This is a genomic window from Prescottella equi (assembly GCF_020171745.1).
Lineage (GTDB): Bacteria > Actinomycetota > Actinomycetes > Mycobacteriales > Mycobacteriaceae > Prescottella > Prescottella equi_A.
The window spans coordinates 1-57,671 of the sequence record NZ_JAIVAH010000032.1; the positions used below are offsets into that span (position 1 = coordinate 1).

General features: G+C 69.4%; 40 protein-coding genes and 1 riboswitch (1 of these 41 running past the window's edge). Of the genes, 14 read left to right on the top strand and 26 right to left on the bottom strand.

Translation table 11 applies throughout. The features are described 5' to 3' along the window. Positions 1 to 31: 31 nt before the first annotated feature. The gene (locus tag LCL87_RS24260; protein ID WP_225024011.1) at positions 32 to 667 is read left to right on the top strand and encodes a nitroreductase family protein; all 636 of its coding nucleotides are present in this window, start codon (positions 32 to 34) and stop codon (positions 665 to 667) included. Here the strand turns inward: LCL87_RS24260 and LCL87_RS24265 are convergent. Then, complete coding sequence (locus LCL87_RS24265) at positions 664 to 2,232, bottom strand: carboxylesterase/lipase family protein (RefSeq protein ID WP_225024012.1); 1,569 nt, start codon at positions 2,230 to 2,232, stop codon at positions 664 to 666. The genes LCL87_RS24260 and LCL87_RS24265 overlap by 4 nt on opposite strands. A 90-nt stretch (positions 2,233 to 2,322) precedes the next feature. Further along, a riboswitch (TPP riboswitch) is annotated at positions 2,323 to 2,419 on the top strand. On the opposite strand from LCL87_RS24265, the gene LCL87_RS24270 reads away from it, so the two are divergent. The 5 genes from LCL87_RS24270 (at position 2,413) to LCL87_RS24290 (ending at position 6,633) form a co-directional block, all read left to right on the top strand. After that, positions 2,413 to 3,144, top strand: a complete 732-nt coding sequence (locus LCL87_RS24270; protein ID WP_225024013.1) for a TenA family protein — start codon at positions 2,413 to 2,415, stop codon at positions 3,142 to 3,144. (Overlaps the previous riboswitch by 7 nt.) Continuing rightward, positions 3,141 to 4,169, top strand: coding sequence for an ABC transporter substrate-binding protein (locus LCL87_RS24275; protein ID WP_225024014.1), 1,029 nt, complete (start codon positions 3,141 to 3,143; stop codon positions 4,167 to 4,169). The genes LCL87_RS24270 and LCL87_RS24275 overlap by 4 nt, the downstream gene beginning before the upstream one ends. Continuing rightward, positions 4,147 to 4,962, top strand: coding sequence for an ABC transporter permease (locus tag LCL87_RS24280; RefSeq protein ID WP_225024015.1), 816 nt, complete (start codon positions 4,147 to 4,149; stop codon positions 4,960 to 4,962). The genes LCL87_RS24275 and LCL87_RS24280 overlap by 23 nt, the downstream gene beginning before the upstream one ends. Next, positions 4,955 to 5,716 carry an ABC transporter ATP-binding protein gene (locus tag LCL87_RS24285; RefSeq protein ID WP_225024016.1) on the top strand — a complete coding sequence of 254 codons (762 nt, stop codon included), beginning with the start codon at positions 4,955 to 4,957 and terminating at the stop codon, positions 5,714 to 5,716. Before LCL87_RS24280 ends, LCL87_RS24285 begins: the two co-directional genes overlap by 8 nt. Positions 5,717 to 5,931: 215 nt before the next feature. Then, positions 5,932 to 6,633 (top strand): chymotrypsin family serine protease, encoded by a 702-nt coding sequence (locus LCL87_RS24290; RefSeq protein WP_225024017.1) that lies wholly within the window; start codon positions 5,932 to 5,934, stop codon positions 6,631 to 6,633. A gap of 78 nt (positions 6,634 to 6,711) precedes the next feature. Here the strand turns inward: LCL87_RS24290 and LCL87_RS24295 are convergent, their stop codons facing one another. The 3 genes from LCL87_RS24295 to LCL87_RS24305 form a co-directional block, all read right to left on the bottom strand. Then, entirely contained in the window at positions 6,712 to 8,250 is a 1,539-nt protein-coding gene (locus LCL87_RS24295) for an FAD-binding protein (protein WP_225024018.1), read from the bottom strand. Positions 8,251 to 8,344: 94 nt separating this feature from the next. After that, entirely contained in the window at positions 8,345 to 8,863 is a 519-nt protein-coding gene (locus LCL87_RS24300) for a VOC family protein (protein WP_225024019.1), read from the bottom strand. Positions 8,864 to 8,988: 125 nt separating this feature from the next. Further along, the gene (locus LCL87_RS24305; protein WP_225024020.1) at positions 8,989 to 9,861 is read right to left on the bottom strand and encodes a uracil-DNA glycosylase; all 873 of its coding nucleotides are present in this window, start codon (positions 9,859 to 9,861) and stop codon (positions 8,989 to 8,991) included. 102 nt (positions 9,862 to 9,963) lie between these two features. Here LCL87_RS24305 and LCL87_RS24310 point away from each other — a divergent pair, with 102 nt between their 5' ends. From LCL87_RS24310 to LCL87_RS24325, 4 genes are all read left to right on the top strand, one after another. Then, positions 9,964 to 10,710, top strand: coding sequence for an SIR2 family NAD-dependent protein deacylase (locus LCL87_RS24310; protein ID WP_225024021.1), 747 nt, complete (start codon positions 9,964 to 9,966; stop codon positions 10,708 to 10,710). A gap of 63 nt (positions 10,711 to 10,773) precedes the next feature. Continuing rightward, a complete protein-coding gene (locus LCL87_RS24315; protein ID WP_225024022.1) occupies positions 10,774 to 11,655 on the top strand; it encodes a glycosyltransferase family 2 protein in 882 nt (293 codons plus the stop codon). 25 nt (positions 11,656 to 11,680) lie between these two features. After that, positions 11,681 to 12,547: a glycosyltransferase gene (locus LCL87_RS24320; RefSeq protein WP_225024023.1), complete on the top strand. Its 867-nt coding sequence runs from the start codon at positions 11,681 to 11,683 to the stop codon at positions 12,545 to 12,547. Between the two features lie 71 nt (positions 12,548 to 12,618). Next, positions 12,619 to 13,506, top strand: coding sequence for a glycosyltransferase (locus tag LCL87_RS24325; RefSeq protein WP_225024024.1), 888 nt, complete (start codon positions 12,619 to 12,621; stop codon positions 13,504 to 13,506). 6 nt (positions 13,507 to 13,512) lie between these two features. On the opposite strand, the gene LCL87_RS24330 is transcribed toward LCL87_RS24325, so the two are convergent. The 4 genes from LCL87_RS24330 to LCL87_RS24345 all read right to left on the bottom strand — a co-directional run bounded on the left by LCL87_RS24330 (position 13,513) and on the right by LCL87_RS24345 (position 35,557). Continuing rightward, on the bottom strand, positions 13,513 to 14,400 hold the full coding sequence (locus LCL87_RS24330) for a glycosyltransferase (RefSeq protein WP_225024025.1): 888 nt from the start codon (positions 14,398 to 14,400) through the stop codon (positions 13,513 to 13,515). Positions 14,401 to 14,408: 8 nt separating this feature from the next. Continuing rightward, the gene (locus tag LCL87_RS24335) at positions 14,409 to 33,080 is read right to left on the bottom strand and encodes a non-ribosomal peptide synthase/polyketide synthase (protein ID WP_225024026.1); all 18,672 of its coding nucleotides are present in this window, start codon (positions 33,078 to 33,080) and stop codon (positions 14,409 to 14,411) included. A 226-nt stretch (positions 33,081 to 33,306) separates the two neighbouring features. Continuing rightward, positions 33,307 to 35,100, bottom strand: coding sequence for an AMP-dependent synthetase/ligase (locus tag LCL87_RS24340; RefSeq protein ID WP_225024061.1), 1,794 nt, complete (start codon positions 35,098 to 35,100; stop codon positions 33,307 to 33,309). After that, a complete protein-coding gene (locus LCL87_RS24345; RefSeq protein WP_225024062.1) occupies positions 35,093 to 35,557 on the bottom strand; it encodes a MarR family winged helix-turn-helix transcriptional regulator in 465 nt (154 codons plus the stop codon). The genes LCL87_RS24340 and LCL87_RS24345 overlap by 8 nt, the downstream gene beginning before the upstream one ends. A 149-nt stretch (positions 35,558 to 35,706) precedes the next feature. Here LCL87_RS24345 and LCL87_RS24350 point away from each other — a divergent pair, with 149 nt between their 5' ends. Then, positions 35,707 to 35,979: a chorismate mutase family protein gene (locus LCL87_RS24350; protein ID WP_225024027.1), complete on the top strand. Its 273-nt coding sequence runs from the start codon at positions 35,707 to 35,709 to the stop codon at positions 35,977 to 35,979. A gap of 100 nt (positions 35,980 to 36,079) precedes the next feature. On the opposite strand, the gene LCL87_RS24355 is transcribed toward LCL87_RS24350, so the two are convergent. The 5 genes from LCL87_RS24355 to atzF all read right to left on the bottom strand — a co-directional run bounded on the left by LCL87_RS24355 (position 36,080) and on the right by atzF (position 41,346). Further along, positions 36,080 to 36,784, bottom strand: coding sequence for a GntR family transcriptional regulator (locus tag LCL87_RS24355; protein ID WP_225024028.1), 705 nt, complete (start codon positions 36,782 to 36,784; stop codon positions 36,080 to 36,082). 19 nt (positions 36,785 to 36,803) lie between these two features. Continuing rightward, positions 36,804 to 37,619, bottom strand: a complete 816-nt coding sequence (locus LCL87_RS24360) for an ABC transporter ATP-binding protein (RefSeq protein WP_225024029.1) — start codon at positions 37,617 to 37,619, stop codon at positions 36,804 to 36,806. A gap of 37 nt (positions 37,620 to 37,656) precedes the next feature. Beyond that, a complete protein-coding gene (locus LCL87_RS24365; RefSeq protein ID WP_225024030.1) occupies positions 37,657 to 38,475 on the bottom strand; it encodes an ABC transporter permease in 819 nt (272 codons plus the stop codon). Further along, positions 38,468 to 39,457 carry an ABC transporter substrate-binding protein gene (locus LCL87_RS24370; RefSeq protein ID WP_225024031.1) on the bottom strand — a complete coding sequence of 330 codons (990 nt, stop codon included), beginning with the start codon at positions 39,455 to 39,457 and terminating at the stop codon, positions 38,468 to 38,470. The genes LCL87_RS24365 and LCL87_RS24370 overlap by 8 nt, the downstream gene beginning before the upstream one ends. Positions 39,458 to 39,624: 167 nt before the next feature. Then, positions 39,625 to 41,346, bottom strand: a complete 1,722-nt coding sequence (gene atzF / locus LCL87_RS24375; protein WP_225024032.1) for an allophanate hydrolase — start codon at positions 41,344 to 41,346, stop codon at positions 39,625 to 39,627. 220 nt (positions 41,347 to 41,566) lie between these two features. Here atzF and LCL87_RS24380 point away from each other — a divergent pair, with 220 nt between their 5' ends. Then, positions 41,567 to 42,205, top strand: a complete 639-nt coding sequence (locus LCL87_RS24380) for a DUF4232 domain-containing protein (protein WP_225024033.1) — start codon at positions 41,567 to 41,569, stop codon at positions 42,203 to 42,205. A gap of 10 nt (positions 42,206 to 42,215) precedes the next feature. Here LCL87_RS24380 and LCL87_RS24385 read toward each other — a convergent pair whose 3' ends face one another. Continuing rightward, positions 42,216 to 43,283, bottom strand: a complete 1,068-nt coding sequence (locus LCL87_RS24385) for an alpha/beta hydrolase (protein WP_225024034.1) — start codon at positions 43,281 to 43,283, stop codon at positions 42,216 to 42,218. Positions 43,284 to 43,518: 235 nt separating this feature from the next. On the opposite strand from LCL87_RS24385, the gene LCL87_RS24390 reads away from it, so the two are divergent. After that, complete coding sequence (locus LCL87_RS24390) at positions 43,519 to 44,658, top strand: T3SS (YopN, CesT) and YbjN peptide-binding chaperone 1 (protein WP_225024035.1); 1,140 nt, start codon at positions 43,519 to 43,521, stop codon at positions 44,656 to 44,658. A 12-nt stretch (positions 44,659 to 44,670) separates the two neighbouring features. Here LCL87_RS24390 and LCL87_RS24395 read toward each other — a convergent pair whose 3' ends face one another. Further along, complete coding sequence (locus tag LCL87_RS24395; RefSeq protein ID WP_225024036.1) at positions 44,671 to 45,153, bottom strand: PASTA domain-containing protein; 483 nt, start codon at positions 45,151 to 45,153, stop codon at positions 44,671 to 44,673. Positions 45,154 to 45,547: 394 nt separating this feature from the next. On the opposite strand from LCL87_RS24395, the gene LCL87_RS24400 reads away from it, so the two are divergent. Further along, the gene (locus LCL87_RS24400; protein ID WP_225024037.1) at positions 45,548 to 45,877 is read left to right on the top strand and encodes an excalibur calcium-binding domain-containing protein; all 330 of its coding nucleotides are present in this window, start codon (positions 45,548 to 45,550) and stop codon (positions 45,875 to 45,877) included. A gap of 89 nt (positions 45,878 to 45,966) precedes the next feature. Here the strand turns inward: LCL87_RS24400 and LCL87_RS24405 are convergent, their stop codons facing one another. From LCL87_RS24405 to LCL87_RS24455, 11 genes are all read right to left on the bottom strand, one after another. After that, positions 45,967 to 47,100 carry a zinc-dependent alcohol dehydrogenase gene (locus tag LCL87_RS24405; RefSeq protein WP_225024038.1) on the bottom strand — a complete coding sequence of 378 codons (1,134 nt, stop codon included), beginning with the start codon at positions 47,098 to 47,100 and terminating at the stop codon, positions 45,967 to 45,969. Positions 47,101 to 47,102: 2 nt separating this feature from the next. Further along, positions 47,103 to 47,366, bottom strand: coding sequence for a hypothetical protein (locus LCL87_RS24410; protein ID WP_225024039.1), 264 nt, complete (start codon positions 47,364 to 47,366; stop codon positions 47,103 to 47,105). Then, positions 47,363 to 48,526 carry an amidohydrolase family protein gene (locus LCL87_RS24415; protein WP_225024040.1) on the bottom strand — a complete coding sequence of 388 codons (1,164 nt, stop codon included), beginning with the start codon at positions 48,524 to 48,526 and terminating at the stop codon, positions 47,363 to 47,365. The genes LCL87_RS24410 and LCL87_RS24415 overlap by 4 nt, the downstream gene beginning before the upstream one ends. A gap of 89 nt (positions 48,527 to 48,615) precedes the next feature. Next, positions 48,616 to 49,509: an SDR family NAD(P)-dependent oxidoreductase gene (locus tag LCL87_RS24420; RefSeq protein WP_225024041.1), complete on the bottom strand. Its 894-nt coding sequence runs from the start codon at positions 49,507 to 49,509 to the stop codon at positions 48,616 to 48,618. Then, the gene (locus LCL87_RS24425) at positions 49,506 to 49,958 is read right to left on the bottom strand and encodes an OB-fold domain-containing protein (protein ID WP_225024042.1); all 453 of its coding nucleotides are present in this window, start codon (positions 49,956 to 49,958) and stop codon (positions 49,506 to 49,508) included. The genes LCL87_RS24420 and LCL87_RS24425 overlap by 4 nt, the downstream gene beginning before the upstream one ends. Then, on the bottom strand, positions 49,955 to 51,121 hold the full coding sequence (locus LCL87_RS24430) for a thiolase family protein (protein ID WP_225024043.1): 1,167 nt from the start codon (positions 51,119 to 51,121) through the stop codon (positions 49,955 to 49,957). The genes LCL87_RS24425 and LCL87_RS24430 overlap by 4 nt, the downstream gene beginning before the upstream one ends. Before the next feature lie 20 nt (positions 51,122 to 51,141). Beyond that, positions 51,142 to 53,541: a CoA transferase gene (locus tag LCL87_RS24435; RefSeq protein WP_225024044.1), complete on the bottom strand. Its 2,400-nt coding sequence runs from the start codon at positions 53,539 to 53,541 to the stop codon at positions 51,142 to 51,144. 24 nt (positions 53,542 to 53,565) lie between these two features. Continuing rightward, positions 53,566 to 55,068 (bottom strand): class I adenylate-forming enzyme family protein, encoded by a 1,503-nt coding sequence (locus LCL87_RS24440; RefSeq protein ID WP_225024045.1) that lies wholly within the window; start codon positions 55,066 to 55,068, stop codon positions 53,566 to 53,568. A gap of 8 nt (positions 55,069 to 55,076) precedes the next feature. Further along, positions 55,077 to 55,373, bottom strand: coding sequence for a hypothetical protein (locus LCL87_RS24445; RefSeq protein ID WP_225024046.1), 297 nt, complete (start codon positions 55,371 to 55,373; stop codon positions 55,077 to 55,079). 176 nt (positions 55,374 to 55,549) lie between these two features. Next, the gene (locus LCL87_RS24450) at positions 55,550 to 56,959 is read right to left on the bottom strand and encodes an amidohydrolase family protein (RefSeq protein ID WP_225024047.1); all 1,410 of its coding nucleotides are present in this window, start codon (positions 56,957 to 56,959) and stop codon (positions 55,550 to 55,552) included. Then, positions 56,956 to 57,671 carry the 3' portion of a CoA transferase gene (locus tag LCL87_RS24455; RefSeq protein ID WP_225024063.1) on the bottom strand. The gene runs 514 nt beyond the window's last position, so 716 of the gene's 1,230 nt are visible here — the last part of the coding sequence; its start codon lies off the right edge, out of view; its stop codon occupies positions 56,956 to 56,958. The genes LCL87_RS24450 and LCL87_RS24455 overlap by 4 nt, the downstream gene beginning before the upstream one ends.

Below are 57,671 nucleotides of genomic sequence, written 5' to 3' on the forward strand. Positions count from 1 at the left end.
TCGTTGCAGACGGACGAAAGGATCGTGTCTCGTGGACCTCGAAACCGCTCTCACGACGACCCGGACGGTCCGCAAGCGCCTCGACTTCTCCCGGCCCGTGCCGCGCGAACTGATCGACGAGTGCCTGCGGCTGGCACTGCAGGCGCCCAACGGCTCCAATCGCCAACTGTGGCACTGGGTGATCGTCGACGATCCCACCGTCCGAGCACAGGTCGCCGACCTCTACCGCGAGGGTCTCGCCGAGGCGATGACGCGGACGAACATGCGCAATCCCGATCCCGCGCAGTCCGGCCGGATCCGGCCGTCCGTCGAGTACCTCGGCGAACACCTGCACGAGGTCCCGGCTCTCGCCATCCCGGTACTGAAGGACGATGCCCGCGGGATGGAGGTCTTCATGCAGGCCAGCCGCTGGGGCTCCGTCATCCCCGCGGTGTGGAGTTTCATGCTCGCGCTGCGGGCCCGCGGGCTCGGCTCGGCGTGGACGACCGTGCACCTGTTGCGCGAGCGTGAGATTGCCGACCTGCTCGGCATCCCGGACGGCTACACCCAGGTGGGCCTGTTCCCCGTCGCATACACGCTCGGCACCGACTTCAAGCCCGCGTCGCGTCGCCCCGTCGACGAGGTGCGTAGCTGGAACCGCTTCGTCGAGGTGCCGTCGGCCGGCTAACTGAACCCCATCACCTCGTCGCCCCAGGCCACGCGCATCGCGTGATCGGGATCCGGGACGAGGCTGTCGTGCCCGTCGATCAGCAGGGTCGACCGGGTCTCCTCGCTGTACGGCGCCCAGTGCTTGGAGCCGTCGAGCGCGGCCGGGACACCGTGCCGGGTGAACGCGAGCCAGCGGCGCTGCACACGACCGGACACCTCGACCGCGCTCTTGCGACCGCCCAACCAGAAGGTGGGGTCCGGATTGAGTGTTCCGAAATTGCCGAACACGTACGGCAATTCGGTCGCGTGCGCGGCGCCGACCCGCGCCGCCTTGAGCAGCGGGGTGGCGTGATCGAACCGGTACACCCACGTCGGCGAGTGCCGGCTGTGCGCGTCGGCCACCCACAGCGCGGGCATCCGGAAGGCCGCGTCACGCGAAATTGCGAGCACGCCACGCGGTTTGGCACTGTCCGGGTAGGCGGCGACGATCTCGGCGAGCCGCAGCGGCGAGAGCCCCGGATTGTCCTCGGCGAGACCGGCGAACATCTGCTGCACCGCCTCCGCGCTGACCGGCAGCAGCGGTGAGCGCATGAACTTGAAGATCGACGCCTCGTCCTTGTTCGACCCGATGATGAGCGGGATCCGATGCGAATACCCCTTCTGGAACGCCGCGACCGGGTAGTGCGGAACCAGATCGCGATCGACCACCGGCGCCATCGCGAGCGTGCCCGGCACCTTCGTCGGCACCTCGTTCACGAGCAGGTCGCCGGCCTTCACCAACTGTTCGACCGGCAGCGCGGCGAGGTCGCCGATCCGGTCCGCGGGCAGGTCCAGGATCTCGAGGAACCGGGCCGCGACCGACGCGGCACGCTCGGCGCCGTACACCGATGTCGACGGCGGGCTCTGCGCGATCGCGCGGTGGAACAGCCCCTCCGCGCGTGGCACCGTCATCAGCGTCGTGATGGATCCGCCGCCCGACGATTCACCGAACACCGTCACCTCGCCGGGGTCACCGCCGAACGCCGCGATGTTGTCGCGCACCCACTCGAGCGCCGCGATCTGGTCCCGCAGGCCGAGATTCGACTCGAACGTCCGGTCCGCGGTCGAGAACGACGACAGATCGAGGAACCCGAGCGTCCCGAGCCGGTAGTTGAACGTGACCAGGACGACGTCGCCCCGCTCGGCGAGCAACCGGCCGTCGTAGATCGACTGCGCGGACGAGCCCAGGCAGTACGCGCCGCCGTGGATCCACACCATCACCGGGCGGGGCGTGCCGTCCGGGCGCGGCGCCCACACGTTGATCGTCAGGCAGTCCTCGTCGATACGCATCGACGGGTCGAGGGGCACCGAGGTGTCGTGGCCCTGGGGTGCCATCGCCCCGAACGCGGCCGCGTCGAGCACGTCGGGCCAGCCTTCCGGCGACACCGGGCTGCGGAACCGTAGATCTCCGATCGGCGGGGCCGCGTAGGGAATCCCCTTCCAGGCGAAAACCGAACCGTCGGCATACCCGCGGACCGGGCCGGACCGGGTCTCGACCACCAGGCTTCCCGGCGCCTGCGCCGAGGCGATCTCCACTGCTTCCATCGCGCGGCCCTCCTCACCGTCGGCAGGCCATCGAGCGGGCCTGTCGACCGACTGCCAAGGTACCAATCCTCCGGTGCTAAGGTCGGCTCGTTCACTGACACGGGGTGCTCCGCACGGGCGGGGCTGAGATCACACCCGGGAACCTGCATCAGGTAATGCTGACGAAGGGATGTCACGGCGATGACCACGCCTGTCCACGACACATCTGTCCATTCCGCCGCCTCCGACGGCGCGCGTTTCACCGATCTGCTCTGGGACCGCACCACGGTCCTGCGCGCCGCGATCGACGACATGGAGTTCCTGCGCCGACTCGGCGACGGCACGCTGCCGCTCGACGTGTTCCGCACGTACATCGAGCAGGATTCGCTCTACCTCGCCGAATACGCCAAGGCCCTGGCGCTGCTGGCGGCGAAGGCACCGGATCCGCAGACCGCCGCCTTCTGGGCGACGTCGGCCGCGACGGCCGCCGTCGTCGAGACCGAACTGCACGAGGGCCTCCTGAGCAGCGGCGCACTGCCCGAGCAGACGGGTGCGCCCGAGCACTCGCCGGCCTGCCTGGGGTACGTGTCCTATCTGACCGCAACCGCGTCCACCGAGTCGTACCCGGTGGCGGCCGCGGCGGTCCTGCCGTGCTTCTGGATCTACGCCGAGGTGGGACGCCGCCTGGCCGCCGACGCCCACGAGGTGCTCGCCGCCGACCCGTCCCACCCCTACGCGCAGTGGGTCACCACGTACGACGACCCGGCGTTCCACGAGTCCGTGGCAACCGCCCGCCGTCTGGTCGACGCGGCCGCCGATGCCGCGACCGCGGAGCAGCGCGAGGCCATGGTCCGCGCGTTCGTCGTCGCGACCCGGTACGAGTTCATGTTCTGGGACACCGCCCTGAACCCGCAGCCCTGGCCCGCGTCGTGACGTCGGTGTCGCGGCTGCGCCGCGTCCTGGCCACGTCGGCGATCGTTGCGTCCGCGATGAGCATCCTCACCGGGTGCGGGAGTTCCGACAGTTCCGGGGACACCATCCGGTTCGCGCTCGACTGGACGCCGAACACCAACCACACCGGGCTGTACGTCGCGCTGCAGGAGGGCTTCTTCGCGGACGCGGGCCTGAACGTCGAAGTGCTGCCGTACAACAACACGTCACCGGACACTCTCGTCGACGCCGGCAACGCCGAGTTCGGCACCAGTTTCCAGGATGCGGCCACGTTCTCCCGCGCCGCGGGCGCGCAGACCGTCTCCGTCCTCGCACCGCTGCAGCACTGGGCGACGGGCATCGGGGTCAAGGCCGATCGCGCCGACCTCGCGAGCCCCAAGGACCTCGACGGCAAGACCTACGCCGGCTTCGGCGACCCCGGCGAGAAGGAGACTCTCCGCCAGGTGATCCGGAACGACGGCGGCACAGGCAATTTCGAGACGGTCGTGCTGGGCACCTCCGCTTACGAGGCGGTGTACGGCGGGCAGGCCGACTTCACGGTGTCCTACTTCGCGTGGGAGGGCATCGAGGCGGCTCGGCGCGGCACCCCGATGCGCTACTTCCACTACACCGACTTCGGGTTCCCGGACGCCTACGCGATCGTCGTGAACGGCAACGAGAAGTGGCTCGCCGAGCACCCCGAGCAGGCGCGCAAGTTCGTGCAGGCGCTGCAGCGCGGCTACCAGGTGGCCGCCGACGATCCGGACCGCGGCGCCAAGGCGCTGATCGATGCCAACCCGGGCGTGTTCAGCGACGAGGAGTTGGTCGTCGAGAGCCAGCGGATGCTGGCGGCGGACTACATGAAGGACGCCTCGGGACGCGTCGGGACGCAGACGCGGGAGCAGTGGGCGGGCTACTCCGGGTTCCTGTACGAGCACGGGCTGCTGGCCGGCCCCGACGGCAAACCGCTGACCGCCGAACCGGATTGGTCGACCTACTTCACCGATGAGTACCTCGCGACTCCGTAGACGCGACGCGACGACCACCGCCGGCCCGGTACGCCGACTGCTGCCGGCGGTGGTCGTCGCGATCGCGCTCGTCGCCGCCTGGCAGGTCTACGTGGCGGCCAGCGGGATCCGCCCGCAGGTGCTGCCGTCGCCGGGACGCGTGCTCGAGCAGGGCTGGGCGCACCGCGACGACATCGCCGTGCACGCCTGGGCGACGCTGCAGGTGACGCTGATCGGGTTCGCGGTGTCGCTGGTCGTGGCGTGGATACTCGCGATCCTCGTCGACTTCTCCCCCTGGCTGCGAAGAGCTTTCGTGCCGCTGTTCGTGGTGTCGCAGACCCTGCCGATCATCGCGATCGCACCGCTGATGATCATCTGGTTCGGTTTCGGCCTACTGCCCAAGGTGCTGGTGATCGCCCTCGCGACGTTCTTCCCGATGGCGATCGGACTGATCGAGGGGTTCGCGTCGGCCGACCGCGAGGCCGGCGCGCTGCTGCGCAGCATGGGCGCCTCGCGGTGGCAGCAGTTCCGGTACGTGCGGCTGCCGTCGGCCCTCCCCCGCTTCTTCACGGCGCTGCGCATCGGCGTGACCTACGCGGTCGTCGGCGCCGTGTTCGCCGAGTACGTCGGCGCGAGCAAGGGACTCGGCATCTACATGAGCGTGCAGAAGAACTCGTTCCGCACCGACCTGGTGCTCGCAGCCGTCGTGGTGACCGCGGCGATCAGCGTCGCGCTGTACCTGTGCACGTTCGCGATCGAACGGGTCGTCGCGCCCTGGATCCAGCAGCCCGGCCGGGAGGACCGTCGTGGGTGAGTCTCCGGTCGTCGAACTGTCCGCCGTCACCAAGTCGTTCGGCAACAGACAGGTGCTCGACGGCATCGATCTCGCGGTGCGTCCGGGCGAGTTCGTGTCGGTGATCGGTCCGAGCGGGTGCGGCAAGAGCACCGTGTTCGGGATCGTCGCCGGTCTCGACTCCCCGGACTCCGGATCGGTGTCGGCACCCACGTGCGCGCACATGCCCCAGAAGGACCTGTTGTTCCCGTGGCGGTCGGTGCTCGACAACACCACGCTCGGGCTCGAGGTCCAGCGGATCCCGAAGCAGCAGGCCCGCGCCCGAGCGGCGGAACTGTTCCCGCGATTCGGACTCGCGGGCTTCGAGGACGCGCGGCCGCATCAGCTGTCGGGCGGCATGCGGCAGCGCGCCGCGTTGCTGCGCACCGTGGTCCAGGACCGCTCCGTCCTGCTGCTGGACGAGCCGTTCGGGGCACTGGACTCGCTCACCCGCACCGAGATGCAGACCTGGCTGCAGGACGTGTGGCAGCAGTATCGCTGGACCGTCCTGATGATCACCCACGACGTCCGGGAGGCGGTGTTCCTGTCCGACCGGGTGATCGTGCTGTCCGCCCGCCCCGCGGCGGTGCGCCGTGAGGTGGTCGTGGATCTGCCGCGTCCGCGGGAACTGCCGATCGTGACGTCGCCGGAGTTCGCCGCGATCGAGCGCGAACTCATCGAGGTCCTGCACGAGGAGTCCCGGCGGGCACTCGCGGAGCAGGAGTCCGCCGACTGATCGGGTACCGAACGGTCCCCACCTTCGCCTGACAAAATCTCTTGCTATCAAGGGAACTGGTCGGTTCATGCGCAATCGAGATGTCTGACGCAAAACCCTCGACGGATCGAGACTTCCTCGTTACTCTTCTGTTATGGCGCACGGATGAGGCACCGCCTCCCGCGCCGATTCTCACCTTCATATTCCGGGTGTTCCCACCCGACAGGAAGTTCACGATGACGAAACGCGCTCTGCTCACCGCCCTCGCCACGTTCGCCGCACTCGCGCCGGCATTGGCGCTCGCCCCCACCGCATCGGCGGCGACCGCGACGGGCACGGTCTCGAACGGCATCGGCTGGACGGCCAAGCCGGATGCCGGACCGTCGAACCCGATGGCGAACCAGGAGTACTGCACGCTCGGCGCGGTCGGCACCGACACACTCGGCAACAAGATCGCGATCTCCGCGGGGCACTGCGTGTCGGCGGCCGCGGGCGGTGCGACCGAGTACCCGGACGGGTCGACGGTGTACCGCTTCGGTCCGTCCGGCACGGGCGATCCGATCGGCACCATCGCGTACCGCAACCCGAGCATCGACTACGTGGTGATCCGGCTGAACCCGGACGCGGTCCTCTCGTCGAACGGTCCGGAGGCCCGGATCGACAGCATCGGGCCGTCGAACCCCGACGGCATGCTGTGCAAGGCCGGGGTGCGGACGGGCCTCACCTGCGGGCCGATCTACGGGCAGGAGGCGATGCGGATCAACTCGTTCGTCACCGCCAACGGCGGCGACTCGGGCGGGCCCGCGTTCGTCAACGGCTCACAGCTGGTGGGCATGACCCGGGGCCCGTTCGAGTTCATCGACATCGGCGCGGTCCTGGGCAGCATCGAAGCCCAGGCGAACCCGGTCGGCAAGGGCTTCACCGTCACCGACAACTGATCCGCCGAACGAATACTTGAAACACCACGCGCCCCGCCGCCGGGAAACCGGCAGCGGGGCGCGTGTGTGCGGTACGGCCTACTTGCCGGCGATGTTCATCGCGGCGATGTGGCTGAACAGCATGGAGGTGCCGATCGGGTTGCCGCCACCCGGGTAGGTGGTGCCGCTCGGGGCCGCCATGGTGTTGCCGGCCGCGTACAGACCCGCGATCGGGTTGCCCGAGGTGTCGAGCACGCGCGCCGCGGTGTCGGTGCGCAGACCGCCCTTGGTGCCGAGGTCGGAGATGCCGAACGCAGCAGCGTGGAACGGACCCTGCTCGATCGAGATGAGCGCCGGGCCGCCGCCGGTGAAGGCACGGTCGTACGCCTCCTCGCCGCGACCGAAGTCCTCGTCGACGTCGTTGGCCGCCATCGCATTGAAGCGCTCGACGGTCGCCAGCAGGTTGTCGGCCGGGATGCCGATCTTCGCGGCCAGCTCCTCGAGGGTGTCGGCCGTGTGCCACAGACCGGCGTCGACGTACTTCTCGGTCTCGACCATCGAGACGTTGGTGGCCGCGATCGGCGGGCGCGGACCCTGCTTGTCGTCGTAGATCATCCAGTACGGCAGCGTGACCGAGCCGTCCTCCATGCCCGCGATGATGTCGCGGCCGAGGCGGTCGTAGGGCGCGTACTCGTTGACGAAGCGCTTGCCGTCCTGGTTGACGAAGATGCCGCCGGTGAAGCACAGCGCGAACGCCGAGCGTCCGTCCGGATGCGTCAGACCGGGCGACCACCACGCCTCGCCCATCAGGTCGGTGTCGGCGCCGACGGCGATACCGGCCTGGTGCGCCTGGCCGATGTTGCCCCACGGACCCATGGTGTCGCGGGCGGCACCCGGGACGCCGTACTTCTGGCGCAGCTCGTCGTTGCCCTCGAAGCCACCGGCCGCCAGGATGACACCCTTGCGGGCGCGGATCGCGACCTTCTCGCCGTCACGCTCGACGATGGCACCGGCGACGGCGCCGTCCTCGACGACCAGCTCGACGAGCGGGCTGTTGAGGTTCAGCTTGGCGTTCGGGTAGTTGCCGAGCGCCTTGAGGAAACGACCGATCAGCGCGCGGCCACCGATCAGCATCTCGGGCAGGTCCGCACCGATGCGGTCGAAGTCCAGCGGACCGCGAACCAGCTTGTGCAGCTCACCGACCTCGGAGATCGGCAGCGGCGTCGGCATCGTGTGGCGCTGGCCGTCGTTGCGAGCCTTGGTCACCTTGCCGTAGTAGTCGGGCCACGGCAGCATCTCGAACTTGAGGTTCTCGTCCTGCTCGAGGTACTCGACCAGCGGTGCGCCGCCGCGGACGTAGGTGTCCTGCAGCTCGCGCGGGGTACGGTCGCCGACAACCGCGTGGTAGTACTCGAGCGCGTCCTCGATCGTGTCGTCGGTGCCGGCACGCAGCAGCACCGGGTTGCACGGGAACCAGAACCCGCCACCACCGGAGTACGCGGTGGTACCACCGAACTTGTCCGTCGCCTCGACCAGGATCACGTCCAGGCCCTCGCGAGCCGCGGTGTATGCGCCGGTAACGCCACCGGCGCCCGACCCGGCCACCAACACGTCACATTCTTCGTTCCAGTTGACCATCGTTCAGCCTTTCCCGGCGCAGCCGGATTGGGTTCTCCGCCTTGTCGATGCGGAAGTTGGTTGGGGCCTGCGGCCCCGAGGGAGTGCGACCGGATCAGCCGATCGGGCGCACGGGGTTCGATCCGTCCCAGGTGCGGGCCTGCTCGATGCCGTAGGCGAGCATCTCGCGCATGCCGGCGCTCTGGATGTACTCGAAGACGACGCCCGGTTGGGCGGGCGAGTGCACGTACGCGACCCGGGTTCCGGGTCCCTCGGCCGTGAAGAGTTCGGCGAGCCCGCGGCTGCGGGCATCGGCGAGGGAAGCGTCGAGATCGTCGGTGATCCATGCGATGTGATGGGGGCCGACGAGTGGTTCTCCGGCGTCGTTCGCGTACGGCGAGGGCGTCGACGACGTGATCTGCATGAGCTCGATCTGGAGGTCGCCGGTGTAGCCCATCGCGACGTCCATGCTCACAACGGTGTCGGCGCCCGCGTAGCGCCCGTTCAGCGTCACGCCGCGGAACACGGTCCACGGCCCGACGCGGGCGTGCGTCACCCAGTGGTCGATGGCGGCGTCGAGGTCCGCCACGACATAACCCATCTGAACTGCGGGTTCGGGGACCTCGCGACTCATGCACACCTCCAACGGCATTCGACGTGGTGTGTGATGGTAGCCACCCCTACCGGGTGTGATTCAAGTTGTTGTCCCACTCAGAGGACGCATGCGTCACAGCCGTGCACTGGGCGCTCGAAGCGCCGTCAGCGACCCGATCCGCCGCAGGCCCAGCCGAGCCCGGCGAGCTCCTGCGCCCGGGACAGGACGTCGTCGAGCATCTTCTCGGTGAGCCTTCCGGTGAAGGTGTTCTGCTGGCTCGGGTGGTAGCAGCCGATCACGTTGATCGGCTTGCCGTCCGCAGTGCTGAGCACCGCGACTTCCCCGTGCCCGAACTTGGGCTTCGGGGTGGGGACGGTCCCGCCGGCTCGTCGCACGGCGCCGAGCGTCGCGTCCCATCCGAACGAACCGAGTGCGACGACGGCCCGCGCGAACGGCAGCAGGCGCGCGAACTCGGCATCGAGCCAGCCCGCACAGCAGTCCCGCTCTTCGGTACTCGGCTTGTTCTCCGGCGGCGCGCACCTTACCGCCGAGAGCATCCGCACGCCGAACAGTTTCTGCCCATCCCCGGCGTACTCGACCTCTGCATTCATCGCCAGGCCGGCACGGTGGAGGGCGCGGAACAGCCAGTCGCCCGCCTGGTCACCGGTGAACATCCGGCCGGTGCGGTTACCCCCGTTCGCGGCGGGCGCGAGGCCCATGATCAGCAGCTTCGAGAAGTCGGCGCCGAATCCGGTGACGGGCCGGCCCCAGTACGGCTGATCCGCGAACGAGGCCCGCTTGGTCTCGGCCGCCTGCTCGCGCCAGTCCACCAGCCGCGGGCACGCCCGGCACACGCTGATCCGGGCGTCGATCTCGAGGAGGTTCTTCGCGTCGGCGGCCATCGCGACGACGTCCGCCGCCGACCGGGCCACGGGGGTCTGCGCGTCCGCCGGGTCGCCGGGCCACCCGGAGCCGGGCGGCACCGGGGACGCGAACAGCTCCCCCGTGCCGGGGTGCGGTAGCAACTCGCCGGTCATCGGTTCCGCGCACTCGTAGGCATGCGTCAATTCAACCCGATCGGCACGACACGACCCAGTCGGGTGCGGACGAGCGGGGCGCGGACGCGGACAATCGGCGACATGACTGTGCACCCCGTCGACCCAGCCCTCCTCGAGGCGGCGCGCGCCGCGCGGAAGGTCGTCGTGTTCAGCGGCGCCGGCATGTCCGCCGAGAGCGGCATACCGACATTTCGTGACGCCCAGACCGGACTGTGGGAACGGTTCTCCCCCGAGCAGCTCGCGAGCCCCGAGGGCTGGGAGCGGGACAGCGGACTCGTATGGGCGTGGTACCAGTGGCGGACCGGACTGGTGCGCCGGGTCGAGCCGAACGCCGGCCACCGCGCCGTGGCCGAGTGGGCCCGGCACACCGACGTCCAGATCGTCACCCAGAACGTCGACGACCTGCACGAGCGGGCCGGCAGCGAGGTGACCGCGCATCTGCACGGCAGCCTCTTCTCCCCGCGCTGCAGCGAGTGCGACGCCCCGCACCCGTCGGACGGCGGCCTCGACGTCGAGCCCACCGGCCCGGTGACACCACCCGCGTGCACGCACTGCGGAGGTCCGGTGCGCCCCGGCGCGGTGTGGTTCGGCGAGTCACTGCCCATGGACGCCTGGGAGCGGGCCGAGAAGGCCGTCGACGAATGCGACCTCATGGTGGTCGTCGGCACGTCGGGTGTGGTGTATCCGGCGGCGGGACTGCCGCTGCGCGCGGTCGAGTCGGGTGCCACCGTCGTCGAGATCAACCCGCACGCGACGGATCTGAGCCCGCACCTTCAGCATTCGTGGCGCACCACGGCCGCTGCGGGACTCCCGGCGCTCGTCCAATAAATCAGTGGAAACACTTGTCGCGCCACCCCGCGTAGACCCGCATGGATGCCATAGGCTCCGGCCGTGGCTCCCCAACTTGTATCCGTGATCCTCCCGGCCTACAACGCTGTCGATCTCATCGACGAACAGCTCGACGCCCTGGCCGCCCAGGACTACACGGGCGACTTCGAGGTGGTGGTCAGCGACAACGGGTCGACCGACGGGCTTGCGGGTCATCTCGCGGATCATCCGTTGACGTCTCGATTGAAGCTGCGATACGTCGACAGCTCAGACGGTCAAGGTACGGCGTACGCACGAAACGCCGGAATCGCGGCCACTGATGGCGACTTCCTCGCATTCTGCGATCAGGACGATCGTGTCCACCCAGGCTGGCTGACGGCGTTGACATGCGTGGCCGAGAGCTTCGATGCCGTAGGCGGCCCGGTCGAAACCGCATCGATCAACACACCGGAGGTCGCGTCGTGGCGGATCATGCCAGCGCCCGACGAGCGGTTCGGCGCCTCCGACTTCCTGCCGTACGCGATCGGCTGCAACTTCGGAGCCTGGCGGTCGAGCCTGGAGAAGGTCGATGGATTCGACGAGTCCTTCAGAGGCGGCGGGGAGGACGTCGCGGTGTCATGGCGACTGCAGCTCGCCGGGCTGACACTCGGGCACGCACCGGATGCGTTGGTGGCGTATCGTTTCCGCGACACCTACCGTGGAACCTGGAAGCAGATGTCCGCGTACGGGCGGACCTCCGTGCAGGTTTACCTCACGTTCCGTGAGTACGGACAGCAGCGCGGATCGCTGAAGAACTTGGGTCTGACCCTGCTGGGAGTCGCGCTCCTCAACCCGCTGGTCCCCCGATTCATCGCACGCGTCCCACGGGGCATGTGGGTCGCGCAGACTGCGTTCCTAACGGGAAAGCTCAGGGCCTCTTGGAAGAATCGAGTGTTCTATGTCTGACGCCTCAGCCCTCCGAACACCGACGATGGTCTCGGTCGTCATACCGGCGTACAACGCACTGGACCTGATCGATGTGCAGTTGACGGCCCTCGCCGCTCAGGACTACGAAGGACCGTTCGAGGTGATCGTCAGCGACAACGGCGCAAACGACGGGCTGGCGGACCACTTGCGCGAACACCCGCTGCGGTCCGCGTTGCAGCTGCGCTGCGTCGACAGCTCGGACCGATCGGGCTCGTCGCACGCCCGCAACGTCGGCGTCGCTGTTGCACGGGGAGACCTGCTCGCGTTCTGCGATCACGACGACCGCGTGCACAGCGGCTGGCTCACGGCTCTCGTACACGCCGCCGCGCAACACGAATCTGTCTCGGGCGCCGTCGAGACGGAATCGATCAACGATCCAGAGGTCGTTTCCTGGCGGCCGATGCCGGATCAGACCAAGCCATGTGAGACCCCCGGCTACTTTCCGATCGCTTACGGCTGCAGCTTCGCCGTGTGGGCCGACGTCTTCGACGCGGTCGGCGGCTTCGACGACGCCTTCGATAACGGGCAGGACAAGGACATCTCCTGGCGCATCCAACTGGCCGGATACGATCTCGGCTACGCACCCGACGCAGTTGTCGCCTATCGGCTGCGTAGTACGTATGCCGGGCTGTGGCGCCAGATGCGCGCCTACGGCGAGGGCGACGTGAAGCTCTACGCGACGCACCGCAAGTTCGGCCAGCCGCGCCCGAGCGCACTCGTCCCGGCCAACCTCCTCGCTGGCATCATTCTCCTCAATCCGTTGGTGCCGAAAAGGATTCGGCGAATCTCCACCGGGCACTGGTTGATGCACGTCGGTGGGCTCTGGGGCCGGATCCGCGGCAGCATCCGCTATCGCGTGTTCTACATCTGACAGGAAGACGGAATCCGATCACGGAAAACGCACCGCCCGACAGAACCTACGAGCAGATAGGTCAGCGCACAATGGATTCCCGCACGCCGGCACTGGTGTCGGTCATCATCCCGACCTACAACGCGCGCAACATCATCGACGTGCAACTGACGGCCCTGGCAGAACAGGACTATGCCGGCGCCTTCGAGGTCGTCGTGAGCGACAACGGGTCCAGCGACGGGCTCGCAGAGCACCTCGAGAACCACCCGCTCCTTGCGGTGCTGAAACTGCGACGTATCGACTCCGCCGCGGTGAAGGGCGCACCGCACGCACGCAATGCCGGCGCTGCCGCGGCGGACGGCGACTTCCTCGCCTTCTGCGACGCCGACGACCGTGTCCACCCGGGCTGGCTCTCGGCCCTGGTGAGGTCTGCCCGCGAGTTCGACGCGGTGAGCGGCCCGGTGGAGACCTCGACACTGAACACGCCGGAGGTGGCTTCGTGGCGTCCGGTCCAACCGCCGGACCAGCGGGAGGAGACCGAAGGTTTCCTGCCGTTCGGGCTGTCAGGCAATCTCGGGCTGTGGCGCAGCGCATTCGACATCACCGGCGGGTTCGACGAATCACTCACAGTCGGTGAGGACGTCGACTTCACCTGGCGCCTGCAACTTGCCGGACTCACCCTCGGACACGAGCCCGCCGCGATGGTGGCCTACCGTCTGCGCGACAACTATCGCGCCCTGTGGCGGCAGTCGTTCGCCTACGGCATGGCCGGTCCCGAGCTCTACCGCCACTACCGGTGGTACGGGCTGCGGCCCACGAAGCCGTTGCCGCTCTTCCTGTTCGCGGTGGCGCTGATCGTGCGGTGCCCGCTGGTGCCGACCTTCCTCAGTCGGCTGTCGACCGGTGGTTGGATCTACTACGCCGCGTTTGCGGCCGGACGCATCCGCGGAAGCATCAAATACCGCACCTACTTCGTGTGACCGTGGTCAGAGGAAGTAAGTGCGGTGCTGGACACTGCCGCGTACGCGCCCGACCAGACGGCCGGCATAGATGAACCACTGCCCTCTCGACAGACGGGTCAGAGATCTCGGCAACAACGGGTTCCGAAGGATCAACAGTAGGAGCACCACTGGGAAGGCGACGACGTTGCGGGCATACCCGTGGTCCCGGTACTGCTTGAACAGTCGGGGATCCGTCTCGCCGTAGGTCCTGCTGTGGTCCCACAGCTCCCGGAGAGTGGTGCGCACCCGGTATGCCACGAGAGCATCCGGGGCATGACCGAGGGTCCCGCCGGCCAACTGGACGCGCCACGAGAAGTCCACATCCTCACCAGCGGAGGTGTACGACTCGTCCCACCCGCCTGCGGCGTCGTAGGCGTCGCGCCACACCGCGCAAGAGCAACCGTTGGCGAACGGCAGGAATCCTGGGAAGGAGAATCCCCGTTCGGCGGGTTGCATGAGCATCCGGTCGGCGACCTTGGGGCTGTTCAGCGACGTGTTCTCGAGCGCGCCGCTGACTATGTCGTACCGCGCCGCGGCCGCCACCAGGGCCGACACCCAGCCCGGGTGGACACGATCGTCGGCATCGCAGAAGGCGAGCAGGTCACCGTCGGCCGCCGCCACGGCGATGTTGCGTGCGTGCGACGCGCACTGGACCTCGTGCGCCGGCACGCATCGCAGGCGGAGCCGATCCCGGAGGGGATGCTCCTCCAGATACCCGGCGAGACCGTCCGTCGAGGCGTTGTCTCCGACGACGACCTCCATCGGACCGGCGTAGTCCTGCCCGGCGAGCGCCTCGAGCTGGGTGTCGATCACGTGCCGCGCGTTGTAGGCCGGTATCACCACCGACACCAACTTCGGTGTCCTCGTTGGCATCGTGGTTCTCACTCACTCTCCGATTCGACCCGGCCGAGGCCGCGCAACACGGTGTGGGGCGACGAACCGATGCCCCGCAGGGTGTTCCCGAACCGCTCCACGAAACCCCGCGCGGTCGACTCGTCGAACAGTGCCGTCTGGTACAGCAAACCACCCGTCACGCCCATCGGCACGCCGGCGTCGTCGTACCGGTCGTTGAGACTGAACTCGAGCTCGTGCTTGGCCACGGTGGCCGGCACCGGATGCTGGGCGATGCTCAGTCCCGGGAAGTCCGCCGACAGCCCCTCCGACGCTCGCTGCAGGATCATGGTGACCTGGAACAGCGGATTGTGCGCCGCATCGGAATCCAGTCCCAGAGCCTGTTCGAGGCGCGGATTCGACACATCCGGGTTCGCGTACGCCCCCAGTGCCGCAGTCCGCACCGTCGCCACCAGATCCGCGAAGGTGTCCTCCTCGTCGACGACCACCCGCATCAGGACGTCGTCGGAGAAGTTGCCGACCACATCGTCCAGTTCGGGTTCACCGCGGCCGGCGATCGACGTCGCCACGGTCACGTCCTTCTCGTTCGCGAACCTGCTGACGCACAACGCGAACGCCGCCTGCAACACCATGAACAGGCTGGCCCCGCACTCGCGGGCCACGGCGACCAGCGCGGCATGGGTGTCCGCGTCGACGTGCACCGGCAGTGCCGCACCGGCCGTCGGCCGGACTGCGGGACGCGGCCGGTCGGTCGGCAGGTCGAGGAAATCGGGCCGATCCGCCAGGGTTCGGGTCCAGTAGTCCATCTGCCGATGCGCCTCGCTCGCCGCGTCGTCGAAGTCGCCGAGCAGCGAGTGCTTCCACACCGCGTAGTCGGCGTACTGCACCGGCAGCGGATCCCACTGCGGCTCCACCCCGAGCGCCCGCGCGGCGTAGGCGACCACGACGTCCCGGGTGAGCGGACCGACGCTGAAGCCGTCGGCCGAGATGTGGTGCACCACGACGGCCAGGACGTGATCGTCCTCGCCGATCCGGAACAGACGCATGCGCAGCGGCAACTGCACCGTGACGTCGAAGTCGCCCCACAGGAAGGCCGTCAGCGCGGCGTCGAGCTCGTCCTCGGTGACCGTCACGACGTCCACGTCCGGCACCGCGTCGGCCGTCGGCACGATCACCTGGACCGGACCGCTCTCGCTGTCGGGGTAGAGCGTGCGCAGCGCCTCGTGGCGCTGCACCAGATCGGCCGTCGCGGCCCGCAGGATCTCGACGTCGATCGCGCCACGCAACCGCAGCGCGAACGGAATGTTCCACTCGCCGCCGCGCGTCCGCTGGTTGGCGACCCAGATGCGTTCCTGCGCCGGCGCCAACGAAATCCGGTCCGTCCGCGGCACCGCCGTCAGGCGCGGCCGTTCGAGGCCCGCGCGGCTGTCGACCCGTGCAGCGAGCGCCGCCACCGTGGGCGCCTCGAAGAACTCGCGCACCGTCAGATCCGTGCCGAACGCCTCGTTGATCCGGGCCGTCGCACGGGTCGCGAGCAGCGAATTGCCGCCGACCTCGAAGAAGCTGTCGTCCAACCCGATCCGAGCGGTGCCGGTCAGGTCCGCGAAGACGCCCGCGACGATTTCCTCGGTCGCGGTCCCGGTGCCCCGAAAGTCGCTCGCTCCCGCGAATTCCGGCGCGGGCAGCGCACGGCGATCGAGCTTGCCGGTGCTGCCCAACGGCAGCTCGGCGAGGAACACCACCACGGTCGGCACCATGTAGCTCGGCACCCGATCCGCGACGGACCCCCGCACGTCCGACTCGTCCGGTGCCGCGCCCGGGTGCGGCACCGCGTATGCCACCAGGTGCTCGGCGCCACTGCTGGTGCGATGCACCACGACGACCGCCCGATCGACGTCCGGGTGCGCCGCGACCGCGGCCTCGATCTCCCCGAGCTCGATCCGGAAGCCGCGGAGCTTCACCTGGAAGTCGGTGCGCCCCAGATAGTCCAGGACGGCACCCGACGCGCGGGGCTGCCACCGCACGAGGTCACCCGTGCGGTACATCCGGGTCCCGGTGTCGCCGAACGGATCGGCCACGAACCGGTCGGCGGTGAGATCGGGGCTTCCGGCGTACCCGCGGGCGAGCTGGTCACCGGCGAGATACAGCTCGCCGGGCACCCCGACGGGCACCGGCCGCAGTCGCCCGTCGAGCACGTACACCCGTGTGTTCCACTCGGGGACACCGATGGGCACCGTCGCCGCATCGTCCGGACCGCAGCGGTGATGCGTCACGCTCACCGCGGCCTCGGTGGGCCCGTACAGGTTGAACACCGGGGCCGCGCTGACGTCGGCGAACCGGCGCACCAGGTCCGCCGGCAGGGCCTCGCCGATGCAGATCACCCGGCGCAGCGCCGGCATCGACTCGGCGTCCACCGACGCCACGAACGCGGTGAGCAGCGACGGAACGAAATGCACTGTGGTGACGGCATGTTCACGCATCAGACCGGCCAGGTACTCCGGATCCTGTTCGCCACCGGGACGCGCGACGACGAGCCGCGCACCGGCGGTCAGCGCCCCCCAGAACTCCCACACCGACAGATCGAAGGTGGCGGCCGTGCGGAGCAGCACCCCGTCGGTGCCGTCGAGCCCGAACTGTGCCTGCTTCCACAGCAACTGGTTGGCGATCGCGGCATGGGACACCGTGACGCCCTTGGGTCGCCCGGTGGATCCGGACGTGTAGATGACGTAGGCGGCGTTGTCCGGGTGCAGCGGCGCACGCCGTTCACCGTCGACGATCGGGTGTGCCCCGTGGGCCGACACGTCGAGGGTGTCGACGTCCAGGCGCACCGCGGTGTCCGGTACCGGCACCGCCACATCGCTCGTCGTCAGGACCACGGACGGTGCCGCGGACTCGAGCACGTACGTCGTGCGCTCGACCGGGTGATCCGGGTCGATGGGCACGTACACGCCGCCGGCCTTGGCGACCGCGTACATCGCCACGAGCAGGTCCAGCGACCGGCGGCTCGCCAGCGCCACTCTCGTTTCGGGGCCGACGCCCCTCCCGATCAGGTCCCGGGCGAGCGCGTTGGCACGGCCGTCGAACTCGGCGTAGCCGATCTCCCGGCCGTCCACGATCACGGCGACCGCGTCCGGGGTGGCGCGCACACGCTCGGCGAACAACTCCGGCAGTGTGGTCGCCGGCACCTCACGCCGGGTGTCGTTCCACTCGACGAGCACGGCGCGGCGTTCGGCCTCGCCCTGCAGGTCGATGTCGCCGATCGTCACCCGCCGGTCCGCGACGACGGCGCGCAGCAACCGCTCGAACCGCGCCGCGAACCGTGCGACGGTCTCCTCGTCGAACAGGTCGGCCGCATACGTGAAGGAGGCTGCGATCTCGCCCGGTTCACCGTCGGCATCGTGGTGGTCGACGACCGTCAGATGCAGGTCGAACTTCGCGGGCTCGAATCCGGCATCGACGACGTCGATGCCGAGTCCGGGCAACTCGAACGTGGTGCGGCCGAGGTTCTGCAGCGACAGCGCCACCTGGAACAGCGGGTGCCGGGCGGTCGAACGCTCCGGGGCGAGCACCTCGACGATCCGCTCGAACGGCACGTCGGCGTTCGCGAACGCCGTCAGGTCCGCGCGCCGGACCTGCTCGAGCAGATCCGCGAACGGGGCCTCGGGGCGTACGTCGGCCCGCAGCGCGAGGGTGTTGACGAACATGCCGACCACGCCGTCGAGCGACTGCTCGCCGCGGCCGGCGATAGGCGCTCCGATCGAGATGTCGCCGGTGCCCGAGATCCGGGCGAGCAGTGCCGCGAACGCCGCGTGGACGACCATGAACAGCGTTGCGCCCTGCCGCTTGCCCAGCCCCAGCAGTGCCCGGTGCAGCGACGCGTCGAGCGTGAACGAGTGCGTTCCGCCGCGGTACGACTGCACCGCCGGCCGCGGACGATCCACCGGCAGGTCCAGCTGATCCGGGAGCCCGGCCAGGGTGTCGACCCAGTACCCGATCTGACGGGCGGCGACGGACGTCGGGTCGTGTTCGTCGCCCAGTACCGCGCGCTGCCACAGGCTGTAGTCCGCGTACTGCACCGACAGCGGCGACCACGTCGGCGCCAGGCCCTGCCGGCACGCCGCATACGCGACCATCACGTCCCGTGCCAGCGGCGCGAGCGAGAACCCGTCCGCCGAGATGTGGTGCACGACGAGCACCAGGACGTGGTCCCGCTCGCCCAGCCGAAGCAGTGCGATCCGGAGCGGCACCGCGGCCGTCACGTCGAATCCGCTGCCCGCCAACGCCAGCACCGTGGGCAGCAGGTCGTCGGCGGGGACGTCCGTCGGTGCGAGTTCCGGAAGTACCTGCGTCGCAGCGAGAATCACCTGGTGCGGCCCGTCGGCGCTGTCCGGGTAGACCGTCCGGAGCGCCTCGTGCCGATCGATGGTGGCCGTGATCGCCGCGTGCAGTGCGGCCACGTCGAGGTCGCCCGCCAGTCGCAGCGCCATCGGGATGTTCTCCGCGGCCGAGGTCGGGTCGAACCGGTTGAGGAACCACATCCGCTGCTGCGCGGGCGAGAGCGGGATGCGCTCGGGCCGATCGAACGACCCCAGGGCGGGCGCATCGGAACCGGCCGACGACTCCGCCCGGACCGCGAGCGCGGCCGCCGTCGGACTCTCGAACAGTTCGCGAATGCCCAGCGCGGCGCCGAGTGCCGCATTGACCCGGGCCACCAGGCGGGTCGCGAGCAGAGAGTTGCCGCCGATGTCGAAGAAGCTGTCGTCCACCGATACTCGGGCGAGCCCGAGCAGGTCCGCGAACACCGCGGCGATCCGCTCCTCGATCGGGTTGGACGCGCCCCGGAACTCGCGCGTGGAGACGAACTCGGGCACGGGCAGTGCCCGGCGATCCAGCTTGCCGCCCGCGGTCACCGGCAGACGGTCCAGCACCACGATCTGGGTCGGCACCATGTAGCCGGGCAGGAACTCGCCCAGCGCGTCCCGCAGGCCCTGCGGGTCGACCGACGCCCCGTGTTCGGGCACGACGTAGCCCACCAGGTGCTCGCCGGTACGGGCGTCGCTGTGCATCACGGCGACGGACTGCGCGACGTCGGGGCTGCCCGCGAGCGCGGCCTCGATCTCGCCCAGTTCGATACGCAGGCCGCGCAGCTGCACCTGGGTGTCGGCCCGGCCGACGAAGTCCAGTCGCCCGTCCCGGGTGCGGCGGACGAGGTCGCCGGTGCGGTACATGCGCCGGCCACCGGCCGTGGCGACGAAGCGCGACGCCGTCAGCGCGCGCCGCTGGTGGTAGCCGCGGGCCAGGCCCGGGCCCGAGAGGTACAGCTCGCCGACCACCCCGATCGGGACCGGTCGCAGCCGGGCGTCGAGGATCGCCGCACCGGCTCCGGGGAGCGGGGTCCCGATCGTGATCCGCTCGCCCGCCGTCAGCGGCTCGGTCATCGTGATGATGATGGTGGTCTCGGTGGGGCCGTAGCTGTTGAAGAACCTGCGGCCCGGTGCGAACCGCTCGACGAGTTCCGGCGGACACACGTCACCGCCGACGATCACCGACTCGAGCGAGTCCAGTCCGGTCGACTCGACGGTGCCCAGGGCGGCAGGCGCGGTGAGGATGTGCGTGACCCGCTGGTCCCGGATCACGTCGGCGAGTTCGTGCCCGCCGACCACCGACGGCGGCACGACGACGAGCGTGGCGCCCGTGCTGAATCCGACGAGCATCTCGAACACCGAGGCGTCGAAGCTCGACGACGAGAACCGCAGGACCCGCGAGTGCCGGGTGACCGCGAGCTCGGTGCGCGCGTCCGCGCAGAAGGATGCGAGGCCGGTGTGTTCGACCACCACACCCTTGGGCAGTCCGGTCGAGCCGGACGTGTAGATCATGTACGCGGCACCGGTCGGGGCGATCGGCCCGCCGCGCTCGACGTCGGTGACGGCCGCGGCCGACTGCACCGAGCACTCGCGCGCGACCTCGGGCGAATCGACGACGAGCCATCGAGCCGAATCCGGCAGTCGTTCGGCCACTTCGGCGCAGGTGAGTCCCACCGCCGCGCCGGAGTCGGTCAACATGTGCACGATCCGGTCGGACGGGTGAGCAGGATCGACCGGCACGAACGCGGCCCCGGTCTTGACGACCGCCCACATCGCGACGATCGACGCGACCGACCGTGGGAACGACAGCGCCACGAACGTCTCACGGCCGACGCCGGCACCCAGCAGGACGCGGGCCAGGCGGTTGGATCGCTCGTCGAGCTCGGCGTAGGTGAGCGCGGTGGCGCCGGCACGGACCGCGATCGCCCGCGGGTCGACGGCCGCCCCGTCCGCGAGAATCTGCGCCATCGTCCGCACCGGAACCCGAACCGGTTCGGGTGCAGCGAGTGCGAGACGGCGATCCTGCGGATCGAGCAGGTCGAGGTCACCGACCGCAACCTCCGGGTCGGCGACGACCTGCTCCAGAACCCGGACCAGGCGATCGGCCATCCGGGTGGCCGTGTCCCGGTCGAACAGGTCCGTGGCGTACGTGAGGGACCCGAGGAGATCTGTCTCCGAGGGCCGGAAGGTGAACTCGACGTCGACCTTGGCGACGTCGGCGCCCGGATCCTCGATCGCGACGGTGACATCCGGAAGCTCGAGCACCGCCGCACCGTGGTTCTGCAGCGACAACGCAACCTGGAACAGCGGTGAGTACGCCTGGGAGCGAGGCGGATCGACGGCCTCGACGACCCGTTCGAAGGGAACGTCCGCGTGTGCGAACGCGGCCAGGTCGACCGCACGCGCCTCGGCGAGCACCTCGGCGAACGTGTGGTCCGGATCGATCTCGGTGCGGAGCACCAGGGTGTTGACGAACATGCCGACGAGGTCGTCGAGTGCCCGTTCGCCGCGCCCGGCTATCGGGGTACCGAGTGTGACGTCGGTGGTGGATCCGAGCCGGGCGAGCAGCACCGCGAGCCCCGCGTGCAGAACCATGAACAACGTGGACCCGGTTCGGGCGGCGAACTCCTCGAGGCGCTGGACGAGGTGTTGATCGACCGTGAAATCCACGCGCGCAGCGTGATACGACGCCACCGCCGGACGTGAACGATCGGTGGGCAGTTCGAGAACCGCCGGCGCGCCGGCCAGCCGCTCCCGCCAGTAACCGAGCTGCTGCGCGGCGATCGACCGAGGGTCGGCCTCGTCACCCAGCACACGCCGCTGCCACAGCGCGAAGTCCGCATACTGCACCTCGAGCGGCGCCCAGGACGGCTCCACCGAGCGGGCCCGGTCGGTGTAGGCGAGCATGACGTCCCGCGCCAGCGGCAGCATCGACGCGCCGTCGGCGCTGATGTGATGGACCACCAGCACCAGGACAAGTTCGCCGTCGGCGACCTGGAACAGCTTGCCGCGTACCGGTACCGACGCGGTGACGTCGAATCCACCGGACACGACACCGGCCACGGCGCCGTGCAGTTCCTGCTCCCCCGCCACCGTGACGGGTGCGAGATCGAGTCCGACGCGCTCGGCCGGCACGATGACCTGGTGCGGACCGTCCTCCGACTGGGGGAAGACGGTGCGCAGGGATTCGTGGCGCTCGAGCACGTCCTGCACCGCGGCGTGCAACGCCGCGACGTCGAGCGCACCGGTCAGCCGCACCACGAGCGGAATGTTGTACGCGGGAGACGATGTATCGAACTGGTTGAGGAACCACATGCGCTGCTGCGCGAGGGACAGCGGCACTTCCGCCGGTCGCGGCCCGGCGATCAGCGCCGGTCGGGCGTCCTCCCGAGCGGCTCGGTCCACGCGCGCGGCGAGAGCCTCGACGGTCGTCGCCTCGAACAGGTCGCGCACGCCGATCCTGATGCCGCGCAGCGTGTTCACGCGGGCAACGGTGCGGGTCGCACTGAGCGAGTTGCCGCCGAGGTCGAAGAAGTCGTCCTCCGCGCCGACGCCGACGATCCCGAGGACGTCCGCGAAGACCTCGGCCACGATCGATTCGGTCCGGGTACGCGGCTGCACGAACTCGCGGGTCGGGAACACAGGTTCGGGAAGTGCCCTCGTGTCGACCTTCCCGGAGGGGGTGAGCGGGATCGCGTCGACGATCGTGATGACCGACGGGACCATGTACTCGGGCAGTCGGCCGCGCGCGTGGACCGCGAGTGCGCGGGTGTCCACCACCGCGCCGGGAGCGGGCAGCACGTACGAGACCAGGGCGTCCGCCCCGCCGCCCCGGTGGCCGACGGTGATCGCCTGGTCGACGGACGGGTCCGAGGCCAGCACCGCGTCCACTTCCCGCAGTTCGATGCGATGGCCCCGCACCTTGACCTGGAAGTCGGTGCGGCCCAGATATTCGAGGGCGCCGGACACGGTCCACCGGACGAGGTCACCGGTGCGGTACATCCGGGCACCGTCGACCGAGTGGGGGTCGGCGACGAACCGCTCGGCGGTGAGCGCCGCCCGACGGTGGTAGCCGCGCGCCAGGCCCTGCCCGGTCACGTACAGCTCGCCCGCCACACCGACCGGGACCGGATGCAGGCGCCCGTCGAGCACCATCACCCCGGTCCCCCGGACGGGGCGCCCGATCAGGACCGGCTCGCCGCCGGCCATCGGGCCGTGATGGGTTGCCATGACCGTCGACTCGGTGGGCCCGTAGGCGTTGAACATCTTCCGTCCGGGCGCCCACCGGCGCACGAGCGCGTCGTCGCAGGCATCTCCGCCGACGACGACCACGCCGACCCGGTCGAGTCCGTCGGGATCGACCGTCGCGAGCGCACCGGGCGTCACGAAGGCGTGCGTGACACCGTGCGTGCGTAGCACGTCGGCGAGTTCCTCACCGCCGTAGACACCGACGGGGACCACCACCATCGCCGCCCGTCCCCCGACCGCCAGGAACAGTTCGAGGATCGACGCGTCGAAGCTCGGAGACGCGAAATGCAGTGTCCGCGAACCCGGCACGACGCCGTAGTGGTCACGTTGCTCGGCGACGAACGCCGCGAGGCCGACGTGCGTGACCACGACGCCCTTGGGCAGACCGGTCGACCCCGACGTGTAGATCGCGTACGCGGGGTGCTCGGGCCGCAGCGGCGCGTTCCGCTCGGAGTCGTGGATCGGGTGCGACGAGTGGCGCTCGACCTCGGCCGACGCATCCACACCGTCGAGGACCAGCCAGTCCACCGATGCGGGCAGCGCGTCGACCACCGCGCCGACCGTGACGCCGATCCGGACGCCCGAATCGTCGAGCATGTGCGCGATCCGCGCGGGCGGATATGTCGGATCGACCGGCAGGAACGCGGCACCCGTGCGCGCGACCGCCCACAGCGCGACCACCGAGTCGATCGACCGGGACAGCGACACCGCGACGAACGACTCCGGACCCACGCCGCGACCGATCAGCATGCGGGCCAGGCGGTTGGACCGTGCATCGAGCTCCCCGTAGGACACCACGGTGTCGCCGTACACGAGAGCGTCGGCGGCCGGATCGACGGCGGCGTCGGCGAGCAGGTCCGGCAGCAACCGGACCGGGACGGCGGCGACCGGCACACCGGTGAGCGACGCGCGCTCGTCGGCGCCGAGAAGTTCGAGGTCGCCGACCGGACGCTCCGGATCCGCGACGGCCTCGGCGACGAGTCGCACGAACCGACGCACGAGAGCCTCGACTGTCGTCTCGTCGAAGAGATCACATGCGTAGGTGAATGCAACCTTCGCACCGTCCGCCGCGCCGCTCGCGTCCAGGCGCTCGGTCACGTCGACCTGGAGATCGAACTTGGCGATCCCGAAATCCGTGTCGAGCGCCGCGATCTCGAGGCCGGGCAGCTGAATCGACTGCGGTCGCGACCCCTCGAGCGACAGCACCACCTGGAACAGCGGATGGTGCGCGGTGGACCGAGCCGGGCTGATCACCTCGACCAGTTGCTCGAACGGGACGTCGGCGTGCGCGTAGGCCGCGATATCGGTGCCCCGCACGCGATCGACGAGATCGACGAACGTTTCGGCCGCGTCCACCTGGGTCCGCAGTACGAGGGTGTTGACGAACATGCCCACGAGCCCGTCGAGGGCCGCCTCGCCGCGCCCCGCCACCGGCGTGCCGACGGTGACGTCGTCGGTGCCGGCCGCGCGTGCCAGGAGAACCGCGAGTGCCGCGTGCAGCACCATGAACGGTGTGGCAGCGGTGCGGCGCGCGAGGGCGGACACCGCGTCGTACGTGGCGGCGTCGATCGCGGCCTCGACGGTCCGGCCGCGGAACGTCGGGGCGGCCGGACGGACGCGGTCCGCGGGCAGCTCGAGCAGTTCGGGTACTCCGACCAGCTCGGCCGACCAGTACGAGATCTGCTGCCCGGCGGCCGAACGGGGATCGTCGTCCGCGCCGAGCGCGTCCCGCTTCCAGAGCGCGTAGTCCGCGTACTGCACGGGCAGCGGCGTCCATGCCGGCGCCGCGCCGCTCACCCGGGCCGAGTACGCCTGCACCAGATCGGAAGCCAGCACCGGGATGGACCAGCCGTCGATGCTGATGTGGTGCACGACGACGACCAGCACGTGGGTGTCGGCACTCTCCCTGAGCAGCGTCAGCTCGATCGGGATCTCGGCGGTGACATCGAACCCGGACGCGACCGCCGCCCGGATCCGGTCGTCGACGTCGATGACGGCGCCGTCGTCGAGTTCGTCGAGAGCCAGCTCGTCGAGCGCCTCGTCGGTCGACAGGATCCGCTGGTACGGGCCGTCCGCCGAATCCGGGTACACGGTGCGCAGCGGTTCGTGACGTTCGAGGATGTCGCGCACCGCCGCGATCAGGGCCTCCACGTCCAGTGCCCCGGTCATCCGCAGCGCCATCGCGACGTTGTACGCCGCCGACTCCGGATCGAACCGGTTGAGGAACCACATGCGGGACTGCGCCGGGGACAACGGGACCCGGGCCGGACGCTCCACCGGCACGAGGGCCGCGGCCACTCGACCGTCGCGGCGGGCCGCGTCGACGACCGCGGCCAGCTCGGCCACGGTGGGAGCGTCGAACAGCTCCCGCACACCGATCTGCACGTCGAACGCGTCGTTGACCCGTGCAAGGAGCCGCATCGCGGTCAGCGAATTGCCGCCGAGGACGAAGAATCCGTCTCCCGCGCCCACGGTATCGGCGTCGAGATCGAGGATCTCGGCGAAGACCGAGGCGAGCGTGTACTCGGTGGGCGTGACCGGCGCGGTGTACTCACCGGCCCGGCCGAACTGCGGATCCGGAAGCGCCCTGCGGTCGAGTTTGCCGTTCGCGGTGACCGGCAATGCATCGAGCACCGTCACAGTCGACGGCACCATGTACCGGGGCAATGCGAGGGCCAGGGCGCCCTGCAGTTCGTTCTCCGACGGGTTCACTCCCTCGTCCGCGACGACGTAGGCGGCCAGGTACTCCCCGGCGACCTGGTGGTGACGCAGCAGCACCACGGCCTGCGCGATCCCCGACTGTGCGACGAGCGCGGCCTCGATCTCGCCCAGTTCGATGCGCTGTCCGCGCAGTTTCACCTGGAAGTCGCTGCGGCCCAGGTACTCCAGCTCACCGGCCTCGGTCCAGCGGACGACGTCGCCGGTGCGGTACATCCGGGTGCCGGCACCGCCGAACGGGGCGGCAACGAAGCGGTCCGCCGTGAGGTCGGCCCGGCCCACGTACCCACGCGCCAGCTGGACGCCGGCGAGGTACAGCTCGCCGGCAACCCCCACCGGGACGGGCCGCAGTCGCGCATCCAGCACGTACAGTTCGGTGTTCCACACCGGTGCACCGATCGGCACCGTCCGCGAACCCGGCACGGTCCGGTGGTACGTCACGTCCACCGACGCCTCCGTCGGCCCGTACAGGTTGTGAAGTGACACCGCGCAGCGCTCGTGCACGCGGTTCACGGTGTTCGCGGGCAGCGCCTCACCGCTCGTGAAGATTCGGCGCAGCGACGTGCACCGCTCGATCGCGGCGCCGGCCACGAACGCATCGAGCATGGACGGGACGAAGTGGATCGTCGTGACGCCGTGGTCCCGGACCGCCCGCTCGAGGTACTGCGGGCTCCGGTGACCGTCGGGTTCCGCGATCACGAGATGCGCACCGACCTGCAACGGCCAGAACAACTCCCACACCGAGACGTCGAACGTCACCGGAGTCTTCTGCAGCACCACGTCGGTCGCATCGAGCGGGTACGTGTCCTGCATCCAGAGCAGCCGATTGACGATACCGGCGTGCGGTACCGCGACGCCCTTGGGACGACCCGTGGACCCGGAGGTGAAGATCACGTAGGCGGTGTTCGACGACCGCAGCGGACCGTGCAGTTCCGCAGCGGTGAGCCGGGACGAGTCCAGGTCGCCGAGCGGGATCTCGCCGACGACCACCCCTGTGTCGGCAGGGAGTGCGGTGAGACCGCGTGAGTCCGTCAGCACCAGAACCGGTTTCGCCTGATCGAGAACGTCACCGATGCGTTCGCTCGGCTGCTCCGGGTCGATCGGGACGTATGCGCCGCCCGTCGCGACGACGGCGTACACCGCGACGAGCAGGTCGATCGAGCGAGCCATCGCGATACCGACCGACGACTCGGGCCCGACGCCGGACAGCAGGAGATACCGCGCCAACCGGTTCACCCGGGCGTCGAAGTCGGCGTAGGACAGCGTGACGTCGCCGAACGACACCGCGGGCGCATCGGGCGTCCGCGCGACCTGGTCGGCGAACAGGTCGACGAGGGTCGACGCGGGCACCACGCGCCCCGTCGCATTCCACGTCTCGAGCACGCGGACGCGCTCGGCCGGCGCCAGGACGTCGAGGTCGGCGACCCGCGCCGCGGAATCGGCCACGAGGGCTGCGAGGATCCGGCCCAGCCGATCCGCCAAGGCCTCCGCCGTCACCGCCTCGAACCGAGACGGCTGATACCGCAGGGTGATCCGGACACCGGGATCGAGCAGCGTCATGACGGTGATCAGGTAATGCGTGGCATCGGCACCGCTGAGTCGACGCACGCGCATCCCACCGAGGTCGGTGTCCTCGTTCAACCCTGCCCGTTCCACGGGATACGACTCGAAGACCGTGAGGGTGTCGAACAGATCGCCGATGCCGACCCCGGCCTGGATCTCGGCCAACCCCACGTGGTGGTGGTCGAGGAGCGCGGACTGCGCCGCCTGCAGCCGCGGCAGCAGTTCCGCGACGGTGTCGTCGGCACCGAGCGTCACGCGCACCGGGATCGTGTTGATGAACAGGCCCACCATGTCCTCGACCCCGGACAGCTGTGGCGGCCGCCCCGACACCGTGGCACCGAAGACGACATCGTCCCGGGAGGTCGTGCGGGACAGCAGGATTGCCCACGCCGCCTGGATCACCGTGTTGACGGTGACGCCGGATGCCCGGGCGAGTCGCTCGATGCCGGCGACGAGCGGCGCCGGGACGGGGACGTCGATCTCGACCGGCTCCGACGGCACTCCCCCGTCGTCGGCGGGCGGGGCCAGCAGCGTCGGTTCGGTGATCCCGGCAAGGGCACCCTGCCAGGCATCCTTCGACTGCGCGAGATCCCGTTCGGACAGCCAGGACAGGAAGTCGCGGTAGGGCCGCGGCGCCGGCAGCCCCGCTGCTGCGCCCGAGGCATACCGCACCAGCAGTTCCCGCACCAGCAACGGCATCGACCACCCGTCGAGGACGATGTGGTGGTTGGTCAACGCCAGCACGTACCGGTCGGCGGCGATCCGGATCACGAGGGCACGCAGCAGCGGGGGTCGGTCCATCTCGAACCGTGTCCACCGTTCCTCGTCGAGGACCCGCCGCACCTCGCCGTCGCGCTCCGCCGCCGGCATCGACGTCAGATCCAGCTCACGCCAGGGAACCTCGACGGCGTCGAGGACCACCTGGACGGGAACCCCGTCGTCGTACACGAAGGCGGTGCGCAGGCTCGCGTGACGATCGACCAGACCCGCCACGGCCGCGCGCAGCCGCTCGGTGTCCACCGCACCGGCCAGATCCATCCGGATCTGCGCGGTATAGACGTCCAGGTCGTCCTCGACCATCCGCGCGTGGAACAGCAGTCCCGCCTGCAGCGGGGACAGCGACCACACGTCGCGCATGCCGGGGAAACGGTGCCTCAGCCGATCGAGCCCGCCCTGGGTCGCCGAGACCAACGGGACGTCCGACGGCGTCAGACCGCCCGCACCGGGCAGCGCCGCGTGCGCGGCGAGCCCCTCGAGCGCGCGGCGCCACAGGTCTGCCAGCTCTGCCACCTCGGCGTCGCCGAGCACACCCGTCGGGTACGCGAACGTCGCGGTCAGGTGCGGCCCGTCGGGTCCGTCGACCACCATCGCGTTGATGTCGACCGCCGCGCCGACCGTCATCGCCGATCCACTGCGGGCCACCAGGTCCGGCGCGGACGGGTCCGGGAGCCAGCCGAAGTCGCCGTCGACCGACGGGCCGGCAGCGAGTCGTCCCAGATAGTTGAAACTGATCTGCGGCCGCGCGAGCGCCGCGAGCTCGTCCCGGGTGGTGGGATCTAGGTGCCTGAGCACACCGAAGCCGATGCCTCGGCTCGGCACGGCGATCGACTGCTCCTTGATCGCCTTGATCACCGCGCCCGCATCCGGGCCACCGGCGAACGCATCACCGAGGTCGACGTCCGGGAGCGTCAACCGGACGGGGAACACGCTGGTGAACCAGCCGACGGTGCGTGCGAGGTCCGCGCCCGGCACGGCTTCCTCCTCACGCCCGTGGCCCTCGAGGGTCAGCAGGACCGAACGTTCGAGGATCCCGTGCTCGTGCCGCCAGTGGACCATCGCCATCGTCAGCGCCGCCAGCAGTCCGTCGTTCACGCCGCACCCGTACACGTCGGGAAGGCGACCGAGGACCGTGTCGGTCACGGCCGCACCGACATCGATGCGTACCCGTGCCGATGCGGCAACGACGTCAGCACCGGGATCGAGGGGCCGCGCGCCGATGAGTGGATCGGGGCCGGACAGGCACTCCCGCCAGCGATCGAGCTCGTCCCGGTAGCCGCCGGCGCGTCCCGCCTCGTGCAACGCGTGCGCCCAGCGCCGGAACGACGTCCCGACCGGCGGAAGGTCCACCGGCTCCCCCGCACACACCTGCAGCCACGCCGACGCCAGGTCCGGCAGCAGGATGCGCCACGAGACGCCGTCCACGACGAGGTGATGCGCGACGATGAGCAGACGTCCGCCGTGCTCACCGGCGTCGAGCCAGACCACCCCGAGCATCACGCCGGAATCCGGATCCAGAAGCTTTGCAGCACGGTCACATTCGGCTACCGCGACGTCGTCGAACGCGGGAGTGCCGGGCGCGGCCGCGACGACCACCCGGGTGACGACACTCCCTGCCTCGACAGAACCGGGGTCGACGGAACCGGGAGCGCGCACCGTCAGGACGCGTCCACCCTGTTCGGTCTCGGACAGCCGGGAGCGGAGCACGTCGTGCCGGTCCACGACGGCGTCGACCGTCCGTGCGAGACGCTCCTCGTCGAGACCGGCGGGAGCGGTGACGAGCACGGACTGGTGGAAGTCGGAGAAGTCGCCGCGGGCGGTCATCTCGTGCATCACCGGCGACAGTTCGACGGCGCCGACACCACCGCCCGGAAGCTCCGCCAGCACAGACGCCGGCCCGTCGAGCGTCGTCACGACGCGCGCGATCTCTGCGACGGTCTTGTGTTCGAACACCTCGCGGGCGGTGAGCCCCCACCCGAGTGCTCGTGCCCGCGAGACGATCTGCATGGCGATGATGCTGTCGCCACCGAGCGCGAACAATGAGTCGTGCACACCGACGCGCTCCACGCCGAGTACGTCGGCGACGATCGCCGCGAGTGACTCCTCGACGGGAGTCGACGGAGCCGCGTACTCCGCTTCCGCCGAATGGAACTCGGGAATCGGCAGCGCTCGGCGATCGAGTTTGCCTGCAGCCGTGACGGGCACGTGCTCGAGGTGCAGGACGGCCGCCGGCACCATGTGCGCAGGCACGATGCGGGCGACTCCGGCAGTGAGCGTCGTCGCGTCGAACTCGACCCCGGGGTCCGTCCGCACGTACGACACGAGGACCGGCCCCGACGCCCGCTGATGCGCGACCGTCGCGGCGAAGTTCACGCCGTCCTGCGCCAGCAGTGCCGCGTCGATCTCACCCAGTTCGATTCGGAAGCCACGGATCTTGACCTGGAAGTCGGACCGCCCGACGTAGTCGAGCTGATGGTCGGCCGTCCACCGGACCTCGTCACCCGTGCGGTACATGCGAGTGCCGGGCGGGCCGAACGGGTCGGCGACGAACCTCTCGGCGGTCAGCGCGCCGCGCCGGTGGTACCCGCGCGCCAGGCCGACTCCGGTGAGGTACAGCTCGCCCACGACGCCGACGGGTACGGGTCGCAGCTTGCGATCGAGCACGAGGGCACCCGCACCCTGGATGGGCCTGCCGATCGGAATCTGGGCTCCGGGCGCGAGCGGATCGCCCGTGGTGATCACGATGGTCGTCTCGGTGGGACCGTAGCTGTTGGTGAAACGGCACACCGACCCGAAGCGTTCGACGAGATCCGGGGTGCACACGTCGCCGCCGACGACGACCGCCTCGAGATCGGTGAGTCCTCCGGGGTCGACGGTGTTCATCAGGGTCGGGGCCGAGATGATGTGCGAGACCCGCTGTTCGCGAAGCAGATCCACGAGTTCGATGCCGCCGTGGACATCGGCGGGCGCCACCACCATGGTGGCGCCGGCGCTGAACGCCTGGATCATCTCGAAGACGGACGCGTCGAAGCTCGCGGACGAGAACCGCAGCACGCGCGACGTCGGCCCGATACCCAGTTCCGGTCGGGCGTCGGACGCGAACACCGACAGCCCGGAATGCGTCACCAGCACGCCCTTGGGCACACCGGTGGAGCCCGACGTGTAGATCATGTAGGCGGGGTGGCCGACCCGGACGGTCGCCGTACGGTCCACGTCGGTGACGGCGACGGACGGGAAGCTCTCGATCGCAACGGACGTCGCGTCGTCGTCGACGACGATCCAGTCGGTGCTCTCGTCGGGAAGCCCAGGACGTTCGGCCACACACGTGAGCCCGATTCCGGCACCCGAGTCGCCGAGCATGTGCACGATCCGGTCGAGCGGGAGTCGCGGGTCGATCGGCACGAACGCCGCACCGGTCTTCGCGACCGCCCACACCGCGATCAGTGCCTCCGCCGATCTGGGCATCGCGATCGCGACGAACGTCTCGGGGCCCGCGCCGCGCGCGATGAGCAAGCGCGCCAACCGGTTCGACAACACGTCCAGATCCCGATACGTGACCTCACCGGACTCCGACGCAACGGCCACGTTGTCGGGGTGCCGGTCCGCGCCGAGCCGCAGCAGATCCGGCAGCAACTGCGGAGCCAACGTGGCCGGTCCGCGCAGTGGCACGAGTGCGGCGCGCTCGTCCGCGTGCACGACGTCCACGTCGCCCACCGCGGAACCCGCCGATTCGACGAAGGCGGTGAGGAATTCGAGGAACCGCGCGTGATGTGCGGTCAGGTCGCCGTGGCTGTAGAGATTCGGGTTGGCCTCGAAGTCGATGTGGGCACCGACTCCCGCCGCCGCCGGATAGATGTTGACGGACAGGTCTTCGACCGGCCCGGTGGTCAAGACATGGAGCCGGCCGGTGTCGCGCCCCAGGCGGATCGTGTCGTGGAACATCATGACGTTCACGGCCGGGCCGAAGAACCCGCGGCGGCCACCGCCCGCGCCCGCGTCACGTCGCATGTCCTCGTGCCGGTAGCGCTGGTGCCGCAGGACGCCGGTCAGTTCGACCTGGACCCGACGCGCCAGTTCGGCGCACGTGACACCACCGCCGGTGTCGAGACGGATCGGGACGACATTCGAGACCATGCCCCCCGAACGCCGCAGCTTCGCGGTGGTCCGCGCGGTCACGGGCAGGCTGAGGACGACGTCGTCCTCACCGGTCAGTCGGGACAGGAATGCGCCGACCGCGGCGATGACGACGGAGGCCAGGGTGATGCCGTCGTGCGCGTCGAGCAGGCGGCGGATCGCCGATTCGGCCGCCTTCGGCAACGGCCCCGTGGCCCGCAGGGAATGCGGTCCGACGTCCGCGGAACGTCCCGCCAGGCTGATCGGGTGCGGCAGGTCCCGGGTCCGCTCTGCCCAGTACTGCCGGTCCGTCTCGAACCGCGTGGAGGTCCGGTAACGCGCCTCGTCCTCGCTGATTTCGCGCAGGCCGCTGGGGTTCCAGTCCGCGAGCACCTCGCCGGCGGCCGACGCGGTGTAGCGCGCCGCGGTCCGGTTCACGAACGTCATGGAGCCGAATCCGTCGAGCGCGATGTGATGGATCCGGGTGTACCAGTAGTAGTGCGACTCGCCGATCCGCAGGGTCGCGAACTCGAACAACCTGTCGGTCAGCAGATCGGTGGGCGTGCTGTATTCGCGCCGCATCCAATCCTGCGCGGTGGCCATCGGATCGGCCTCGCCGCGGAAGTCGAGGTGCGTGGTACGGGTGTTGATCGAATCGTCGATCTGCTGGTAGGGCTCGCCTTCGATCTCGACGATCCGGAACATGCCGGTACCCAGTTCGCGCGCGGTGTCCACCGCGGCCGCCGACAGTCCGTGAACATCCAGGTCACCGACGATTTCGATGTACTGGGCTATCGCGATCGGGACCGACTCGATCAAGTGCTGCGCGAACCAGATCCCGCGCTGGGCCGCGGAGAGGGGCAGTACGCCGACGTCGGCGATCGATCCGTTACTCGCTACATCCGATTCTGCAGGCACGCAACTTGCAGAAACACCTTCCGACGCCAACCCAACTACCCTTCACGTCAACCTAGACACACAACACAGGTGACTCGAAGAGTGATTCTTCTCCCATGCCGGACGTGACGATAGCGCGTCGTGGCGGCATGCTCAGGGCGAATGATCGGACTGGGCGATTTGCACGGAAACGCCTATCATACCGACCAGTTCGGACATTGTTGTCCGAAGGCGTCCGCGTGTTTGCTCAGTGCCCCTTGTAGATCGATTCGATCTGCTCGGCGAAACGGTCCGAGACGACGTTTCTCTTGATCTTGAGAGTGGCTGTGAGCTCACCGGATTCCTCGGTGAGATCGCGTGGGAGAACCGCGAACCGCTTGATCGCCTCCGCGTGCGACACAGTCGTGTTGGCGTCGTCGACCACCGCCTGCAGGGCACTCCGGAGATCGGAGTCGTCCGCGAGCTCCGCCACGGTGGCCGACGCGGGCTTGCCGTTCGACACCTTCCAGTTCTCGAACGGCTCGGGATCGAGGGTGAGCAGTGCCCCGATGAACGGCCTGCCGTCCCCCACCACCACGGCCTGTGAGATCAGCACGTTCGAGCGGAGCCGATCCTCGAGCGGACCCGGCGAGACGTTCTTCCCGCCTGCCGTCACCAGCAGGTCCTTCTTCCGTCCGGTGAGAATCAGGTAGCCGTCGTCGTCGAGTTCACCGAGATCCCCCGTCCGCATCCAGGCGTGGTCGAAGACATCCGCCGTCGCCTGCTCGTTGCGCCAGTAGCCGCCGAAGACGACACCGCCCGCGAGCTCGATCTCGCCGTCCGGCGCGATCCGCACCGAGTTACCGCTCATCGGGCGGCCCACCGTGCCGATCTTCTGCTCACCCGGCACGTTGACACAGTGCGCCGCCGTCGATTCGGTGAGGCCGTATCCCTCGAAGATGGGAATGCCCGCACCGCGGAAGAAGTGCCCGAGCCGCGGCATCAGCGCCCCACCACCCGAGATCGCCCACCAGCACTCGTTTCCCATTGCGGCGCGTAGCTTCCGGAAGACCAGGCGATCGGCGAGCGCGTGGCGCGCCTTCAGGAGGAACGACGGGCCACCGGTGTCGAGGGATTCGCTGTACTCGATCGCGGTGGACTCCGCGAAAGCGAAGGCCGCCCGCGGAATCGGGCCGCCCTTGGCCGCGGAGTGCGCCGCACTGTCCCGCACCTTCTCGAATACCCTTGGCACGCCCAGGATCACGTTGGGACGGAACCTCTGGAACTGCTCGGCGACGGTACCGAAGTTCGACCAGTGCGCCTGGATGCCACCGGCCTCGAACATCGCCAGCGACACCGCCCGCGCGAGGACGTGCGCGAGGGGAAGGAAGGTGAGCATGCGATTCCCCGGACGCGCCACCTCACCGATCGACGCGACGAGGATCCCCCGCACCTCGGACAGGAAGTTACGGTGCGTGAGGATGCACCCCTTGGGCCGGCCGGTAGTTCCCGAGGTGTAGACGAGCGAGGCGAGATCGTCGGCGCTCACCCCGGCGATGCGCTGCTGCACGACGTCGTCGGCGAGGCCGGCGCCCTCGGCGATCAGTTTCTCGACCGCCCGATCCTCGATCTGCAGGACGCGGGCGAGGCCCGGTCCCGCGCCCGCAAACCCCGCGGCATGATGATCCCGCTCGACGATCGCCAGGACCGCTCCGGAATCCTCCACGATCCACCCGATCTGCTCGGGCGACGAGGAGTCGTAGATCGGCACGGACACCGCTCCGGCGGCCCAGATCGCGAAGTCGAACAGGGTCCACTCGAACCGGGTCGCCGAGAGCAACACGACACGATCGCCCGGCTGTACACCGGCCGCCACCAGTCCCTTCGCGACACCGGTGACGAGGTCCGCGAATTCGGTTGCGGTGACGTCGACCCAGTCGTCGCCGATCGGCCGGGAGAACAGCACGCGCTGGGGGCTGCGGCGCGCGTGCTCGTACACGGTGTGGACGATCGATTCGCCTGCTGCGATGGTGAATCGGGCTTCGGTGCCGTACTCACGCATGTGCGTCATCTCCATCTCGGTCCAAGTCCTCGACAGTGTCCGCCGGCCCCCGCGCGGTGCGGAACCGACGCAGGATGCTCGCGAACTGGGAAATCTCGGTGGGCGACCAGCCGTCGACCCGCGCGCGAACCTCGTCCAGACGACGGCGGTCCGCGGCCGCGAGCACCGCGGTGCCCTGATCGGTCAGGTGCAGGGGATAGCCGATCCGGAGCGCGCCGATCTCGGTACGCACCCATCCCGAGTCCAGGCACCCACGCAGCTGTCGCGACACGGTCGAACGGTTGACTCCGAACGCGTCGGAGATGTCGGTGGCGCGACAACCAGGATTGCGGGCGACGAACGAGAGGACCGAATGCTGCGCGAACGACGGTCCACCCTGGGCCTCGCGGCCGCCTGCGACCAGTTCGCGTGCCAACTGGACCAGTTCGGCGTGCACCTCGGCGACCTGGTCGAGCATTCGTTCGTGTTGCACAGTGCAACTGTACCGCCGCCCCTCGTGCCGTGCACCGCCGGTGTACCGGACGTAACGTATAGACCGCTGCCGCGACTAACAATCAGACAGCGTCGCAGCGGCGGCCCTGCGCGCACGAGACCGAAGGAGACGATGTGTCCGTTCAGACCGAATCGTTCGCCGTCCACGCCACCGGGTCGTCCGGACATGCCGACACGGCCACGCTCGACCGGCTCGAGCAGGAGATCGTCGACCTGGACGCCCTGATCCTGGAAGCAGTGCGGCGCCGCAGCGACCTGGCCCGGACCCTCACCCCGGTGGACATGACCACCCCGGCCGGCGATGCCTCGCAGTTCGACGATCTCGGTCCGGACGGGTCCGCATTCGACCGAATGCTGGCACGTCTCGCGACCCCCGGATCACGGTAGAACCTCCCCCGAACACACCTCGAGCCGTCTCCACGCCCGTGACTTCCATCACGCGAGTGGAGACGGCTCGGTCGTCTTCCCCGCAGGTGCCCGACGAACGTCAGCGTCGCCCGTGCAGCGCGTGCGCGGTGATCGCGCTGATCGCCCGCTGCTCGACGACGTCCAGCGAGTCGCCCACGTGGGCGTGCAGCGACGCGAGCGCCCCGGCCAGCTCCCCGTCCAGGATCTGTTCGACGATCCCCAGATGCTCGGTCACCGTCGCGTCGACGCGTTCACGCGTCTGGTAGTCGTACATCCGCACCAGACGAATCTGACTGTTCACCGTCGCGAGTGCCCGCGTCAGCGCCGGGTTACCGGCCGCGGTGGACAGATCGAGGTGGAACTGCTGGTCCAGCTGGACGATGTCGGGTGACGGCTCCGGCGGGTCGGCCTTCAGTTCCAGCCAACGCCGGCGAACCGATTCGAGCAGTGGCCGGTCGAATCGGAGTTCGGCGTTCGCGGATTCCTCCAGGTGGCGGGCTATCCCCCGCAACTCCAGCGTCACCCGCAGCTCGTACAGGTCCCGGATGCTGTCGAGGTCCGGGAACATCGGGTAGTAGCCGTCGTCCCGGCGCGTGACGATGCCGTCCGAGTGCAGCCGGACGAGCGCCTCGCGCAGCGGCGTCCGCGATACCCCGAGCGCCTCACACAGGCGTCCTTCGACCAGGCGCGCGTGCGCGGGAAGCTGCCCGCTCATGATCTGCTCACGCAGTTGCTGGTACACCTTCTCCCCCAGGCCGATGGTGGATGGTCCGGCGGTGGTCATGTCGTGCCTGCCTCTCCGGTCAGTGGATGGATTCGTGGACCATCGCCGCGATGCGGCGTTCGAGATCATTGAACGCCACCGAGGTCACGTCGCGGTCCTCGCCCAGATCGATGTCGACGACGTCGCGGATGTGCCCGGGCACGCCGTGCGAGGCACCACCGGTCATCACCACCACCCGATCCGACAGGTACACGGCCTCCTCGATGCTGTGCGTGACGAAGATGACGGTGGTCCCCTCGGCCCGCTGGATCCGAGCGAGTTCGTGCTGCAGGGTGGTTCGAGTCAGCGCGTCGAGGGCACCGAACGGCTCGTCCATGAGCATGACGGCCGGGTTGTTAGCGAGCACCCGGGCGATCGCCACCCGCTGCTGCATACCGCCCGAGAGCTGGTGCGGGTACTGGCCGGCGAACCGCTCGAGTTGTACGGCACGGATGTACTTGTCCGCCTGAGTGTTCGCCTCCGCTCGGCCGAGGCCACGTTGCCGGGGGCCGTAGGCGACGTTCTCGCGCACCGACATCCACGGGAACAGCCCGTAGTCCTGGAAGACGACGCCGCGATCGGGTCCCGGGCCGGCGACGGGCGTGCCGCCCACCAGGAGCTCTCCCCCGCTGTGCGATTCGAAGCCCGCGAGCATCCGCAGCAGGGTGCTCTTGCCACAGCCGCTGGCGCCCACCAGGCACACGAACTCGCCGGATTCGATGGCGAGGTCGACGCCCGCCAGTGCCTGCACTGCACCGGGGCCTTCGCCGTACTGCTTGGCGAGATCACGGATGACGATGTCGGCGGCCTTCGTCGCGGCGGGACTCGTGCCGGGTTCGGCTACTGCATACGACATGGTGAGGGTCCTTTCGTCGAGAGAATCGTGCTGCGGGTCAGGACAACCCGGGACGTCCGCGGGTCGCGACCCGCAGGAGCCACCCCATGAAGCGGTCGGTGACGAAGCCGGCGAGGCCGATGAAGACCATGCCCGCGATGATCAGATCCGTGCGGCTCATGTCGCGCGCCTGGGTGATCATCGCGCCCAGACCGGTGGAGATACCCACGGTCTCGCCCACGACGAGCACCACCCAGGAGAGGCCGAGCGCGATCCGCAGGCCACTCGTGATGCTCTGCATCGCACTGGGAATCACGATCTTGTAGAGCGTCTTCGCCTTGGGGGTGCCGAGCATGGCTGCCGCCTCGAGCAGTCGGGGCGGAACCTGGGCGACACCGACGGTCGTGTTGAGCAGGATCGGGAAGAACGCGGCGACGAAGATGAGGAAGATCGTGGAGCGGTCGCCGTAGCCGATGATGAGCAGGGTCAGCGGGGCCCACGCGGTGACCGGGATGGGGCGCACCAGGTTCACGGTCGTCTCGAGTGCCCGGCGCACCGGCCCGAAGCGACCCATCAGCACACCGAGCGGGATCGCGAGCGCGGCCGCGAGGAGGAACCCGTTGAGGACCCGCAGGGTGCTGGCGGCGAGGTGGCGCCACAGCGATCCGCTGTAGGCGTCGTCGTGGACGCCGCCGACCGCGACGTCCCACATCCGGCCCGCCACCTCGCCGGGCGGCGGCAGGAATCGCATCTGGATACCGAGCGGGAGCGTCCACCCGAAGCGGACGCCGAGACTCCAGAAGCCGACGAGCAGGGCGAGCGCGGGAAGGCCGTAGAGCACGGCGGCCTTCTTCTTCAGTGTCGATACGTCAGGCATCTGCAGACTCCTTCAGGAACGAATCGTCGACGAACTCCTCGAGGTCGGGCTCCACCGGGATCTGTCCGAGCGCCACCATCTGACGGACCAGAGCGGCCACCTGGCCGCGGTAGTCGGCGGACAGGTCCGATCGCGGCCAGATGTTCGCGATCGCGGTCGCGGCGACGTCGGGGTTCAGACCGAACTCCTCCACCACACCGCGGTGCCACGCGTCGCGATCGCCGGCCATGAACTCGGCCGTCCGGACGTGGGTATCGACGATCGTCTGCACCAGTTCGGGCTTCGCGTCGATCGTGCGCTGCGTCGTGGCCAGGCCGATGTTCACCCGGCCCACCGGCGTGTCGTACGGCGAGACGAGGCTGTGCGCGCCGGCCTCGATCGCGGTGGCCGGGCCGAGCTCCGCGGACGCGAAGGCCGAGATCTGGCCGGTCGCAAGGGCCTTGGCCATGTCCGAGAACGGGAGGTTGACCAACTGGACGTCCCGCGCCGGGTCCAGCCCGAGCCGTGCGAGCGTCAGGCGGAGCAGGATCTCCTGCGAGGAACCGAGCGGGAAGCCGACCTTCTGCCCCCGCAGGTCGTCGACCGACTCGATACCCGGCGCCGCGACGATGCCGGTACCCCCATCGGCGGCCGATGCGACGAGCCGAACATCCTGTCCTGCAGCAGAACCCGAGAGGAACGCCGGAACGCCCGCGACACCGAAGTCGATGGCGCCACTGACCAGTGCGTTCTTGATGTCGGGCGAACTGTCGAACACGACCACGTCGACCGCGGTTCCCTCGGGAACGAATCGTTCGTAGAAGAACGGATGGAACAGGTGGGGCTGCCCCCGCAGGGTCCCGACCTTGACGACATCGGCTCGATCACCACCGCCGGCGGGCCGGGCCGCGAACGTCGAATCGATGTTGCTGCATGCCGTCGTGAACAGCACCGCTATCGCGGCAACGACGACGGCGAACCATCGCAATGGACGAAGGGGCATGGGGGCCTCCTGGGTAGAGATTTTCGAAAGGCACTGCAGCGAACCGGTATACGACGCTGTATCCGCTCATGAATACTGTCGTTCGACGCGATTACGCGGTGTGGTCCGCGTTGTGTTCGCAGTGTTAACGAATCTGCCCGGGAGGCCCCGTTCGCGTTACCTGGACGTCACGCGGGGACACCGGCGAGGAAGGCACGCCAGCCACCGAACTCGGTGATGTCCGCGCCCGCTGCCGCCGCCGCGGGCGTGCAGGTGAACCCGACCGCGTGGGTTCCGTCGGCGAGTGTCATCGCGGTGAGCGCCATCGGCTCCGGCAACGCGGCCAGGAAGGACCCGAGACCGGCCGCCGAGATGCGGTACAGCTCGCCCGGCAGGGACCGGCCCACGCCACCCTCGGCCACCCGCACCAGACCCGGCTTGGGCGGCACGGAGTCCAGGCGCACCATGAGGTAGTCGCCGGTGGTGTCGACGGCCCGCACGAACCGCGCTCCCAGCGTCTCCAGCTGGTGGTGCAGCGGCTGTCCACGCAGGTGTGCGCCGAACACCGCCAGCAGAATGCCCTCCTCGGGAGCGACGACGGCCGTGTCACTCGCCACGAACCGCGCAGCCACGTCGAGCGCGACCTGGTCGCCGAACGCCGGCGTCACGGTCATCACGCCGAAGGACTCGTGCGGTTCGCCGGTCGCCGGCACCGCGACGGAGGCCAGGTCCAGCAGGTTGCAGAAGTTGGTGAAAATACCGAGCCGACGATTGATCTCGACCGGATCGGCGAGCACGTCGTCGATGAGTGGATGCTCGGTCGTCGTCGGCAGCAGCAGGGCGTCCAGATCGGCGAACAGGCCGGCGGCGTAGTGCTTCGCGGCCACGAGAACACCGGCGTCTCGCACGAACTCGTGAGCCGACGGCTCGGCCGAGCGCCGGACGATCGCGGCCACCGTCGGATCCAGCGCCGCATCGGGGTTCGCGACGACGAACTCCCCTACCGCATCGAATCTTTCGGCGACGAGGGCGCCGTCGTAGAGCAGGCGCGCGGCCGCGAGCAACGGAGCGATGTCCACCCGGACGATGTCGAGGCCGGCGTCCTCCGCCCGCGCCACGGCGGCCGCGAAACTGCGCCGGTAGCTCTCCGAGAGCACGTCCAGTTGCGCCTCGATCGGGACACCGACCCGGGCACGCTGCGGCGCCGCCAGCGCGACATCAGCCGGCCACGACCGGCTGCGGGGATCGGCAGCGTCGGGGCCGATCATGATCGACATCGCCAGTCCGGCGAGGCCGACCGTGGGTGCCAGAACAGTGACGCAGTCGAAGTCCGCGCATGCCGGCACGACGCCGCGCGTCGGCACCAGGCCGAGCGTGGGCTTGATACCTACGACACCGTTGAACGCTGCCGGAACCCGCCCCGAGCCCGCGGTATCGGTGCCGAGCGCGAAATCGACGAGGCCCAGGCCCACCGCCGCACCGGATCCCGAACTCGACCCTCCGGACACCCGATCGGGATGCGTGGCAGATCGAACGACGCCGTACGGGCTGCGGGTGCCGACGAGCCCCGTCGCGAACTGGTCCAGGTTCGTCTTGCCGACAAGGACCGCGCCGGCGGCGACGAGCCGATCCACCGCCGGTGACGACGCATCGGCGACGTACGCGAACTCGGGGCAGGCCGCCGTGGTCGGCAGTCCGGCCACGTCGATGTTGTCCTTGACGGCGAACACCGTGCCCGCGAGGGGCAGCGATTCACCGGCCGCGACTCGACGCTCCACGTCGGCGGCGTCGGAGAGGACGTCCGGCTCGGGCCGCACGTGGATCCACACCTCGGGACGGGCACTCTCGGCGATGCGTGCGAAAGCCGCCCGCACGCGTTCGGTGGGGGTGCTGGCGTCGAATGTCGTCATCGGTGGCCGCTTTCTCGCACGGGCCGCACAACCGGCCCAACCATGTATACGTCGCTGTATACGCTAGGTGAGCTGCTGTTACATCCGCGCTACACGGAGTGACGATCACGTGTCCGATCGCGCTCCGCCCGGTCGACCGTTCGGCGAGCCGATCTGCAGGGGCACTGCCCGCGTGCGATATTCACTGGAATCGATCCGACGTCTTCCAGGAGTGTTCGCGATGCCCCGAAATCCCGTCCTGATCCGCACGCTCGGCATCGTCGGCATCGCCGCCGTGCTCACCACCGCGGCCTGCGGCAGCGACGAGAGCGGCGCCGCCGAACCGTCGCCCGGCCCGACGACGTCCGTCACCGCTGCGGCGGCGGCCGCCACGACGAAGGCCGCGGCAGCATCGACCCCGATGACCGCGGCCGGGGCGACGACGGCGCAGCAGCAGGCCGGTTGCGTCGTCAGCGAACTGCGCCTGACCCTCGGACAGGCCCAGGGCGCCGCCGGGTCGACCGAACTCCCCCTCGTCTTCACCAATGTCAGCGGGCGAACCTGCGTGCTCGACGGCTTCCCCGGCGTCTCCTACGTGCAGGGCGGCGCGGACGGTGCCCAGGTGGGTGCGGCCGCGACCCGCTCCGGAGCGTCCACCGGAGCGGTCACGCTCACCCCCGGCTCGACCGCGACCGCGATGGTGCGCGCGGCGGAAGTGCAGAACTACCCGGCGGACACGTGTGCACCCACCCCGGTCGCCGGTCTGCGCGTGTACCCGCCGAACGACACCGGGTCGATCTTCGTCCCGTACGCGACCACCGGGTGCTCGAAGACAGGCGACGGCCTGAACCAACTGTCGGTCCAGGCCGTCACCGGCTGATCAGGTCTCGTCAGGAGAGACCGAGCGCCTTCGCGAGCGTCGGCCAGGCCTTGGGCAACTGGACGCGCCAGTAGTCCCATTCGTGGACACCCGCGCCCGCGTAGTCGACCGTGACCGGAATGTCGAGCTGCTTCAGGCGGGACTCGAAGATGTGGGTACAGACGTTGGCACTCGCCTCGATCGTCCCGCCGAGCACGAGACGCCGCATGTTGTCGGTCCCCTCCTCGAACTTGCCGGGCAGCCCGTTGGACACCGACAGGTAGATCGGCTTGCCACGCAGTTGCTCGGCGTTGCGGACCGAGTCGTGCGCGCGCCACTCGGGGCCCTGCGGATCCGACCACATGTTGGTGGGGTCGCCGCCCTGTGAGGTGATCGTCGTCTGCAGGACGAGGCGGCCGAGCGCGTCGTCGGTGGAATAGCACCCGCTGAATGCCGCGACACCGCGGTAGAGGTCGGGGTTCCGGTGCGTGAGCATCACCGCCGCCTGCGCGCCCATCGAGTTGCCCGCAATCGCGTTGACCCCGTTGGTCCCGAGCTTCGCATCGATCAGCCCGGGCAGTTCCTGCGTGAGGTAGGTCTCCCACCTGTTGAGACCCAGCTTGGGATCGATCTCGTCCCAGTCCGTGTAGAGACTCGCGCGCCCACCGTTGACCAGGACGACATTGACGTCCTTGTCCGCGAAGAACGCAGGAGCACCACCGAGTCCCGCGTTCATCCACCCGCTGTTGTTGTTGCGTGCGCTCACACCATCGAGCATGTAGAGCGTCGGGCGGGGCACCGATCGGTCCGCAGGCAGGAGCACCTGCACCGTCACCTCACGGCGCAGCGCCGGGGACGCGACAGTCAGCTGGACAGCCTGCGCCGACAGAGACTTCTCCCCGACGATCTTCGGGGTCACGATGTCGTCCCGCAGCACGGGCGGCGGCCCCGGATCCTCCTGGAGTGCCTCCGGGATCGACGAACCCGCCCCCACACTGCCGGCGCCGGAACTTCCGGCCAGGCTGCCCAGGCTGCCCAGGCTTCCGGAATCGAGGCTCCCCTGCGCCGCTGCGGGCGCTGCCGAGAGAACCAGAGCCATCGCCGCGGTACCCAACACCGCCGCCGAGCCGGCCCGACCTCCCCGCCGCCGTCGAACGCCGTTCCTGCCGTCCTGATCGCGAACGACCCTCATTACATACCTCCCAGTATTCGAACTCGATCCGGGACAGTAGGCGAACGCTCGGACAAACCGACATTCGGCTCCAATCCGTCACGACCGCCTGCCCCGGACCGCCGCTTCGATTTCCACTCGACGGGCGCGATACCGTATTGCTGTGTCCGAGTTCTCGAACAGATCTGCTGGCAGCGACTTCGATCGCGCGCTCGACGACGCTTGGGCTTCGTTCCGGTCAGGCCTCGCCGACCGCATCGCTGCAGCGTCCGTCGACGACCAGTTGATTCTCGAGACCACATCCGAGACCGACGACGCCGACGGCCGCACGCCCTTCGTGCAGTGCCGGGTGGCGGCGTCGTCCGACGGCCCTGTCGTCCGTTGCGAGATACCCACGGATCTGCAACTGCCGCCGCGACGACGGCTGACCGGCGCCGACCGCGCGCACCTGCGGTCCCAGGGGTGGATCGAACCTGATCCGGCCGAGCCGCCGCTGCAGTTCGAGGACTTCGATATCGGCGACGAGCCCGCGCTCCTCGTCGAGAAGACGTCTCGGTGGGCGGATCAGCTCGCGGCGATGATCGTCGCCGTCTTCCGGGAGACCTGGGACGTCCCGCACCCGAGCTTCCTCGCGCTGCATCACCTCGGTGAGGAAGCCGAACCCGTGCCCGGACAGACGCCCGACGCGACCCCGCGTCCCACGCCCCTCGACCGGCACCTGGCGATCCGGCCGCGGGACACGGAGCACCTGCGCGAGGTAATCGCGCAGACCGTCACCGACATCCTCGGCCACGCTCCCGAACGCGATCAGGACGGCGACATCGTGCTCCGGTTCGGCGCCGCCCTCGCGCTGGTGATCGCGAACGAGGCCGCGCCCGAGATCCAGCTGTGGGCGCCCCTGGTGCGCGACATCAGCGGGCGCACCCGCGCCGCGGAACTCGTCACCGACCTCAACCGCCGGTGGCCGTACCTGCGCTTCGCGCTGTACGAGGACCGGCTCCGGGTGATGATCGACATGCTCGCCGACCCGTTCGTGCCGCAGCATCTGGCAGACATGGTCGAGCACCTCGGCGACTTCCTGAACGGGGTCGACGAAGAGTTCGCGTCGCACTTCGGAGGCGTCCTGCATTTCCCGGCGACGCCTCCCGTCACCGTCGGCGACGCCCCGCCGGCCCCGACCGAGACGCCCGCCGAGGTGCCGGATCCACGTCGAGAAGAACTGCCGGACAACAAGTCCGAGCGTCCCCACCCCGTCGAGGAGCCCATCCAGCCGTCACTGTTCGACGACCTCGACGACCAGTAGCGTCACCCGCCGTCAGCAGGGGTTCGGTTCACCGATCTTCACGACGGACAGCACGGCATCGCCCTCACCGATCAGCGCACCCACGGCCGGGGTCTGTCCGACGACGATCCAGTTCGAGTCGACGACCTGATTGCGCCCCTTGCCCGACGCATCCGCGCTGCGCGAGAAGAAGACTCCGTTCTCCTGGATGAGGTCCTGCGCGTCCTGGAGATTCATGCACATCACGTTCGGCATGGGCACGAGCGTCGGGGCAGAGGCCGGTGCCGGGGACGGGGACGGGGACGGGGAAGCAGCGGGAACCGTCGCGGACGGGAGCGCCACCGCACTCGACGCGGGCGGTGCATACGTGGCCGCCGGTGCGACGGTCACGGTCGACGTCGTTGCGGGCGCCGCAGCGCTCGCATCCTCGGACGACCCACAAGCCGTCAGGGATCCGGCAACAGCCACGCCGATCCCCAGCACGACCGCCACCCCCGCGCTCCTGTTTCCGCGCACGACACGAACACCTGACGTCTTCATCGAAGCTCCCCCGGATCCGGCCACCGATCGGGTGGCGCGTTTTGGTCAACGGCCGAAGTTATACAGCAAGGTCCTGGGCGCGCGTTGCGATACCCCGAACAAACCAACCGAAAGGTTCTACGGTAGACAGTCCTGTCACATCATCACGAGGTCGCGCACTCCCGCGGCATCTTCCACGAATCGAGTTCCCATGCGTCTTCGCACGCTCACACTGTCTCTCGTCGGCTGCGCTGCGGTTTCCGTCGCTGCGCCGGCGATCGCGTCGGCATCGACCGTTCACGACTTCCTACCGCCCGCAGTCGCCAATGCAATTCCACAGTTCGTCGCGGATGCTGTTCAGCCCCTGCTTCCGCCCGCTCCAGGAACGGTCATGCGGCCCGGAACAATTCAGGATTTCCTGCCCCGCGAGATCGTCGGCCTGATCCCCACGGGATCCGCCGACGCACTCGGTTCGATGCTTCCTCCGGTCGCCGCACCGCCACTCGCGCCTCCGGCTCCGGCGGCCGCTCCCGCCCCGGCGCCCGCGCCTGCTCCTGCTCCTGCTCCGCAGGCAGCCCCCGCACCGCAGGCTCCTCGCCCGCAGTCCGGGTACAAGAACTGCACCGAGGCGCGCAACGCCGGCGTCACGCCGATCTACCGCGGCCAGGCCGGTTACGCCCCGCACCTCGATCGCGACAACGACGGAATCGCCTGCGAGTAGCACCGCTCGTCCCGCGCCCGAACTGACCCGCCGCGCCCTCGATTGCGCGTGCGGGAGACCACTTCGGGTGCGGGACGGAGCCCGACCTGTCAGGCGTCGGTCGTGGTCGGGGTGATCACGATGTTGATCGGCCGCTCCTCGGGATGGTCGCCGCGGAGCAGTTCGATCCCGTACTCGAGGCGATCGAAGCCCAGCACATGGGTGCGCATGCGGCTGAGCGGGAATCGGCCGGACGCGACGATGCTCGCTGCCTGCTGATACGACTGGACGCTGGACCCGCCGCACCCGATCAACCGGATGTTCTTGAGCGTCAGCAGGTCGATCGGGAAGTTCTCGATCGGCCGGGTCTTCAGCCCCGCCGACACCACCGTGCCGCCGGTCCGGACGATGTCGAGCGCGTCGAGGATCGGGCCGGTCGCGTGCGGCGACGTGTCGAGCACGACGTCGAATCCGCGTCCGCCGGTCGTCTGGTGCGCCGCCTCCCGCAGGTCCTCGGTCTCGACGTCGACCACCACGTCGGCACCGAATTCCTTTGCGAGATCGAGCTTGTGCCGGTCCCGCGACAGTCCGGTCGCGAGGATCGTGTCGGCGCCGGCCGCCTTCGCGGCGACGACCGCGGCGAGCCCACGCTGACCGCAGCCCAGGATCGCGATGGTCGTCCCGATCGTCGTGCCGGGTGTCGTCACCGCCCAGTCGATCGCGGCCGCCAACGGATTCCACAGCGTGGCGTCGAGCGGGTCGGTGCTTGCCGGGAACGGGTGCAGGATCGCGTTCGGGTGGATGTAGACGTGCGTCGAGTACCCACCCCACAGCGCGGGCGCGTGCCGAGTCGGGATGTACCCGTATGCATTCGGGCGGAACGGCCACCCGGAACAGCGGATGGTCGAACCCTCACGGCACGCGTCGCACCGACCGCACCCGAGGAAGGGATTGACGGCGACCCGGTCGCCGACCCGTACGCCGTCCGACCGCGGGCCACCGGCGATCTCCTCGATGATGCCGACGATCTCGTGACCGTTGATCCGCGGGAACGGCGACACCCCCGGCTCGTAGGCCGAGTGCTTCACCTCCCACGAATCGATGTCGCTGGCGCACAGCCCGTTCGCCTCCACCCGGAGCAGCGCGGCGCCGGGTTCGAGGACCGGAATCGGGAACTCCTCGAACCGCACCTCGCGCGGCCCGGTCTGTACCAGTGCGGTTGCCGTCAACGGCGTGGTTGCCATACTCAGCTCTCCTCCACGAATGCGCGGGACGCCTCGGCGGCCGCGATGCGCCTGCGCACCAGATCGATCGCCGCGGCCGAGGCCCCGGCCTGCTCCAGGTACGCCAACTCGGCGGTGGCCTGCGCGACGACCGCGTCGAGGCGTTCCACCGCGAGGTCGCGGGTGAGCAGATCCTGCTCGACCCAGTCGTCCGCCTCGATCCGCTCCTCCGCCGTCATCGGGGTGATCGGCGGCTGCTGCCAGCCGAACGGATCGGACGACGTCACGCCCCGGCCCCGTCGTCGTGGAAGTTGAACAGCCGACGCGCGTTGGTCTCGACGATCTTGACGACCTCGTCGTCCGGCACGTCCTGGAAGCGGAACTCGGCGTGCTTGCGGCTGTTGGGCCAGTACGAGTCCGAGTGCGGGTAGTCGCATTCCCACGTGATGTTGTCGATGCCGACCACGTGCCGGTTCTTGAGGCCGAAGTCGTCGTCGATGAAGCAGCCGTACATGTTCTGGAACCACAGCGTCGACGGCACCACGTCCTGAACCACGTTCTGGTAGTGCCGATGGCGCTCCCACACCGCGTCGATGCGCTCGAGCATGTACGGGACCCAGCCGATGTTGCCCTCGGACAGCGCGACCTTGAGGCCCGGGAACTTGTGGAACACCGGCGAGAACAGCAGGTGCGAGGTCGACGACATCATGTTGGTCGCGTACAGCGAGATGGTCACCGCGTACGGGGCCTCCTCCGCGGTCGCCGGCGGACGACCCGAGGAGCCGAAGTGCATGCACAGCGGCATGCCGGTCTCCTGGGCGGCGGCGAAGACCGGATCCCAGTGGGCGGTGTAGTACGACGGCAGGCCGAGCGGGACCGGGTCCTCCGGGAACGTGATGCCCTTGGCGCCCTTCGCCGCGGTGCGGTGGATCTCCTTGACGCATTCCGCGATGTCCCACAGCGGCAGGATGATCACCGGGATGAACCGGTCCGGCGCGGCGGCGCACCACTCGTCGAGGACGTAGTCGTTGTAGGCCTTGACGCTCAGCAGCGCCAACTCCATGTCCGTGCTCTCGACGGTGAACAGGGCGCCGGCGAAACGCGGGAACGACGGGAAGCAGGTCTGTGCCCACACGCCGTCGAGGTCCATGTCGGCCAGGCGCGCCTTGGGGTCGTAGCAGCCCGGGATCATGTCGGAGTAGCGCACCGGCTCCATTCCGAAGTCCTCGGGATTCTTGCCGGCCACCGCGTTGAGCCCGATCGCGGGGAAGCGCTTGCCCTGGTAGTTCCAGACCTGCATGGGCGCGCCGCCCGACGGGGACGGCTCCTCGACGATGCGGGGGCCGGCGTCGAGGAACTTGGTCGGCAGCCGGTCGGCCCACACGGTGGGGTGTTCGATGAGGTGGTCGTCGACCGAGACGAGCTTCATCCAAGGCTGGAGTGGCATTGGTGTGCCTCCTGTAGAAGTCTGTAACAAACGATTGTTGCACTAGCGAAGGACGGATGTCCGCGAAATCGTGTGCGGAGTCCAGGGCGTCAGATGACGGCGGAGAGATACCCCGGTCGGATCCGCGTCTTGTCGATGTCGTCGGGCTGCCAGCCCGGAACGAGCGCGGTGCCGTCGAGGGTGCGGACCGGTCGATCCAACTCGACGAGCAACCCGAGGTTCCGGGTGATCTTCCCGGTCAGCGTCTTCGGGTCTCCCGTGCAGAGCGCCAACGCGGCCTCGGCGATGGTCTCCTCCGGTTCGGAGTTGCCGGTGGTGACACCGGGCACGGTGAGCGCGTTCTCGGTGGCGATCGAGTACTCCGGCGCCAGCGTGTTGACCGCGATGTTGTCGTCGTACAGGTCCATCGCGGCGCCCGTCGTGATCCGGTCGATCATGGCCTTGGTGCCGCCGTACAGGCAGGCACCGAACGTCGAGTTCGGAGCGAACGGCGGACCCTTGCGCGGCCCCGCCTGGGTCGACGAGATGCTCAGGATCCATCCGGCGCCCCGCTGCCGCATGCCGGGCACCGCTGCTGTCGCAAGGTCCCAACCTGCCCAGACGTTCGTCTCCACCGAGTCGTAGAAGGACTCCCGGGTCATCGCGCCGTACAGCTGGTCGAAGTGCCGGCCGGCGGCGGCATTGTTGACGAGGATGTCGACCGGCGCGCCGAACACCGACTCGGCGTGGGCGATCACCGAGGCGCGGTCGGCGGTCGGGTCACCGAGGTCGAACACCATGGCATCTGCGGTGCCGCCGTCGGCGCGGATCTGCGCGACGGTCTCCTCGAGCGAGCCCTGCAGGCGGCCGTCGCCGGCCCGCATCGAACGCGACACGGCGAGCACGTGGATGCCGTCGGCGGCGAACCGCCGGGCGATGGCCCGGCCGATGCCACGGCTGGCACCGGTCACGACGGCGACGTGCGGAGTCGTGTTGTCGCTCATGCGTTCACCTCATCGAGGGCCGGGGCGAAGTACGGCAGCACGACGCCGTGCTCGATCTCGTGGAACTCGACGGCGACGGGCAGTCCGATCCGGACGTCGGCCGGTGTGCAGCCGACGATGTTCGACACCATGTGGTAGCCCTCGTCGAGTTCGACGATGACCACGACGTAGGGGCTGGTGAACGCCGGCGTCTGGGGCCTGGTCACCTCGGTGTAGCTGTAGACGGTGCCCCGCCCGGCGCTCACCTGCCAGTCGAGAGTGTCCGTCCCACACCCGCGGCACAGCTTGTTCGGGTCGAACTCGGCGCGTTCGCACGCGGTGCAGCGCTGGTAGCGAAGTTCCCCGACGACACACCCGTCCCAGAACGGCTGCGACAGCACGGTCGGCTCGGGCAGCGGGATCCCTGCCTGCTGCGGCGCCAGCACGGTGGCAATGGTGTTCTCGCTCATGGTCGCTCACTTCCCAATAGCAAAACGTCGGTGAAGAAGGCACCCGCTCCGCCGTTGCTGCACAGCACCACCTCGGCGTCGTCGACCTGGTTGGTCTTGCAGACGCCCTGAAGCTGGTGCACGCCGCGCGCGATGCGCTGGGTGAGCTGCACGATGCCGCCGCCGTGGCTGTACGACATCAGGCCGCCGTCGGTGGTCATCGGCAGCCGCGGGTCGTCGCCGGTGACGTTCTCGACGACCCACTCGCCGCCCTCCCCGTCGCCGCAGAACCCGAAAGCCTCGAACTGCCGGATGATCTCGAACGAGAAGGGGTCGTACAGCTCGGCCACGTCGACGTCGGACGGCGCCAGCCCGGCCATCGCGAACGACTTGCGCGCTGCACGACGCCCGACGTACCCGTTCGGGATGTCCGACGACCGGCTGCCGAGATCCCAGCTGGGGGCGTGCTGGTAGGACGGGCCCATGTGGTCCAGTCCGCCGCCCAGCACGTACACGGGCTTGCCGGGAAGATCCTTGGCGCGCTCGGCGGTGGTGACGATGAGCGCGCAGCCGCCCTCGGAGGTCATCGCGCAGTCGAGCAGGTGGAACGGATCGGCGATCATGCGTGACGCCAGGATGTCGTCGGCGGTGAACGGACCGCGCCCGTAGTAGATCGCGTCGGGATTGATGTTGCCGTTGTTGCGGATCCGGGCGGCCACCGCCGCCATCTGCTCGGGCGTCGTACCGTGCTGGTGCATGTGCCGACGCGCGATGAGGGCGAACTCCGAGGCGGTGTAGAGACCGAACGGGGCGACGAACTCGTTGGACGGCCGCGTCCACGGCGCGGTGGACTCGCGTTCGGTGTACCGGCCGGCCTCACCGTCGGCCACCAGGACGGTCTCGCACAGTCCCGCCGCCACGACGCTCGCAGCGTGCAGGACACCGGTGATGCCGCCCGGGTTGTTCGCGTTCCACACCGGGCCCAGGCCCAGCGAGTAGATGAGCTGCGGCGCCGTCTTGCTGTACACGCCGTCGATCGTGGTCGGGTCGATGCCGGACTCGGCGATGACGCCCCGCGCCGCCTCGAGACTGATGGTGAAACTGTTGTGGCCCTCCAACACCCGAGCCTGCTCGGTGTTGTAGGCGGCGACGATCGCCACGTCGCGGAAGGGATGTGCACTCACATCGAGTACTCCTGTCGAATTCAAAGATGAAGGGGGCGTTCGCCGATCACGTTGGTGTCATAGAGATCTCCGAGGCGGGACGCGTCCAGCCCGGCCAGCGCGGTCAGCACCTCGTCGTTGTGCTGGCCCAGCATCGGGGCCGCCGACGTGAACGCCGGTCCCGGGCGACCTGCGAACACGACCGGGAGGCCGGGGATCTCGAGCGGCCCGAACACCGGATGGTCGACCTTCTCCGCGAAGCCGCGGTACCGAACCTGCGGGTTGTCGAGGATCCGGCTCGGATCGACCACCCGCGCGGCCGGGACGCCCCGCGCCGCGAGTTCGGCCGCGAGTTCGTCGGCGTCACGGACCGCACAGAACTCGATGAGCAGTTCGTCGAGCCGATCGTGGTGACGACGCCGCCCGTTCGCGGTGGCGAAGTCCGGGTCGAGCACCGTGTCGGGCAATTCGAGCACCGCGGCGATCGCATCCCAGTGGACGTCGTCGGTGGCCGCGAGCGCAAGCCAGTCGTCCGACCCGCCCGCGCACCGGTACACGCCCTGCGGCGCCGCCACCGGACCGCGATTGCCGTCGCGGGACAGCGAGTTGCCGTAGGCGCTGTACTCGACCACCATTTCGGCGGCGACGTTCAACGCGCTCTCCACCATCGGCACCTCGACGAAGCAGCCCCGGCCCTCGGCCCGGGCGTACTCGAGTGCCGACAGCGTCGCGACCACGGCATGCAGTCCGGCCACAGGATCGCACGGGCCCTTGAGTACCATCGGGCTGCCGTCGCGATAGCCGGTCATCCACGACAGCCCCGTCGCCTGCTCCATCGTCTGCGCGAATCCGGTGCGATCCCGCCACGGGCCGGACAGCCCGAACGCCGGCATGCGCACGAAGACGACGGCCGGGTTCGCCTCCCGCAGCCGATCCCACGTGAGCCCGAAGTTGTCGAGCACACGGGGCGAGAAGTTCTCGATGACGACGTCGGCGTGCCGGACCATCTCCAACAGGACGTCGACGCCCTCGGGGCGGCTCAGATCCAGTGTCACGCCGAGTTTGCCGGCGTTGGCGCCCTGATAGACGCCGCCGGCCTCCCACCAGGCTGCCTCGCCCGGAGACCTGGTGGACGTGAAACGCATGCCGTCGGGTCGCTGCACGGACTCGACCTTGATCACCTCGGCGCCCATACCGGCGAGCACCTGGGTCGCGGCGGGGCCCGCCCAGAACGCGGTGAGGTCGAGGACCCGGACGCCCGCGAGCGGTGCGGCGTCCGACTCGTCGAGTGGCCGGTCCGGCTGCACTCGCGGCGCCCACGGCTGCGCGCCGTCGTGTTCGCCGAGGGCGGGCGCACGACCGACGGCGCCGGGCAACACTCCGTCGACGAGATACGGTCGCCGCGGCTGGACGAAGCCGGCGGGGTTCTCGACGAACACCCCACGGTCGGCGAAGTGCGGATTCTCGGTAACTGTCTCAGGGGTACCGATCGGTGACACGGGAATACGCATGGCACTGGCGATCTCGTCGATCGCGGTGACCGGCATGGTCGACGACCACGCCTCGATCATCGACTGGAACTCCGCGTAGCGTTCCTGGCGCCGGCGCACGTCGACGATCGACTCGTCGGCCAACAGCTCCGCGCGGTCGATCATGATCAGGAAATCCTGGAACATCTGCGCGGTGATAGTGCAGAAGCCGACGTAGCCGTCCAAGCAGTGTTCGATCGACGGGATCTCCACCGTCCGGGCCGTGCGGCGACCGGGCGCACCGGAGAGCGCAGCCGTGACCGGATGATAGAGCGCCATTGCGATGCACATGGATTCGAGCATCGACAGATCCGCCCACTCACCACCGCGACCGCGGCTGCGGGCCCCGATGCGCAGGCCGAGCGCCGTGGCGGCCGCGAACGATCCGGCGATCCACTCACCGAGGCGGCCACCGGCCTGCAACGGTTCGCGACCCTCGGGCCCACGGATCGCCATCGACCCGGCGAGGGCCTGGAGCGTGAAGTCGGTGGCCGGCAGATCGGCCCACGGACCCGTGCGCCCGAACGGCGTGATCGACAGGACGTCCACGCCGGGCATCGTCGAACGGATCAGCTCGATGTCCTCGGCCGTCAGATCGCCGGATTCGACGACGAGATCCGCACCCGCGACGAGATCGCGAACGTGCTTGTCCCGCATCGCCCCCCGGATCGACCGCTTGCCGGACGCGAGGTACCGGAACAGGGCGTCGTCGGCCGGTCCGTCATCGCCGTTCCGGCGCCGGAAGGGGTCACCGTCCGGCCCGCCCTCGATCTTGACGACGTCGGCGCCCGCGTCGACGAGCATCTTGGTGCAGTACGGCCCCGGGATCCCCGTCGTGAAGTCGACCACCCGGAAGTCGGCCAGCAACGACTGCCGTACGTGCTGCTGTTGCACTGCGTTCTGCTGTTGCACTGTGGCTCCTTTCAACCAGCGGGGTCAGGCCGTGACCGGCACGAACTCGTCGCGCAGGACGCGCCGCAGGACCTTGCCCAGGTCGTTGCGCGGTACGTCCGTCCGGAACTCGACGAACGCCGGTACGCGGGACGACCGCAGCCTGCTGCCCACCCAGACGCGGATCTCGTCCGCCGTGGGCACACCGTCCGGACGCGGAACGACGGCCGCGACGACCACCTCACCCCACTGGTCGTCCGGAACGCCGTACACGACGACGTCCTCGACCGACGGGTGCTCGCCGATCACGTCCTCGATCTCGCCCGGCGACAGGTTCTCGCCGCCGCGGACGATGACGTCGTCGAGGCGCCCCTCCACGTAGACGTATCCGCCGTCGTCGATCCAGCCGCCGTCGCGGGTGCGGAACCAGCCGTCGGCATCGAGCAGCGAGGCGCCGGAGTACTCCCCCGACACCTGGGCGCCACGCACCCACAGTTCGCCGCGCTCGCCGGATGGAACGTCGCGTCCGTCGTCGTCGCGTACGACGATCTCGACGTCGGGAACCGGCAGACCGACCGACCCCAGTCGCCGCTGGACGACAGGATCCGACGACGAGATCGCGGCACGGTGCTCGGCGGGGCCGAGAACCGCCACGGAGGAGGAGGTTTCGGTCAGGCCGTAGCCGTTGACGAAATCGACGTCGGGCAGCAGTTCGAGTGCGCGCTCGATGACGGGCAGCGGCATGCGGCCACCGCCGTAGGACAGGTGACGCAGCGACGGCAGGCCGTGCCCGTCCTCGGCGAGCACCTCCACGATGCGGGCGAGCATCGTGGGCACGACCATCGCATGGGTGATCTCCTGCTCGCGCACGAGTCGCACCCACTCACGCTCGTCGAAGTTCGGCATCTGCACGATCCGGCGGCCGCTGTAGAGACCGGTGAGCAGGCCCGCAACACCCGCGATGTGGTACGGCGGAACACTGACGAGAGCGGCCTCGTCGGGTCCCGCGCTGAACAGTTCGGTACCGCCGAGCACGTACGACACCAGATGCCGGTGGCGCAGGATCGCAACCTTCGGGGTACCGGTCGTTCCGCTGGTGTGCAGGAGGACTGCGGGGGCGTCGGGGTCCTGTTCGGCCGGCGGGATCTCGACGCCGACCGCGGCGCTCAGGTTCTCGACCAGCACACCCGGTTCGGCGATCTCGACGCCGTCCACCTGGCCACCGATCCGGGCGACGCTGCCGTCCGCGACCAGGAGGGCCGGCGCGCGACCCTCGATGAGCCCACGCAACGGGTCGTCGGCCAGGCGGTAGCTGATCGGGGCGAAGGGGATTCCGGCCCACGCCGCACCGAACAGTGCGATCGGGAAGGCCGCCCCGGCCGTCGAGCCGTACAGCACGGTCCGTGCCGGGGCACCCACACGATCGGCCGCGAAGCTGCGTGCCAGTTCGAGCAGGCGACCGTAGGTGAGACCGTCGTGCTTGTCGCCGATGGCGATTCGGTCGCCGTCCGCGCCGGCGGCGATCTCGAGAAGTGTCAGGATGTTCATGGATTCCCTCAGTCCGAGGCGGGCATCGCCTTGGGCGCCTTGACACCCAATGTCTCGCCGCCGACCGTGAGCACGCCGCTTCCGGGCTTGGTGCACAGCAGTTCGACGGTGCCGTCGTCGTTGCAGTAACGCTTGCCGAGTTGAAGGTCGCCGCTCGTGCTCCCCGCCGGGTCCCCGGCCTGTTCCGGGGCGACCATCGGTGCGCCGTCGCAGCGAATGTCGACGTCCTGTCCGGGAATCCGGATGACGATCAGTTCGGCGACCGACGTGGTGCTCCGCAATCTGGCTCCGACACGCAACTGCATGAGATTGACTCCTTGAGGTTCTATTCGAGATCGATGCTCTCGGGCACACGGTGACGACGTCGTTGCCCGCGCGGATCAGCCCGGTCCAGAATCCGAGCAAACGTTTGTTGCAAGCACTATTGCAGCCCGATGTGAGCTACGTCAAACACCGCGACCGAGCACGTCCACCTCCCCCGTCATTTCGCGTACACCACGTGGCCGTCGATGAGAACCGTTCCGACAGCACCGGAATCGGGCGCGTCGAGCATCGTGCGCAACGGCACGTCGAGGACGACCAGGTCCGCCGCGGCGCCCGACTGCACCCGCCGGGCCGGGTCACCGGGTCGATCCACGGGGGCCAGGTAGGCGGCCAGTGCCGCCGCTGCATCGATCCGTTCGGGGGCGCCGAACACCGACCCGGAGTCGGTCCTGCGGGTGGCGGCGGCCCGGATCACCGCCCACGGATCGAGCGGGCCGTAGGGGGCGTCACTCGACAACGCCACCGGCACTCCGCCGTCCAGGAGCGTCCGGCAGCGGTAGAGATCCGGGTGATCGCGCTCGTCGACCCGGGCCCGGTAGTCCTCGCCGCGATCGGCCACGAAACCGGGTTGAGTCACGACCGTCACCCCGTACCGGCGCAGGTCGTCCACGACCTCCGCCGGCACGATGGACGCGTGCTCGATCCGGTCCCCCGGAACACAGCCCACATCGTCGAGCACCGCGAGTAGCAGCACCAACGACTCCCTACTGACGCTGTGCGCCGCGAACGCCCGTCCGGCCGCCCGCACCCGTCTGATCGTGTCGGCCAAACGCTCGAGGTCGAGCACCTCGGAGTCCGCGAGCACGATCTTGTACGGCCCCACCGTGACCCGGTCGACATCGCCGCCGGTCAGGCTGTCGCCGAGCGGCACGCCCAACAGGTGCAACCGTTGCGGCAGGTCACCCGATCTCGTCGCGTCGACCAGCGCCGCGAGCGAATCGGCGCCCAGATCGGGGGTGGCGTCGGTGACCGCGGTGACACCCAGTCGCGTCAAGTCCGCTCCGACGGCGTCCAGCCGGGGTGGACGCGACCGCGGGAGCCGGGTCCTGAGCAGGTCGTCGGCACGAATCACTCGTCCGGTGACTTGCCCGTCCGCGTCGCGCTCGACACCGGGGTGGACGACGGCGTCCAGTCCGGTTGCACGGATCGCGGCACTGTTGAGGATCCACATCGCGCCGCTGCGGTGCTGGATCCGCGCCGGTCTGCGGGTGTGAAGCCGGTCCAGCGTGGTCGCCTCCAGATCCCCGGCGACGGTCTCGACGTAGCCGACGCCGCGCACCCAGCCGTGCTCCGAGACAGCCTCGCCCAGTGCTCGTTCCAGGTCCTCCGGTCCCTGTACGTCCGGCGGACCGCAGCGAACCGAGTTCCGGGTCGCCGCCATCGCGTGCAGGTGCAGGTGGTGGTCGACGAGTCCGGGCAGGACGGCCCCTCCGCGCGCATCGAGCGAGGTCCCGGACCCGCGAGGCAGATTCGGTCCCACCTCGGCGATCCGGCCCGCGACGATCCGCACGTCGACACCGGGGCGGCCGTCGACCTCCGCGTTCCGAATGACGAACTGGCCCGTCATGCAGGGACTCCCAGCTCGCGCAGCACCCGGTCGGTGTCGCGCCCGGGTGCGGGCGCGGGCGCGAAGGTCCCGGCCCGACGGCGGGGTTCGGCGATCTCCACCTCGCCGGATTCGCAATCGACCACCCACCGGTCTCCTCGCCGGCGAACCACGGGCGCGGGCGCCTCGACGTCGACGAGCGTCGTCGCCACCACCTCGGACATCGAGACCTCCCACAGGTGACCAGGGCCGCTACCGGGCGGGTCGCTCATCGCGCAGACGGCGGCGGTGAGACCGGTGAGCGGATCGGCGATGGCGTCACCGACGAACATCGGCGAACCTTCGGGGCGGGCCGCGACCAGGCCGCTCGACGCTGCGACGTCGTCGCCGAATCCGACTGCCGGCGAATCACGTCCACGCGCGGTGATCGACACCCACGTGGTCCCGGCCGCGCAGGCGGCCGCAGCGTCGAGCCCGAAGCGTTCCAGCGCGCGAGGCCGTGACGCTTCGACGACGATGTCCGCGGCCTCGACGAGGCGCGCCAGGGCCCGGCGCCCGGACTCGGTATCCGGGTCGAGGACCACCGACTCGTGACCGGAATGCAGCACGTCGTAGAACCGGCGATCCCCGAACCGCGCGCCGTCCGGGCGATTCGGCGTTTCGACCTTGATCACTCGCGCGCCCGCCGCACCGAGCAGGTGCGAACACAGCGGTCCCGCCCACAACGCGCTGA

Bases quoted from the DNA above. Each gene is read 5' to 3' on its own strand.
- LCL87_RS24265 (WP_225024012.1), bottom strand. From the start codon at position 2,232: ATGGAAGCAGTGGAGATCGCCTCGGCGCAGGCGCCGGGAAGCCTGGTG.
- LCL87_RS24270 (WP_225024013.1), top strand. From the start codon at position 2,413: ATGACCACGCCTGTCCACGACACATCTGTCCATTCCGCCGCCTCCGAC.
- LCL87_RS24280 (WP_225024015.1), top strand. From the start codon at position 4,147: ATGAGTACCTCGCGACTCCGTAGACGCGACGCGACGACCACCGCCGGC.
- LCL87_RS24290 (WP_225024017.1), top strand. From the start codon at position 5,932: ATGACGAAACGCGCTCTGCTCACCGCCCTCGCCACGTTCGCCGCACTC.
- LCL87_RS24295 (WP_225024018.1), bottom strand. From the start codon at position 8,250: ATGGTCAACTGGAACGAAGAATGTGACGTGTTGGTGGCCGGGTCGGGC.
- LCL87_RS24300 (WP_225024019.1), bottom strand. From the start codon at position 8,863: ATGAGTCGCGAGGTCCCCGAACCCGCAGTTCAGATGGGTTATGTCGTG.
- LCL87_RS24305 (WP_225024020.1), bottom strand. From the start codon at position 9,861: ATGACCGGCGAGTTGCTACCGCACCCCGGCACGGGGGAGCTGTTCGCG.
- LCL87_RS24310 (WP_225024021.1), top strand. From the start codon at position 9,964: ATGACTGTGCACCCCGTCGACCCAGCCCTCCTCGAGGCGGCGCGCGCC.
- LCL87_RS24320 (WP_225024023.1), top strand. From the start codon at position 11,681: ATGGTCTCGGTCGTCATACCGGCGTACAACGCACTGGACCTGATCGAT.
- LCL87_RS24325 (WP_225024024.1), top strand. From the start codon at position 12,619: ATGGATTCCCGCACGCCGGCACTGGTGTCGGTCATCATCCCGACCTAC.
- LCL87_RS24330 (WP_225024025.1), bottom strand. From the start codon at position 14,400: ATGCCAACGAGGACACCGAAGTTGGTGTCGGTGGTGATACCGGCCTAC.
- LCL87_RS24340 (WP_225024061.1), bottom strand. From the start codon at position 35,100: ATGCGTGAGTACGGCACCGAAGCCCGATTCACCATCGCAGCAGGCGAA.
- LCL87_RS24345 (WP_225024062.1), bottom strand. From the start codon at position 35,557: ATGCTCGACCAGGTCGCCGAGGTGCACGCCGAACTGGTCCAGTTGGCA.
- LCL87_RS24355 (WP_225024028.1), bottom strand. From the start codon at position 36,784: ATGACCACCGCCGGACCATCCACCATCGGCCTGGGGGAGAAGGTGTAC.
- LCL87_RS24360 (WP_225024029.1), bottom strand. From the start codon at position 37,619: ATGTCGTATGCAGTAGCCGAACCCGGCACGAGTCCCGCCGCGACGAAG.
- LCL87_RS24365 (WP_225024030.1), bottom strand. From the start codon at position 38,475: ATGCCTGACGTATCGACACTGAAGAAGAAGGCCGCCGTGCTCTACGGC.
- LCL87_RS24370 (WP_225024031.1), bottom strand. From the start codon at position 39,457: ATGCCCCTTCGTCCATTGCGATGGTTCGCCGTCGTCGTTGCCGCGATA.
- atzF (WP_225024032.1), bottom strand. From the start codon at position 41,346: ATGACGACATTCGACGCCAGCACCCCCACCGAACGCGTGCGGGCGGCT.
- LCL87_RS24380 (WP_225024033.1), top strand. From the start codon at position 41,567: ATGCCCCGAAATCCCGTCCTGATCCGCACGCTCGGCATCGTCGGCATC.
- LCL87_RS24385 (WP_225024034.1), bottom strand. From the start codon at position 43,283: ATGGCTCTGGTTCTCTCGGCAGCGCCCGCAGCGGCGCAGGGGAGCCTC.
- LCL87_RS24400 (WP_225024037.1), top strand. From the start codon at position 45,548: ATGCGGCCCGGAACAATTCAGGATTTCCTGCCCCGCGAGATCGTCGGC.
- LCL87_RS24405 (WP_225024038.1), bottom strand. From the start codon at position 47,100: ATGGCAACCACGCCGTTGACGGCAACCGCACTGGTACAGACCGGGCCG.
- LCL87_RS24415 (WP_225024040.1), bottom strand. From the start codon at position 48,526: ATGCCACTCCAGCCTTGGATGAAGCTCGTCTCGGTCGACGACCACCTC.
- LCL87_RS24420 (WP_225024041.1), bottom strand. From the start codon at position 49,509: ATGAGCGACAACACGACTCCGCACGTCGCCGTCGTGACCGGTGCCAGC.
- LCL87_RS24425 (WP_225024042.1), bottom strand. From the start codon at position 49,958: ATGAGCGAGAACACCATTGCCACCGTGCTGGCGCCGCAGCAGGCAGGG.
- LCL87_RS24440 (WP_225024045.1), bottom strand. From the start codon at position 55,068: ATGAACATCCTGACACTTCTCGAGATCGCCGCCGGCGCGGACGGCGAC.
- LCL87_RS24445 (WP_225024046.1), bottom strand. From the start codon at position 55,373: ATGCAGTTGCGTGTCGGAGCCAGATTGCGGAGCACCACGTCGGTCGCC.
- LCL87_RS24450 (WP_225024047.1), bottom strand. From the start codon at position 56,959: ATGACGGGCCAGTTCGTCATTCGGAACGCGGAGGTCGACGGCCGCCCC.